The following is a 57,671-nucleotide window of genomic DNA, read 5'->3' on the forward strand; positions in this document are numbered from 1 at the left end:
GTTGGCGCGCTTCTTTTTTTTGTTGGGCATAATCCGAATAATTTCCGGTAAATTCACGGATCTGCCCATCTTCAATCTCCCAAATTTTCGTGCAAAGCGCATCCATAAAGGCACGGTCGTGGGAAACGATCACCAACGCTTCTCGGCGCCGCTGTAACTGTTTCTCCAGTTTTTCCATGTGATTCGTATCGAGGTGTGTCGTGGGTTCATCAGCTAAGAGCAGTTCAGGCGCTTGAGCGAGTGTTTGATTAATAATTGCCTGAGAAATTTCTCCGCCGCTTTTTTGTTCCATCTGCGGCTTAATCTGCGGAAGGAGAGCAATGGATGCATTTTTTGTTATGGTTCCGGAAGCAGGCGGAATGTCTCTGTTAATCATCTGCAGCAAAGACGTTTTGCCTGAACCATTGCGGCCGATCAAGCCGATCCGATCTCCCTGGTAAATGTTTAAATCATTAATATGAAACAATGTTCGATCTTTGACATTAAAACGGATGTTTTGTAATTGGACCAATGCCAATCCGATCATCTCCATTTCTTTTAAAGATGGAGACTATTAGAAAACTTGGCTTTTCGCCAAGCTTTTATGGCGAAAGCCTTAGTTGCACTTATGTAGGTAAGAAAGTTGATTTATACTTTCTTACCTACCAAAAATAGCCCCCTATTCATAGACAGACGTTCAGAATAGGAGGCATATCGCTATATACACCGCAGGTTACTCATTTTGATAACCAATCCTATTCCGAACGATGACGAAGCAAAATAAACCTTCCCATTGAAGGCCTATTGATACATGCGTTCGTCTGTTCCGTAAAAATAGGATTAGTACTTCATCGTCCTACAGTTCACCCTCTTTTTTAAATGGTTACTCTTATCATATATCTTATTGATAAGATAAGTCAACAGTGGCTAGAGGCTGCCTGGCGTTAAAGCATCCAAACAGCCACAATCGAAGCAACAATAACCCCGATCAGGACGGGAACAAGATTTTGCCTCACGAGTTCGGCGGGTTTCACACCGGCGATTCCGGCATCTGCCGCAGCGCCAAATGCCCAGGCAGCGAGCGTTCCGCCACCGACGAAGATTGTAACCACTTGCCCCAAGGAAGCGAGAATGGCAACATCCACCCCTGTTGCCTGCCCGAGTGCTGCCGAAAGACTTCCGACGAGCGGCAAGCCGGAAAATCCGGATCCATCCAGCCCGGCAAGGATGGCGATCACCACGATGCCCATGACGAGCATGGCAGGGCTGCCGTCAATATATTGTGAGAGTGACTCGCCGATGTCGAAGAGAAATCCGGGCGCGCCTTCTCCGAGGACCGCTTCCGCGTGATCGGGATGGCCGAGGAAGAAGAATCCGGCTAAGGGAATAATCGGTGCGAAGATTTTCAGCGCAAAGAAAAATCCTTCCTTCATATATTCTACAATGTTGCTCATTCCTTGAATCCCGCTGCTGGCAAACGTCGCGACCATCATGAGAAAGACAGCAGTTCCGCCGAGAAGGGCGGTTGCTTCCTGGCCTTGAATTGCTTCTTCCGGATGAAAGACGGCACGGTACAACATAAGCCCGATAATCGCGAGCAACATGAGCGGGACGACTAGGGCCATCGTTTTCGAAGTTTTTGGGCGCCCCCGATACGTGTCCGTCGTCTTGAGATCAAGTGCTGACTCATCCGCTTTCCATTTCCCTTTTTTCATCCCTCTTCTAATCGCGAAAAATGCGATAGGAATTGCAACCAAACCGACCACGAAAGAAAATAACGCTGTATAGGGCAAAATTTCACCTATACCCAACCCGGCGGCAGATGCTGTTAAATTCCCTGCGCCTTGAACGACGAGGTCGCCTGATAACGCCATCCCGTGCCCGAATAAGTTAACCGCGACTGCCGCCCCGATGGCGGGTAAGCCGGATTTGACGGCAATGGGGATCAATACCGTGCCGACGAGGGCAATTGCAGGCGTTGGCCAAAAGAATAAAGAGGCGATGTACATCGTGATTCCAAGAACAAAAAAGGAGGTCGTCGGATTTATCATTAGCTTTTTCAGAGGGGAAAACATCATTTCAGCAGCACCAACTGCTCGCAATGCTTGCAACATCGCGACCATCAACGTAATAATCAACATGATGTCAAACAGTTCAATGCCTGCGTTCATAAAAGCAAGAAAGACAGCTTGCGCAGATGAAACCAAACGATCGATGACGCCCAAGTCTGTATAGTAAAAGAAGGCAAGTAGAAACGTCCCGAGCATAACCGGAAAAACAACATTTTTTCTCCAAAGGATAAAAATAAACACCGTAGCGATCACAATAAGAAAAAATACGTGAGTGAAATCCAAAATAGCCCCCCTCTCCGCGTCTATACGATAATGTATGATTAAGGAGGTTGGATGTGTTACGGACAATCAAAAAAGAAGCGCCCCCATAGAAGCGTCGTTTGGAAAACTTGTTGCAATCTTGTCACCCGCTTTTTCCGTGAAAATATGTTAGGATGGGATTAGTATTAAAAAATAGAGATCGTTTGAATAGAAAAGAGCAGGTGATGAATCATCCATCCGTCATTTTCGCTATGGAACAAGCAATCAAAACGAAGACAAATCAGTGTCGTTCGGGGTGAAAAGGCTCCGACGCAAGTGATTACAAACGCTACGTATTTAAACAGCGGGCGCAAACAATGGACGAAAGCGAATATTTGGATTTACCATGACCGCATCGTCTACGTTGGAGACGCATTGCCGGCGAAATCGCCGAAGATAAATTGGTACGATGCCCGTGGGCAATTTATCGTACCCGGATATATCGAACATCACGCACACCCATTTATGTTGTATCACCCCCGCGCTTTTGCGGATTATGCGTTGAAACGCGGAACGAGCACAATCTTTAACGACAATCTAATCCTGATAATGCACTTGGAAAAAAAGAAAGCGCTTTCTTTCATCAGTGAAATGGGAGAAGGGCCCTCCTCACTGTATTGGTCCACGCGGGTGGACGCACAAACGGAAACAAACGATGAAAATCGTTTGTTCACTCCGCAAAACATTGACGAATGGGTGAACCATCCACTCGTTGTCCAAGGTGGGGAGTTCAGCGGCTGGCCCCGCGTCATCGCCGGGGATGACACGATGCTTCATTGGGTTGAACAATTGAAAAAAGCAAATATACCAATGGAAGGCCACTTGCCCGGAGCTTCGGAAAAAACGTTGGCACAGCTCGCGTTGCTCGGTGTGATGAGTGACCACGAGGCGATCACGGGGGAAGAAGTGTTGCGCAGACTCGATGCCGGCTATATGACGACGTTGCGACATTCTTCATTACGCCCTGATTTGCCACATTTGATCAATGACTTGAAAGAAGCGGGGATTACCGATTACAGCCGTTTTCTTCTCACAACCGATGGAGGAAGCCCGACGTTCTATGAACCCGGCGTCATGGATTCGTTGTTAAAAATCGTCCTTGAAGCGGGCATTGATCCACTGGAAGCCTATGAAATGGTTTCGTATAATGTCGCCCGTCATTACGGGATTGAAGACATGCATGGCATGATCGCCCCCGGGAGGGTGGCACATCTCAATTTTCTCATGGACGTGCAAGATCCCGTCCCAATTTCGGTGATGGCAAAAGGCGAATGGGTTGTTCAAGAGGGACGTGTCGTGAAAGATCTGAAGCCCTTCGATTGGGGACCGTACGTCTCTGAACAGCCGGGCATCTCCTGGGAGTTGGAAGAAGAAGACATGCATTTTTCCATGCCGATGGGCATTCATCTCGTCAATAATGTCTTATTAAAGCCTTATCATATTGATATTGACGCAACAAAAGAAACCCTTGGAGAGGGACACGATCAATGTTACTTCGCCATGATTGATAAAGAAGGGAAATGGCGAATGAACACGATTTTGAAAGGGTTTGCCACCCAATTGGACGGATTGGCAACAACATTTTCGATCACCGGCGATGTCATCATGATCGGGAAAAAGAAATCAGCCATGAAAAAAGCATTTGAACATTTGAAAGCTGCCGGCGGCGGATTATTTATTGAGAATGACCAAGAAGATCGTTGCTTTCATCTTCCGCTTCCTTATTTTGGCATGATGGCTGACTTGTCTATGGAGGAGGTCATGGAGAGACATGCAGCTTTCGTTGATGTTATGAAAACATGTGGCTATCCATATGATGATCCTTTATATAGCATCTTTTTCTTTTCATCAACCCATTTGCCTTACGTACGCACGACAGCAAAAGGGATTTATGACGTTCACAAAAAAAGCGTTCTCTTTCCTACGATAATGCGTTAAAATGTAAAAGAGTGAGCCGTAATGTGAACGAAATGGATATGAAATTTTTATCCCGTGAAAGAGAGGATTGCTATGCAAATCGATAAATTACGCGGCAAAGAAATGGATCAACTATTTAATGCAATTCTATCCTTAAAAGATATCGAGGAATGTTATCAATTTTTTGATGATCTTTGCACGATTAACGAAGTCCAATCGCTTGCCCAGCGGCTGGAAGTGGCTCGTATGCTGCAGGAAGGGAAAACCTATCATAAAATTGAAGTGGAAACAGGAGCAAGTACAGCTACCATCAGCCGCGTTAAGCGTTGCCTTAATTACGGAAACGACAGTTATCAACTGGCGCTCAGCCGCGTGCACGGCGAATAATAAAAAGCCCCGGACAGACATCCGCCTGCCCGGGGCTTCGTTTGTTTTAAAGTTAGAATGCAACTTGTGTACTCTGAACAGCAAAATGCGTATCGTTGACCTCTTTTGAAGATAAAAGTTTGAGTTCGTCCACCCTTTTGTCCTGCATCTATCCACTTTTTGTTCCTCTGGTAGCCTCCCGATCTGCGTCTGAGGGATTACTTGGATTCACTTGTTCCTCTGGTAGCCTCCTAATCTGTGTCTGAGGGATTACTTGGATTCACTTGTTCCTCTGGTAGCCTCCCGATCTGAGTTTGAGGGATTACTTTGCTTCGCTTGTTCCTCTGGTAGCCTCCTGATCTGTGTCTGAGGGATTACTTGGATTCACTTGTTCCTCTGGTAGCATCCTGATCTGAGTTTGAGGGATTACTTTGCTTCTTCTTATGTTCTCAGATCAGTTCATCCTCTGGGGTGAAACACTAACTTTTGTAACAACCACTAAAGCATAGGCGAAAGGACCAGTACGACGCAGATTGTGTTTACATAAAGTGTAGGAAATTGGCATAAAGGAGGCTATACAATGTTTGGAATGCATCCGAACTCGCCCGGTCCGTATCCTCCATATTCTGCACCATTTGTTCAAACGTATGTGATTCCGGAAGTGCAAACGGTCCAAACACATTTTGTTAAGTATCATGTCTACAGACATGTTCATCATTATCCTCACACGTATTCGTCATTTAAACGAAAATACCCATAGAAGGATGGTGGCCTTCCATGGGTTTTCAAAGACTAAAGCTTGACGGTCGCCTGTTGGCTTTCGATCCAGGGAATGACGTTATCGGTGACGGTATCCAAAAATGCGATGGTGTCTTCATCAATGAGATTGCCTTCCTCGTCAAGTTTCGTGTGCACTTGACCGATGCAAACTTCATTCCCGGGGAGGAGAGGCGAAGAGAGGCCCGGAGCAAAAAGGATGTCACGCAGATGAGCTTGGGCTTTTGCCGTTCCGAGCGCCCCCATGGAAGCGCCCACGATCCATGATGGTTTCCCGATCATTACTTGATCAACACGTGAAAGCCAATCGATGGCGTTTTTTAGCGCGCCGGGAATCGTGGCGTTGAATTCGGGCGTCACCCACAGAACACCGTCTGCTTCTTCCACTTTTTTCTTAAAGGCAGTGACTTCCTGTGATGGGGTGTGCTCGATATCCTGATTATAAAACGGAAGGTCCCCGATGTTGAGAATTTCCAAGTTAAACCGATTGGCATACCGTTTTTCCATATGTTTTGCGATTTTGTAATTATACGAGTCTTGCCGTGTGCTTCCGACAATAGCAACGATGTCCATCAAAAATCCCTCCGTCGTAATGTGAATAGTAAATAACCATACGTTCCATTATAATCAGATTAAGGGGAAGAACGCGAGTCATTTGATTCACCAAAATCTTCATCTTCAAAAGTATCCTTCGTTGGAAAAGATTTTTGGGAAGGGTGGTATTGATTTAAAAACGTGCCACCGGAGACGTCTTTGACGGTATACACGACGATAAAAGCGTTCGGGTCAATATCGTAGACCATTTGCTTTAAATGGAACAATCGTTGTTTTTCAATAACGATATAGACCATTTGATGCTTTTTTTGCGAAAAACTTCCATAAGCCTCGTAGATGGTGGCACTCGAATTCATTAAACGAATGACGGCATCCGCGATGTCGTCTCCTTTTGTGGAAATGACATTGAGGGCTTTCCTCGATTGAAAACCTTCGAGCACGTAATCGGTGATTTTTTTGCCAACATATAGTGCAACAATGGTATACATCGTATGGAGCGGACCGATGATAAAAATTCCAACTCCCACAATGACAGCATCAAGGACGAAGTTCGCGCCTGTGAGTTCCCATCCGAATTTGTGGTTGAGCATACGGGCAACAGTTGAGGTGCCTCCGGTTGTGCTACCTGCCTGAAAGATGAAGCCGAAACCAGCACCCGTGAACACGCCGGTAAAAATCGCCGCCAGTAATGGATCCGCCATCGGTTGGCCCCAGTCCTCCATTAAGTAAACAAAAAGGGAAAACAACGGCACATTTAATAGAGATTTATAAATCATATGTTTCGGCAATACCCGGTAACCGATTGCCAAAAGAACAGCGTTAAAAATGAAGGTAACAATCGCCGGGGATAACCCAAACGCGAAGAAAAGCAACAAAGCAAGCCCAGCAATGCCCCCTTCAGCCAAGTTGTTGGACATGGCAAACTGCGTGATTGACAAGGCGAACAAAAACGTTCCGAACGTTAAAAACAGTAGATTTTTCAAAGCAAGCTCCCCCCTTATCGGTATGTCCGTTTTTGGCAGTCGATAACCTCACCAATACCATAAATTTAAGCGGGAAACAAGGGAAGGGGTGAGGCAAAAGGACAAAAGCAGGCAGAAAACGTGATTTTGTCCTCATCCAAGGAGAATGAGGACAAAAACAAGTTTCATTATATTAATTCAAAATAGGGTCATTGCCAAATAGATAACGATCGTTACAGTTATACCACTTAGGACCGTTGAATACAGGACAATCTGTGCGTGCAAATCCGGCGCTACCTGATTGTCAAGCGCGATTGTCGCTGTATTTCTTGACGTCGGAAACGAACTTGCGATGAGTAACGATTGCGCCATTACCCCATCAATGCCAAGGATAAATATAATTAGTAAAGCAAAGGCGGGTCCGGCAATTAACCTTCCGAGAATACTCCAGACAATGACGCTATGAAATGACTTGATATTTATGTGGGCAAGTTGGGCGCCCAATAGGAAAAGCGCTAAGGCAAAAAAAGCATTTGCAAGTTGTTCAAGCGGAACAAGCGCAAAATTAGGGAGGGGAATATCGAAAAATTGAAAGATGATTCCCAAGAGTAAAGCATGAACAATGGGTAACCGGAAAATAGCTTTTAGAATGTCAATGGCTGACTTGGATGCAGATACTAAATTATAAAGGCCATACGTATAGGTGAGTAAATTCTGGAAAACAATCATGATAATTTGAATGGAAACCCCTAAAGGATTCGCGCTAAAAATCAACTGACTGACAGGTAAACCGTAATTGCCTGAATTCATAAGGGAAATGCTATTTTTTAAAGCTGCACTTTCCTGCCATTCAAGTTTTAATACCTTGGACAACAAATTGCCCAGTAAAATTGTGCTGCAAGTAAATAAGAACAAATAAAGAAGAAGTTGGCCTAACAGGCCATAATCAAATTCAGCCTGATAAATATTCAAAAAAACGGCTGCGGGCATAAAACAGTAGGTAATAAGCTTTACGATCGGCGTAAGTTGAAAGTTAAACTTCTTCTGTAATAGCACCCCAATGGCCATCACAATTAAAATAGGGAAAATAACGTCCAGAAATACAACGCTAATTAAATTCACATAAAGACTCCATTCTAGGAATCATACACCCCCGGCATCCGGGGGGCATGAATGTTTAAATCTAATATATACCGAGGATGAAACCTAAAATTAATCCAATAATGCCGAAACCCCAGAACCAGAAGAAAGCGTATTTCATGAATTGGCCTATTTGTACACCGGCGAGCCCAACACCCAACCACATAGCAGGGGATAAAAACCCTTGTGAAAAAGTACTTGAAACTAACATCATATAAGCGGTAGATTCCGAAGCTACGCCAAAGTTCGAGGCAACACTCTCAACAACCGGGAAGATACCGAAATAATAAGCGTCTGTACTCATGATGATATCCAGGGGAATTCCAAAAAATGCCACGATCACGTGCGTATAAGGGCCAACAGCATCCGGTACAATCCCTACGATAGACATGGCAAGTGAGTCCAACATGCCTGATTCAGTCATCACGCCCAAAAAGAGTCCGGCGGCAAGGATGATCGAAGCCATCATGAGCGCGGCAGGCGCATGCGCGCGAATACGACCCATCTGATCGTTCACGCTACGGTAGTTCAATGGTAAAACGATCGCCAAACCGATCATAAAGGCAAGACCCGGAGGCGCGATATCTAAAAGCATTAAGAGCAAAACCCCGAGTAACACGGCACCGTTGAGCCAAAGCATGGCCGGGTGTTTCCTGGGCTTCTCTTCGGCTGCTTCTTCATTTTCCTTTTGCTGTTTTATAAAGTCATCAGCGATTGCTCTCGCATTAACATGTTGTTGGGCTTCAATTTCTCCATTATTTATACGTTTCTCAATGCGTTTCTTTTCTCTGATTCCAAGTACCACCGCGAAACCAATGGCCAGGACGAACGCGCCTATTTGCCAAGGAATCAATGGAAACCATAGTTCAGCAGGGTTATCATAACCAAGTACCGAAGCGAGCCTCCCTACCGGTCCACCCCAAGGGACGACGTTCATAAATCCAAGACTAAACGTGGCAAGCATCAAAAGTAACATTGGGCTCATATTTAATGCCCTGTATAAACCAATAAGCGCGGGAACTGTCAACAAATATGTGGTTGCGCCTGCACCGTCGAGGTGAGCAATCGCGCCGATGATGATGGTAACGATGGCAACAACAATCACATTGCCCTTCGTAAAGATAATCATATTTTTTATAATCGGATTAAATAAACCGATATCATTCATGATGCCAAAGAAAATGATGGCAAAAATAAACATGATGGCGACATCCATGACTTGATCGGCCCCGCCGCTAAAAAATTCCGCGAGGTCGTCAAATCCAAAGCCGGCAATGAGTACCCCAATGACCGGAATAAGGACCATCGCAACAATTGGATGAACCTTCCCCCACATAAGGAGACCAATAACCGCTAAAATAATTAAAAATCCGCTAATAGCTAAATATGGGTCCATTTATAGATCCTCCTTGAGATAGATAAATTATATCGTAGATCGATTTAAAGCTGTCGTTTTTCGAATCATGAGTTTAGGTTCCAACGTTAACTGTAAGTCGCTGCGTTCATGAGCATCCACCTCCATCATATGAATAAGATGTTCAATCGCATGGAGCCCCATCGGCTTGTCGGAATGATGGGTCAGTGTGGTCATTTGAATAGCGGCATGCGCAGTCGTATCAATATCGTCCATCCCGCATATACTGAAATCCTCCGGGATTTGAAACCCCATGTGCATTAAATAGTTTTGACAGAATAATGCCATTGAATCTGTAGCGGCAAATAGGGCAGTCGGTTTATCCGGCAATAGCAATAGCTCATCCACTGCCTGGACGACCGATTGTTCTGTCGTGTCGGTTTCTTTAATCCATCCGGGTTCAATAGATTGCTTGGTTGCTTTCATGGCTGTTCGGTATCCGGATAACCTCCCATTAAACGTTGATGTATACGTGGGACCACCAATCCAAGCAATTTTTGTATGCCCAAGTTTTAACAGATGATTGGTTGCCAATTCACCTGCTTTTTTATTGTCTATTTCCACATAGTTCCCGCCAGCTTGATGGCGGCGGTTGAACATAACGAAAGGCACTTGCGCATCTACGAGATCATGATAAATCGGGTCATCGATAAAAATAGAAGAGAGAATAATGCCATCGACTTGTTGTTTCAGTACCTCTTCGTAAATAGAGCGATTGTCTCCCTGATCTTCAAAATAGACAAGCGTGTGGTAGCCGTACTTTTTAGCATAATTGACAATGGTCGTCGTTGAATCGACAAAAAATGGATTGTGTAGAGGGCCGGATATCAAAGCAATGTACTTGGTTTTTTTTTGTTTTAAATTGCGTGCCACGACGTTCGGTCGATAGTTTAGTTTTTCGATTGCCTTTTGAACGTTATCGACCGTTTCTTTTTTTACTTTATCCGGGGCGTTTAACACTCTTGAAACCGTAGGCTGCGAAACGCCGGCTTCGCGAGCAACGTCTTTGGAAGATACCATGTTCCAACCCCTCCTTCATCCATTAATACGTATACATTGTAAGCGTTTTTATTCACGCCGTCAATATTCTTTTATGCATGGTACATAGTGTTATAATACTAATATTATTGGGATATTCATTTGTGATCAATGAAAGTGTTGGTTTATTCTTCATTTTAAAACGTTTACAGCGAAGAAATTTTGTATTATGATGAATACGTATTCAAAATAACGAATCTAATCTAAGGGGTGTAGTATAATGGCGACTTTTCTAAAGGAAGGTAAAACAACCGAAGAAAAGCAAACGTCCGACATGAAAATTCAACAATCGGTGAGCGAAATTATTCAAAGTGTAGAAGATCGTGGTGATCAAGCTGTCCGAGACCTTTCGGAAAAATTTGATCAGTGGTCCCCGGAAAACTTCCGGCTTTCCAAGGAAGATATAGAAACGGCTATTGATGAATTATCGGACGATGTGATTCGGGACATTCAATTTGCGCAGGATCAAATTGAAAATTTTGCTCGCCATCAAAGGGCATCCATCCAAGATATTGAAGTGGAAACCCGCCCGGGCGTCGTTCTCGGGCATAAGAACATTCCTGTAAATAGTGTTGGCTGTTACGTCCCCGGTGGACGTTATCCAATGGTGGCGTCTGCGCATATGAGTATTGTCACTGCTAAGGTGGCCGGTGTTGAACGCGTGATTGCGTGCACGCCTCCCGCAAATGGTGAAATACCAAAAGCAACGGTTGCGGCGATGCATATGGGAGGCGCGGATGAAATTTATTTGCTCGGAGGCGTGCAAGCCATGGCAGCCATGGGGATTGGAACAGAGAGCATTGATCAGGTTGACATGATTGTCGGACCCGGAAATGCCTTTGTTGCGGAAGCGAAACGGCAACTCTTCGGTCATGTGGGCATTGACTTGTTGGCAGGGCCGACAGAAACCCTCGTTATCGCTGACGAGACGGCTGACATAGAAATGGTTGCAACCGATATTCTTGGGCAAGCTGAGCATGGACCTACCTCTCCCGGTGCATTGATCACAACTTCCCGCGTGTTGGCCGAAGCATTGGAGGGTGAAATTACCCGTCAGTTACAAACATTGCCGACTGCAGAAGTTGCAGAAATCGCTTGGAGGGACAACGGGATCATCATTGTTGTTGATAACAAAGAAGAAGCAGTACATGAAGCGGATGAACTTGCATTTGAGCACGTCGAAGTGCTCGCAGATGACCCAGACTATTATTTGGATAACTTGAAAAACTACGGCGCGTTATTCCTAGGCCCTGAGACAAACGTTGCTTACGGCGATAAAGTGATTGGTACGAACCATACACTTCCTACGAAGCAAGCGGCGAAATACACGGGAGGGCTCTGGGTTGGAAAATTCCTAAAAAACTGCACCTATCAGAGAGCCACGGAGGAAGCAAGTGTAGAAATAGGCAAATATGCAGAAAGGCTTTGTGAACTGGAAGGGTTTATGGGACACAAACGACAAGCTTCCTTGCGTGTTGAGAGATATGAAAACAAATAATGATCGTAGAAATCACCAGGCTAGTGGAACGTGGCTGAATCGCTCAATCACACTTGAAACCTTCTAATGAATGGTTCGTTTATGCCTATTGGCGCTTTCCTCCGGCTTTCGAAGCTTATTTTAATCACTAACGAGAGAGAGCTTTGACGACCTAACTCCGTTTTTCTGAAGTCGTTAGGTCTTCAACGGGAGCTTTTGAAGACCTAACCCCGGCTTTCTAAGGTCATTAGGTCTTCAACGACAGATTTTGACGACTTAACTCTGGTTCTCGGAAGTCGTTAGGTCGTCAAAAAACAGATCGATGAGCGCTGTCGATCGATTTGAAATCTGGATGATCACCGAAAACAGATCGATGGACGACTGCATACGGCCGATTGGCACCATGTGCACTAGTAGATAGACTGTTATACTGGGCGATTGTTACAATATGACAATACTAAATCATTGATCACCTCTGTGTCCCAAATGTTCATCCACGAACTTTACTAAAAATTATTGTATACTCAAGGAGGTATCATTATGTCAGACAGCTACACGTATATAGAAGCCTCTCATTTAACCGAAGTTTCCACTTTATTATTTGAAAGTGAAGGGATGAAAAAAGAAGATGCCAATACCATTGCTAAAGATTTGGTAGCCGCTAATTTAAGGGGCTTGGATTCTCATGGTGTATCCCGTATTCCGATGTATTTAAAACGGATTCGAAAAGGCGTCGTCAATCCTAATCCGGATATAAAAGTTGAAAACATTACGAGTGCGGTATCAAAAATCAATGGAGATGCCGGCATGGGATTTCTCGCTGGTCATCGTGCGATGACGGAAGCGATGGACCTGGCTCGCGAGAGTGGCATTGGATTAGTGGGTATTTATAATAGTACCCATTATGGAATGGCAGCTTTATACGTGATGGAAGCAATGAAAGAAGGCTTTATATCAATGGCGTACACGAATTCTTCACCGGCCATTCCCCCTTGGGGCGGGAGAACGGCGTACTTGGGTGCTAATCCATTCGCTGCTGCTGTACCTAGTGGCAATGAATCTTCATACGTGTTGGATATGGCAATGACGGTGATCGCGAGAGGAAAAATTCGTTTGGCCGCTACAAACGATGAGCCGATTGCAGAAGGCCTTGCACTAAATAAAGACGGGGCACCTACAACCGATGCGAATGAAGCATTCGAAGGCGTCTGTCTTCCTTTTGGTGAAGCGAAAGGATCAGCGCTTGCCATGCTCGTCGAACTTCTATCCGGTGTTTTAACGGGGGCTAACTATGGCGGGGATGTAAAAAGTTTATATTTTGACCATTCGGAGCCTCAAAATGCAGGTCACTTGTTCATTGCCATTCGGCCGGATTTATTTATGGCAAAAACAGAATTTGACAATCGAATGGATGAGTTTGTGAAACGGACGAAATCACTTCCGCGAGCAGAAGGTTTTGACGAAATTCTTATCCCCGGAGAGCCGGAAGAAAGAAAAGCCCAAGAGCGCCTCCGCACGGGTATCCCCATTAGCGAAAACGTTGTTGCCGATCTACGTCGGGAAATAAAGACAAGCGGCATAAACGCGTCAATATAGATAAGAGGTGATGGTGTGCTCTCATTCGCTTATCCTTACCAAACAGAAGAAACGATCAAACCATTGTTTAGCGCAAAAGGTTCCGCAAAAGAAATCATCCCTTCGCTTGCATCCTTCGGTTATGACGGCATTGAACTATTAGTGCGGGATGCACGTGAAGCCAAATTACCTTCTTTGTTAAAATTAATCACTGATGAAGGTTTGAAAGTAGCTTCATTTGCAACAAGCCCTATGGTGGCAGATGATCGACTGTCCTTTTCGGCCTTGGATGAAAGCATCCGAGACGAAGCCGTAAAACGGACCATTAACCTAATTGAATGGGCGGAAGAATTTGATTGCCCAGTTATCATCGGTAAATTGCGCGGCCAAATTAGTGATGAAAAGTCTGATTTATCTTGGGAATATATGAGACAGTCTTTTGCCCGTGTCCTTGACGTTGCTGAAAAAAAGAACGTACCCATTTTAATAGAACCTCAAAATGAAAATAATATGAACAACTTAAACCGTACCGATGAGACAATGACGTTTATCCAATCATTTAAGTCTGCCAACTTAGGACTTATGCTTGATTGTCTTCACATGGAGGCAGAAAGCCATTTATTTCAAGACGTGGCCGATCAATTAGGGTTCATCCACCTTACCGATAGTGATCGCCTAATGCCCGGTGAAGGCACGTTTGATATGAACGAAATCGTAAACGCAATTCAACGATTGCCGCGGCCGCCTTTTGTTAGTTTTGAGATCAAGCAGCAAGATTCTTCATTGGCGGTGGCAAAAAAAGCATTGGAAACAATGAAGAAAATGAGGGATAGTGATGTCAGATAACCTCCGAATTGGGCTCGTTCACGCTACAATGAATTCAGTGTCACCGATCCTTCGTGCGTTCTCGCAAATGGAAGAAAAGGAAGAACTTGCAAATTTCATGGATGAAGGATTAATTTACGAACTAAATGAGACGAATACCGTTACAAACCGAATGATTATGCGATTGAGCGAATTAGCCGGCAAGGCTGTCGAAAGCAATGTGGATGCGATTTTATTTACATGTTCATCTTTTACCCCTTATATAGGAAAAATTGCCGAATTGATGCCTGTGCCGGTATTAAGTTCCGACATGAGCATGTTGGAAAAAGCCGTGGAGAAAAGTTCGGATATCGTCGTCATCGCTACGGTAAAAGCAGCGGGCCCGACGACGGAAAGAATGTTAAACGATGTAGCTGCCAAGAGGAACAAAAAGATAAGCATCAAGACGTTTGTTTTGCCGGAAGCATTTCAGGCACTGCAAAATGGGGATGCTGAAAAACATGATCAACTCATCCAAGAAAAAATGCAAGAACACAAAAATGCAGAAAGCATTGTTTTTGCCCAATATTCGATGGCGCGTGCAGTCGAATCTGCCAACCTCCCCAATGTATTAACAGGGCCGCACATCAGCGCTCAATCAATTATTCAAAAAGCGCGGGAGGCTAAAAATGAAGATAGATGATATTTTTTCGGTACAAGAAAAAGTGGTGATCATTACCGGCGCAAGTCAAGGCATAGGTAAGGACCTCGCGCATACTTTTGCCGAGAACGGTGCGAAGCTCGCGCTTGTCGCAAGGAACAAAGACAAATTGCAGCAAGTGAAAACGGATACTGGCCTTTCCTCCGACGATGTCGAGATTTTTCCGTGGGACATAACAGAAACAGAGAGCCTTGCTGATTTAGCCAAGCAAATACATGAAACGTTCGGCAGAATTGACGTTTTAATCAATAATGCCGGTACGAATATTACAAAGCCTGCAACCGAAATCACTGAAGGCGATTGGGATACGGTCCTTGACATCAACTTGAAAAGTGCTTTTTTCTTTAATCAGGCCGTCTATCCTTTTATGAAAGCACAAGGGTCAGGGAAAATAATCCATATGTCTTCTCAAATGGAAGAGGTCGGTTATTACAAACGCTCCGCTTATTGTTCCAGCAAAGGCGGAATCAAACAGTTGACCAAATCCTTGGCGATTGAATGGTCGGGTGATCAAATTAATGTTAATTCAGTTGCTCCAACGTTTATAGAGACGCCTTTAACAGCGAAGATGTTCGAAGCTGAAGCCTTTAAAGCCGATGTATACAGCAGGATCCCGCTGGGGCGCTTGGCAAAAACCGAGGACTTATTTGGAGCAGTGCTTTATTTAAGCTCAAACGCTTCGGATATGGTCACAGGTCAAACGTTGTTCGTTGATGGTGGCTGGACTGCGTGGTGAATATTGTGTATACGTATTCAAAATCCCGCAAAAATTGATATTGCGGGATTTTTACCGTTTTGCCGAGGAGGCCCCTTCAACATCTTTGGTTTAATTGGGGACTGCCGAATAACGGAAAAAGATTGGCACATAAGCATTTTCCGTTGATGTTGTCAAAACTGGATGCAAGGAAATCTATCCTAAAAGCAGAAAACCCTTGCACGTCTGGAAACATACGAAGGGATGACGCTGTAATGGCGGGGCTCCAGCGGAAAAACGGACGCGTCAAGACCCCGCAGCGCCGGTTTTGCGCGAGGAGGCTTGACCGTTCATCCGCGAAAAAGCGAAGCCATGGAAGCGGCATCCCGGTTTCAGCTGATATATGCAGTTGTTCAGCAATCCCTAATTGTAGATCACAGTTCATCGCAATACGCATTAAAAAGATTTGCCGCTCTTATAATATCGTCCTTCGTTATCTCACGATACGTTGTCATTCTAACATGATCGCCTGTGATGCTCTTGACCTTGAGCCCTCTTTGCAAAAGATTGGATTCAAAGGTTTTGGCCGATAGGCCACTCGGTGAAACGTCAGCGATGACGATATTTGTTTGAACGTTATCCATCTGAATGTCTATTTTATCATTGTTTTTTAGCATGCTTGCCAACAGATAAGCTTTCTCATGATCTTTCTTTAATCGATCCGCTTCGTGTTGGATTGCGGCAATTCCTGCAGCCGCGACTACGCCTGATTGCCGCATTGCCCCTCCCAGTAATTTTCTTATGTTCCTTGCACTTTCAATAAACGTTTTTTCCCCGCAGAGTAACGATCCCACCGGAGCGCCCAGTCCCTTGGATAGAGAAAACATAAGCGAGTCCACGGAATCGACTAATTGCTTGACCGGGGTATTTAAATGCACAGATGCATTAAAGATTCTAGCTCCATCCAAATGAACAGGAATATTATGTTCATGAGCAGCTTTACAGATCGCATCCGTCTGTTCTTTTGACATACAAGTGCCGCCGTTGAAATTATTCGTGTTTTCCAAGCAAAGAAGTTTAATCTCATGCTCATTCATCAACTGCTGGATGCTATCCATTTCAGGGGCCCCACATTCGTCCGTTTCGAAAAACCGCGGGATTAACCCTCCTATACTATCCATAAAAGGTGCTTTTTCGCTTTTGTTTATATGGGATGATTCGCCTGCCAGAACATTGTCTCCTCTTGTACAATGGGTCAATAAAGCGATGAGATTGGCCATCGTTCCACTGTTGCAAAAAAGCGCAGCTTCCTTCCCGGTCACGTCAGCAGCTATGTTTTCCAGTTTATTAACGGTCGGGTCTTCTGCCCTGCCATCATCCCCTACTTCTGCTTCATACATCGCCTTTCTCATTTTTTCGGTCGGTTTCGTTAATGTATCACTTCTTAGATCTATGATTTGATCGCCTCCTCATATTGGCCGAGTTTTCGGTTTAAGTAATTTTTTTCTTCAGCTTAAGAAAATAGTGAATATCTGCTATAATATAAGCTTGAGGAACAGTTCACAAGTAGGAGAAATTGTACCCGAATTCAAGTGCACGTGAAAAATGATTGGGGTTGTAGGGTCGCCCTCATCAACCTGAAGTGGAGGCCTCTTAAAATGATCGAAGAAATGAAAGCTTGGCGTCACGCGTTTAAAGTGGATCCGGCGAGACCACACTCGGAAAAGTGGCTTGAAGAGATTTGTGAGTCGGGAACAGATGTGGTGATTGTTGGCGGCACAGAAGGAACGACTATCGACAATGTAACAGAATGTTTAGCGGCTGTCAGGCGTTTTTCAGTGCCGTGTGTGTTGGAAGTGACAGAATTGGAAGCACTCACGCCCGGATTTGACGCTTACTTGATACCGGTCGTTTTAAATGCCCATCATTCGGCATTTATTAGCGGTCTGCACCAACAAGCACTGAAAGCCCACGGTCAGTTTCTGAAATCGGCCGAAGTCTGGGGCGAAGGGTACTGTATTTTGAATCGCCATTCCAGTGCGGCAAAACGAACAGCTGCGGATGCGGCAATGGATATGGACGATATCGTCGCGTTTTCTCGATTTTCCGAAAGTGTTTTGCGGATGCCAATCTTTTATCTTGAATACAGCGGTACATATGGCGACATTGAAGTTGTAAAAAAAGTAAGCCAAACGCTTGAACACGCCCGACTTTTTTACGGCGGAGGAATACATTCGGCGGAACAAGCGACGGAAATGGCCGCATGGGCGGATACGGTTGTCGTTGGCAACGCCCTCTATGAAAATAAAGAAGAAGCATTGAACACCGTAAAAGCAGTGAAAGAAACAAAAAGGCAAACCAACAAGCGCTAAGGATGTGCGTGTCATGCAAGGAAATAGAATCGAACAATTACTCGAAGGGTTAAACCCGGAACAACAGCGAGCAGTGAAGACGACGGAAGGGCCGCTCTTGATTATGGCAGGTGCCGGAAGCGGGAAAACGCGTGTGCTCACCCAGCGGATCGCTTACTTGGTCCGGGAAAAAGGGGTGGCGCCATGGAACATTCTCGCGATCACCTTTACGAATAAAGCGGCGCGAGAAATGAAAGAACGTGTGGGGCAGCAAATCAGCGGGGTGGCCGACAGCATTTGGATGTCGACCTTTCACGCCCTGTGCGTGCGGATATTGCGGCGGGACGCCGATCGCATCGGAATTAACCGCAATTTTTCCATTTTGGACGCTACCGATCAGCAATCGGTCATCAAACAGATCCTTAAAGATCAAAACTTGGATGCTAAAAAGTTCCCGCCGCGAACGTTGCTCGGCATGATCAGCGGTGCCAAAAACGAGCTGATCACGGCCGATGCATACGCCAAAAATGCAAACGGACCATTTGAGGAAGTGGCTGCTGATGTTTATAAAGAATATAAGCGGCGCCTTGGGATTAATCACGCGCTCGATTTCGATGATCTGATCATGACGACGATCCGTCTTTTTCGCGAAGTGCCCGAGGTCTTGGAATACTATCAACGCAAGTTTCAATACATCCATGTGGACGAGTATCAGGATACGAACAAAGCGCAATATATGCTTGTGAAGCAACTCGCTGACCGCTTTCGCAACATCTGTGTCGTCGGCGATTCGGATCAATCCATTTATAAGTGGCGCGGAGCGGATATCGGCAATATCCTTTCTTTTGAAGAAGACTATGAAGAAGCCGAAGTCATTTTACTGGAACAAAATTACCGATCGACAAAAACGATTTTATCGGCGGCCAATGAAGTGATCAAAAATAACAGCGGACGCAAGCCGAAAAATCTATGGACAGAAAATAACGAAGGAACTCTCATTCATTTTTATGAAGCCATGGATGAACGGGAGGAAGCGTTTTACGTCGTTGACCAGATTAAAAAAGCGACGCAAACGAAGCAGCAAGGTTATCAGGACTTCGCGATCCTCTATCGAACGAACGCTCAGTCCCGTGTGATGGAAGAATTGTTCGTCAAGTCCAACATTCCTTATCAAATGGTCGGCGGCACAAAATTTTATGACCGCAAAGAAATTAAAGATGTGCTTGCTTATCTAAGGGTCATTGCCAATCCGGATGATGATATTAGTTTGTCGCGGATCATCAATGTCCCTAAAAGAGGAATTGGAGCGACGACGGTGGATAAAGTGGCCGCCTACGCGACCAATCAGGGCATAAGCTTATATGGTGCCCTTCTTGAAGCCGAGCAGATCGGGCTTTCGGCAACGGTGGCGAAAAAGCTTCTCGGCTTCGCGGAACATTTGAACAACTGGATACGCCAACAAGACTATTTATCTGTGCTCGATATCATCGAAGAAGTGTTGGAAGGATCTGGCTATCGGGAAGCGCTCAAAGAAGAGAAAACATTAGAGGCGCAAAGCCGTCTCGAAAATATTGACGAGCTTCTTACGGTCGCTCAAGAGTTTGAAAAAAGACAGGACGACAAGTCGTTGATCGCCTTTTTGACGGACCTTGCCTTGGTCGCGGATATTGATCGCCTCGATGATGAAGAGGAAGGTCACGAGCAAGGGACGGTGACGATGATGACATTGCATGCTGCCAAAGGGTTGGAGTTTCCCACTGTTTTTTTAATCGGGATGGAGGAAGGCATTTTCCCCCATAACCGTTCTTTATTCGAAGAAGAAGAGATGCAAGAAGAACGCCGGCTAGCGTATGTGGGGATGACGCGAGCGGAAGAACAGTTGCATTTGACGAAAGCTTTGTCACGGCGCCTTTACGGACGCGCGCAAATGAATCCGGGCTCGCGGTTTATTAATGAAGTGCCTAGCCATTTATTTGAAACTGCGCCGGAGGCAGCCGGGGATGTTTCCATTGATGCCGATGCAGCGAAAGGGGCGCGAAAGCACCGGAAGGTGACCACGACGACCCGCACGGGCGGAGAGACGCATGCTTGGCAGGTTGGAGACAAAGCGGATCATCGAAAGTGGGGGACAGGTACGGTGGTCGCTGTCAAAGGGTCGGATGAAGACCAGGAATTGGATATTGCCTTCCCCGAAGAAGGCATCAAACGCCTCGTTGCCAAATTCGCTCCAATCACACGCCAATAAGTGCGTGTTCAAAAGTGCAAGGAAGTGCAGCAATCCGGAGGTTCTCACTTCTCACCTCCAGTAAGAAAGGAAGACCGGCTATGGCCATAGATCAAGACATAGAAATGCGCGCGGCGGAACTGCGTGAACGGCTTCATCGCTACAATTACCATTACCATGTGCTCGATGATCCCCTCGTCCCCGATGCGAATTATGATGAAGATATGCGGGAGCTCATACAACTTGAAGAAAATCACCCTGCTTTAAAACGTGAGGATTCCCCGACTATGCGTGTGGGCGGGGAAGTTCTTTCCGGGTTCCAAAAAGTTCGTCATGAGCGGGCGATGTTAAGCCTCGGGAATGCGTTTAATGAACAGGAATTATGGGATTTTGACCGCCGCGTGCGCCAAGGATTGTCGCCAGAAGACGATGTGACGTATAGTTGTGAACTTAAGATCGATGGTCTCGCGGTTGCCCTCACGTATGAGGAAGGACGCCTAGTCCGCGGCGCGACAAGAGGCGATGGGCAAATCGGCGAAGATATTACGTCCAATCTGAAAACGGTCGGCTCGATCCCCCTGCATCTCAATGAAGCGGTGAGCCTTGAGGTTCGCGGAGAAGTTTTCATGCCAGAACATTCGTTTCAACGTTTAAACGAAGCAAAAGGAGAACGCGGAGAAGCGTTATTTGCCAATCCACGTAACGCGGCGGCAGGTTCCCTTAGACAGTTGGATCCCAAAATTGCGGCTGCCCGGAACTTGGATATTTTTCTCTATGCCATCGGTGACGATCGCGGTGCCGGTTTAGCATCCCATCATGAGGCGATTGCTTATATGAAGAAGTTAGGATTAAAAGTGAACCCCGAAAACCGGCACGTTAGTTCGATGGAAGAAGTCATTGCTTATGTTCAGCACTGGATCGAGAAGCGCAAGGATCTCCGGTATGAAATTGACGGTATCGTCATTAAGGTAGATAGCTTGAGGCAGCAAGATGAACTTGGGTTTACGGCCAAAAACCCCCGTTGGGCGATCGCCTACAAGTTCCCGGCGGAAGAAAAAATGACGACGTTAACCGATATTGAATTGTCGGTGGGACGGACCGGGGTCGTAACACCGACCGCTCATCTTGACCCGGTGACGGTCGCCGGGACGACGGTCCAACGAGCTTCCCTTCACAACGAAGAGTTGATTCGCGAAAAAGATATTAAAATTGGTGACCAAGTCGTTATAAAAAAAGCAGGAGACATTATTCCGAAGGTTGTACGTGTTCTAGACGAAGCGCGCACGGGCGAGGAAAAGGATTTTTCGATGCCATCGGAATGTCCTGAATGCGGAAGTGAGCTCGTCCATTTGGAAGAGGAAGTCGCTTTACGTTGTATCAACCCTCGGTGTCCCGCGCAAATTCGCGAAGGATTGATCCATTTTGTCTCCAGAAACGCGATGAATATCGATGGACTCGGGGAACGAGTGATCACACAACTTTTTCACCATCATCTCATTAGCGATATTTCCGATTTATACACCCTTCAGTATGAAGAACTAATCAAGCTTGACCGGATGGCCGATAAATCGGTGAACAATTTACTGATGGCGATTGAAGCGTCGAAAGACAATTCATTGGAGCGATTGTTATTTGGATTGGGCATTCGTTTTATCGGGGTGAAAGCGGCAGACACACTTGCCCGTCACTATAAAACAATAGAGGCTTTGCAAAACGCATCATCGGAAGATATTCAAACCGTTCCGGAAATCGGGAACAAGATGGCAGAGGCGATCGAGCAATATTTTCTGCAACCCCAAGTGGCAGATATGCTCAAGCGTTTAAAGGAATCCGGCGTGAACATGGCGTTTAAAGGAAGCATCGGGAGCGAAACGGATAAGTTTCAAGATCAAACGTTTGTGCTTACGGGTAAACTGGAACATTGGACGCGTGATGAATTAAAGGCAATTATTGAAGCCAACGGCGGAAAAGTGACGTCAAGCGTCAGTAAAAACACTGATGTGCTCATTGCAGGTGAAGATGCCGGCTCCAAGCGGGACAAAGCCGAGGAGTTGGACGTGGAGATATGGGACGAGAGGCGAGCGCGAGAAGAAATCGAATGACGGAGGCGCTTTCCGAAAGGGGGGGGTTGGATGAACAGAAGGATGTTGGCGGTAGGTTTAGCTTTGGTGCTGGCTCTTTCCGGATGTGCAGATTTTTTGGATCCGGGCACGTCAGAGGAAACAGCAGAGACAGAGGAGGGGGAACCACAACAAGAAACGGCAGATGTGGGGGAACCGGTTCCCAGTTTGTCGGAATACTACCGAAATGTTTTCCCGGATGGTGAATATGAAGCTGGAGAAGTTAGAGGGTATACATCGGGGGAAGGCTGCTATTCGGGTTCCGCCTATAACCGTTTGGACTTGGAACGGCTGGAAATAGGGCTTAGTGAGATAGCTTCGGAGACGTTTCCGCCTGAAGATTATTTTATTCAAGAAGGGCAATTTTTAGGAAGCGATGAAATGAATGCTTGGCTGGCCCGTTATGAAGAGTCCGATGAGGATGATGAAGAAGAGGAATATGCAGGCTTGGGACTTAACCCGCAACTCGAAGGCGGGGATGATTTTGAAGAGCAGCATAGCAATAATCCATGTGTTCTTTCCCATATTATCGAACAAAACTATCACATCGAAAATGACGATGGAGAGCTGCAATTGGGCGGTGTAGGGGTAGCGCTATCCTTAAATAGCATCTATTATTTCCGTGAGGAAGACGAAGATGGCAACTACGGCCCTTGGTATGATGAAGAGATCTCAGAAGAAGAGGCGATCGAATCCGGCGAGGAAATGGCGGAAGAAATCGTTAACCGGTTGCGTTCGGATGAACGGGAAGAAGGGATGTTGAACGACGTCCCGATCGTCATCAATCTTTTCAGAGAAGCTCCGCGAAATTCAACCACACCGGGGGAATTCATCGCAACAGCAACCGCTGAAGCAGGAAGTGATCTTGGCAGTTGGGAGACGTTGAATGAGGAGCATTACTTTTTTCCATCCGAACAAGCATTCGAAAATGTGCCTGAAGATGCTGAGCGTTTTAACCAATTCAATGAAGCGTTAAACAGTTATTTTAGCAACCATATTGGTGTAACCGCCCGGGGGCATTATCAGAGCAATGCACTCGAGCGTCTCTCTATTGAAGTGCCCATCCGGTTTCAAACTAAAATGGAGACAATCGCGGTGACCCAGCAGGCGGCAAGTGAGCTGGAGGAACATTTTCCGACGGACATTGACATCAGCCTTACCGTTACAACGAATGACCGGACGGAAGCATTGATTACGAGAGAGAGCGAAGAAGAGGTGAACGTGCACATTTATGAATAAACGAAAATTATAGGCAGCGCGATTCCCTTGGAGGGCGAACGGCGCCGAGAGGAACAAGCGAGGCCAAGTAATCCCTCGGGCGAAGGTCGAACGGCGTCGAGAGGAACAAGTGAGTCAAAGTAATCCCTCAGACGGAGGTCGAACGGCGCCGAGAGGAACAAGCGAGTCAAAGTAATTCCTCAGACGAAGATCGAGCTGCACCGAAAGGAACAAGCGAGTCAAAGTAATCCCTCAGATGGAGGGCGAACGGCGCCGAGAGGAACAAGCGAGTCAAAGTAATCCCTCAGACGGGGATCGAGCTACACCGAGAGGAACAAGCGAGTCAAAGTAATCCCTCAGACGAAGATCGAGCTGCACTGAGAGGAACAAGCGAGTCAAAGTAATCCCTTGGAAGAAGGTCGAACTGCACCGAGAAGAACAAGTGAGTCAAAATAATCCCTCAAACGGAGGTCGAGTTACACCGAGAGGAACAAGTGAGTCAAAGTAATCCCTCAGACGGGGATCGAACTGCCCTGAGAGGAACAAGTGAATCAAAGTAATCCCCGTCCCTCTCAGAGTGAGAGCCCTCCTTATCAATGTTGAATTTCATAGTAATGTCAAAAGAATTTCCGGAACGTTACACTCTACACTGTGTAACGTTATGACCTCATTTTTGCTCACGTGCCCGTGTTTTGGTATGATCATAGTGTTGCTGAGTCTAATGATTGAGAGGTGAACAGCAGTGGCTGAAATCACAAAAGAACAAGTGAAACATGTAGCGGACCTTGCACGCTTAACGTTTAGTGATGATGAATTAGAAACATTTGCCAAACAAATGGGCGATGTTATTAAATATGCGGAACGTCTCAATGAACTTGACACCGAAGATGTCGTACCGACGACGCACGTCATGGACGTACGAAATGTTTTGCGTGAAGATGAAGTGCGCCCGTCTATGAAAAGAGAAGATGTGCTAAAAAATGCGCCAGCGTCGAAAGATGGACAATTTGAAGTTCCATCTGTCCTGGATTAAGGGAGTGAAAGCCGTGTCATTTATGGATGAAACGATCGCATCGATGCATAGCAAAATAAAAAATAAAGAAATAAAAGTGTCAGAGCTGACAGAAAAGGCTTACGAAAGAATTCGGGATGTCGATGATTCCGTGCAGGCATTTCTCACCTTGGATGAAGAAGGCGCGATGGCCCAGGCGCAATCGCTTGACGAGCAAGTGGGCAAAAGCGAGAACCAGCCATTATTTGGAATCCCCGCGGGTATTAAAGACAATATCATGACCGAAGGGCTGAAAACGACGGCCGCCAGTCGGCTCCTCGATAATTTTAATCCTGTCTATGATGCAACCGTTATGAAGCGTTTGCGTGAACAAAACATCGTGACCGTCGGAAAATTAAACATGGATGAGTTCGCAATGGGCTCTTCCAACGAGAATTCGGGATATCACAGTACGAAAAACCCTTGGAATACGAGTCACGTCCCCGGTGGTTCAAGCGGAGGCTCTGCTGCAGCAGTGGCAGCGGGAGAAGTGCCGTTTGCTTTAGGGTCGGATACCGGTGGCTCCATTCGACAGCCCGCCTCTTTTTGTGGAGTAGTTGGATTAAAGCCTACATATGGACGAGTGTCCCGTTACGGACTTGTGGCGTTCGCTTCTTCATTGGATCAAATTGGTCCGATTACCCGCACAGTCGAAGACAACGCCTACGTGCTTCAGGAAATTGCCGGCCATGATGAGCGTGATTCTACATCTGTGGATGTGTCCGTGCCGGATTATCGCTCAGCACTTGAAGGAAACATTAACGGTTTAAGAATTGCCATCCCGAAAGAGTTTTTGGATGAAGGGGTCGACGCCGGCGTTAAAGAACGGATTCAAACGGCGATTCGCACATTGGAAGGCATGGGAGCGTCTTGCGAGGAAGTGTCGCTGCCGAATTCACGGTATGCGGTGGCCGCTTATTATTTGCTCGCATCCTCGGAAGCATCCGCCAATCTTGCCCGTTTTGACGGCATACGCTACGGCGTTCAAAAAGAGGGCGATGATTTATTGGATGTTTATAAAAAGACGAGAAGCGAAGGCTTTGGCGATGAAGTGAAGCGTCGTATTATGTTGGGGACGTTCGCGCTTAGCTCCGGGTACTATGACGCGTATTACAAAAAAGCGCAAAAAGTGCGGACGCTGATTCGTGAAGATTTTAACCAAGTGTTGCACAGTTATGATGTCATTCTTGGTCCGACAGCACCGACGACAGCGTTTAAAATCGACGAACAAAAAAATGATCCGCTTACGATGTACCTTAATGATATTTTAACCATCCCGGTGAACCTGTCCGGAAACCCGGCCCTATCCATTCCGTGCGGTTTTTCAAATGGACTTCCGGTCGGATTGCAGTTGATCGGCAAACCATTTGAAGAACGTATTCTGTACCGTGTCGGTCACGCTTATGAACAAGAAGCAGGACATTACAAAGAAAAACCGGGTTTATAGGGGGCAAACAATGACATTCGATACGATTATCGGCCTGGAAGTGCATGCCGAACTAAAAACGGATACGAAAATTTTTTGTGGATGTTCCACGTCGTTTGGAGCGTCGCCAAATACACAAACATGCCCGGTTTGCCTTGGGCACCCGGGGGTTTTGCCGGTACTGAACAAACGAGCTGTTGATTTTGCGATTAAAGCGTCATTGGCGACAAATTGTACGGTCTCGGAGCATACAAAATTTGATCGTAAAAATTATTTTTACCCGGATAATCCGAAAGCATATCAAATCTCCCAGTTCGATCAACCTCTCGGTGAGCATGGGTCGATTGAGATTGAAGTTGACGGCAAGAAAAAATCGATCGGCATCACCCGTATTCATATAGAGGAGGACGCGGGAAAATTAACCCATGATGACGAAGAAGATACGTCGCTCGTTGATTTTAACCGCGCGGGAACGCCGCTTATCGAGATTGTTTCCGAACCGGATATTCGCACGCCGGAAGAAGCGTATGCTTATTTGGAAAAATTGAAGGCGATTCTCCAATATACGGAAGTGTCCGATTGTAAAATGGAAGAAGGCTCGCTCCGGTGTGACGCGAATATTTCCTTGCGTCCGAGCGGACAAGAGGAATTCGGAACGAAGACGGAACTGAAAAATTTAAACTCATTTGCCAACGTGCAAAAAGGGCTAGCTTTTGAAGAGAAGCGTCAGGAACAAGAACTTCGCGACGGCAATGAACTTTTGCAGGAAACACGGCGTTGGAATGATGAGCGCAAAGAAACGACGCTCATGCGAGTGAAAGAAGGATCCGATGATTACCGCTATTTTCCGGAACCGGATCTCGTCAATCTTTTTATTGATGAAGAATGGCAAGGCAGAATTGCAGAAGAAATCCCTGAACTCCCCGATGAAAGACAGGAACGCTATATATCGGACTGGGAAATCCCCGCTTATGACGCTGGCGTGCTGACGCAAGTAAAGGCAAGCGCGGACTTTTTCGAAGAAACGGTGGCAGCAGGCGCGGACGCCAAGCAAGCCGCCAACTGGATGATGGGCGAAGTGAATGCTCATTTGAACGCCAATCATTTGGAGCTTGAAGATGTGGCCATGACACCGACGGGGCTTGCCGAGTTGATCCATTTGATTGAAAAAGGAACGATCTCCAGCAAAATTGCCAAAAAAGTGTTCAAGACGTTGATTGAAGAGGGCGGAAGTCCCGAGCAAATCGTCAAAGACCAAGGGCTCGTGCAAATTTCCGATGAAAGTGAATTAAAGTCGATCGTCGAAGGCATTTTGGAAGCAAACCAAAAATCCATTGACGACTATAAAAACGGCAAAGACAAAGCCTTCGGTTTCCTCGTCGGCCAAACGATGAAAGAAACAAAAGGGAAAGCGAATCCGCAAGTCGTGAATAAACTGATTAAAGAAGGCATTGACGCGCGGTAAAAAAAGCCAACCCCATCCCTTTATTCGGGAGGGGTTGGCTATTTGTTCCTACGGGAAATAAAGAAAACGAGTGCCCCGATCATGATAAGCAGGAGCGCGGCAGTTGGTACCCAACCAGCGCCGCCTTCGGCGTCATCGATGGCTTCGGCTGCAGATATCGTTGATGTATACGTTAGCGAAAGGATAATAATGATAGCGGTAAGAAAAGGGCTATATTTAACAGCGTTCATTCTTATTCCTCCCAGAGCAGTCTGAGGATTTGTGAGGTGAGGCAAGAGATCAAACTAAAAAACACGAGGGGATGTCTCCTCGTGCAGTGCCTTAAGCCTTTTTCTTTGCCGTTACCATTGAAAATGCGGACCAAGCGAGTATGGCAATTGCAAGAATCACCGTCAATGGTTCCATCCAATGAACGTCCATATATCTCGTCCCTCCTGCTAGCGTTCACTTATCTAAGTTAAGGATAAGCTGTTTTTTGGTTCACGTCAAGGATGCAAGGACCTTACACTGTGTCGTTTATCAGCCGAAACCGTCTCGATATCAGCCTAAAATTAAAATATATCAGCCGAAACCATCAATATATCAACCAAAACAAAAGGTTTATCAGCCAAACGGAATAAACATTTTGCTTGTTTGTACAAAGGTACGGCCTCTCTTTATAATAAAGTGTACAAGCCTTAACGGGAATGAAAGGTTGTTCATTTTGGATATAACACTAACAATTATTGTTACGATTGTTGTGCTCCTGTTCTTCTTCCTATTATTGGCGGCGCTCAACATTGCCGCTCATGCGTATATTATCAAATCAGGGGCCTCGTATCGAAAAATACTGGGGCACACGCTTCTCATGATGGCGATAGTTCTGTGCTTGGTCTTATTTTTTGGCGTTTTATGTGGTGAAAACATTACTGTAACAATATAAGGGGAATGATTATGGCAACGATACTCATCGCACCGGATTCATTCAAGGAAAGCATGAGTGCGCGAGAAGCAGCAGAAGCGATTTAAGCAGGGTTTCAACAAGCAGGCGAGCCCCATGACTACCATCTATTCCCGATGGGCGATGGCGGTCCTTACTGTCAATAAGGGGTTTCTTCTATCTGTTGTAAAAGGGCTGGGTAGGTGGTTATTATTAATGTTATAGTAGAAAACCGGTATCTTATTGAAGGGTGATTATCACTTACTGATGATAATCAAAGGATGCTTCGACAATGTCGACACCAATGAATGATTACCTTTCTCAATCAACGGACCAAAGATTCAGAACTCCTTCGAATTATCATTCGATTTCTTAAGGTGAGTTATATGGAAGAGACCAATTTCCATGTAGTGAACGAGGAACGCCTCAGATATCATTTCACCAGGGAATCCATGTCATGTACATTCAAGATCTGATATTTTAATTGAAGAAATTAAAGATTGACATAGTCAGAAATTACTTGTATCCTTTTAGGAAACCGGTTCACCATTGCATGATATTAAAGTAAGCGCTTTATTGGTACATGTGCTTATCAAAAATTTAATTGGGGGATGATGTCTTAAATGAAAAAACAAGCAGTACTTGTAGCTATGGTAGTAATCCTCATATTATCTGGATGTACAAATATGATCAATGCAGATGAGATGCAGCAATTTAGACTTGCTCATAGTGCGACAGAATCACATCCTGCTCATCAGTCTATGCTTTATTTTGCAGATTCAGTATATGAAAAAAGCAATGGAGATATAAATATTGAAGTATACGCAAATGAGCAACTAGGTTCTGAACGAGAAACAGTTGAGTTACTTCAAGCTGGAGCGATAGACTTTGCCCAGTTAGGTGCTGGGAATCTGGAAAGCTTTTCAGAAACGTACTCGCTCTTTAGTTTACCTTATCTATTTGATAATGAAGAGCATTATCATCAGGCAATGGATAGCGAAATAGCTGAATATTTTTACCAGTCAACAGAAGAAATTGGATTTAAAGGGCTATCTTACTATGATGCAGGTGCTCGTAGTTTTTATACAAATAAAGCAATTGAACGACCAGATGATTTAGCTGGTTTAAAGCTAAGAGTTCAACCTAGCGAAACAATTTTGGCAATGATGAATGCTTTTGGTGTATCTGCAACACCAATGTCTTATGGAGAAGTATATACAGGTTTGCAGCAAGGTGTTATTGACGGGGCAGAAAATAGTGAATTGAACGTAGTTAGCACGGGTCACTATGAAGTCATTTCCGATTTTAGCCATACTGAACATATCATAGCACCAGATGTCCTCAATGTAAGTAACATAACATGGGAAAATTTTTCTGAAGCAGAAAAACAAATGATTAGTGAAGCTTCTGAAGAAGCGACAGAAATGCACAAAGCTCTTTGGGCAGAAGAAACATCTAGGGCTATAGAAGAAGCTGAGGCATCAGGCATAGAATTTCATCATCCAGATAAGGAGCCTTTTATTGAAGCTGTTGAACCTTTACATGATAGGTATTCATCTAATGAAGAAACTGGTTATATTTACGAGCAGATAAGAGAATTAGTGGAAGGGGACTAAAAATGGAGAAATCAAAAAATATAATAGATAGAATTCTTGAGTATTTAACATCTTCTTTATTAGGTATTATGGTGATTGTTGCATTATGGCAAGTGTGTTCTCGCTATGTATTAGACGCTCCTAGTACTTTTTCAGAAGAAGCTTTGAGATATTTACTTATATGGGTTTCAATTCTGGGTGGGGCATTAGCTTATGGAAAAAAGAAACACATGGCAATTTTAATTCTAACCAATAAATTACCTGATGCTTTATCACGTCGGTTACAAATAATAGTTGATATGATTGTTACACTTTTTGCGATCATTGTTATGTTCATTGGGGGTTATAGAGCTGTGCTTCTTGCATTTAATCAAGCGTCTCCAGCTATGGAGTTTTTGAATGTTGGATATGTCTATATGGTGCTTCCGTTAACTAGCGTTTTTATTTTTTTCTACGCCATTTATAACATTTACCACTCGGTGATAAGAGGTAAACAATATGTTGTTGAGAAAGATCATATAATAGAACAAAAAGAAAGTGGGAGGGAGCACACATCATGGAATTAATAATAGGGATTATTTTATTAGTAACTATTTTTGCGTTGCTATTAATTGGCGTACCAATTTCTTTTACTGTGGCCATAGCCTCAGCCCTTGCAATGCTTGTTTTATTCTCAGCTGATGTCGCAGTATTCACAACTGCTCAGCAAATGTTGTCTGGTTTGGATAGTTTTACCTTATTAGCCATCCCGTTTTTTATTTTAGCCGGCGTTATTATGAATAATGGTGGAATTGCACAAAGACTTATTAATTTAGCTAAAGTGTTAATTGGGAGAATGCCTGGATCTTTAGTTCATACCAATATTGTGGGAAATATGTTATTTGGATCGTTGTCTGGATCTGCTGTGGCATCAGCTGCTGCCGTTGGGGGCGTGTTGACCCCGACTCAAAAAAAAGAAGGATACGATCCAAAGTTTACAGCAGCAGCAAATATTGCATCTGCCCCTACAGGTATGATTATCCCGCCTAGCATTGCCTTGATTGTATATTCCACAGCTAGTGGTGGTACTTCGATTGCGGCCTTATTTATAGCAGGATATATACCTGGAATACTTTGGGGATTGGCTACGCTAATAGTCGCATATATCGTATTCAAAAAGAAAAGTTACGGCGTTAACATTGATAAAATTTCTTTAAAAGAAGGCTTTAATGTATTTTTTTCTGCCTTTCCAAGTTTATTATTAATTTTCATTGTCATTGGAGGAATAGTTGCCGGTATATTTACAGCAACTGAGGCTGCTGCGATAGCAGTTCTTTACGCGAGTATCTTGTCGTTTATTTATAAAACCATTCGTGTAAAAGACATTCCTAAAATGTTAAAGGAAACAGTAGAAATGAGCGGAGTAATTATGTTTTTGGTGGCTGCTTCAACCATCTTATCGATTGCAATGACATTTTCAGGCATACCCCCTGCTCTTAGCGAAATAATATTATCAGTTTCTGATAATTTAATTGTGATTCTTATTTTAATGAACATTATTTTATTGCTGATTGGTGCTTTTATGGATATTACGCCGGCATTGTTAATATTCACACCTATTTTTTTACCAATTGCTACAGAGCTTGGGTTAGACCCTGTACACTTTGGTATTGTGCTCGTCATGAACTTAAGCATTGGTATGATCACTCCTCCAGTGGGTAGCGTATTATTTGTAGGTAGTAATGTCGGGAAGGTTCCAATCGAATCATTAGTTAAACCTCTCTCGCTCTTTTATGTTGCGATTATAGCTATGTTGTTAGTAGTTACTTTCTTCCCTCAGATTAGCATGTTTCTACCTAATTTATTCGAGATATAAATAAAAATTAATTTGTAAAGACAAAAGGTATTGATTTTATTCAATGAATCTTTTACTATAATAGGAAACCGGTATCTTATTATGGAGATGATTTTTATGAAAACGATTAACTTAGCAGACATACCTGGGATGACATTTCCAACAGGACGTTACACAAGGGTAATGATTGGCGCTGATAGCCCGATCCAGGCAGAAAATTTTACGATGGGGTACGTGAAAGTGAACCCTCAAGGCTCTGTACCCAAACATGTACATGAGCAAGAAGAAGTTTATTTTATTGCCGAAGGAAATGGGAGAATAGAAGTAGGCAATGAGGTGAAGGAGGTTAGTGCTGGAACGTCAATATATATTCCTTCTAACGTTCCTCACGAATTGGTTAATACAGGGAATGAAACAATGACAATGATATTTGTTTACTCACCTGCTGGTACAGTAGATCATTGGGATGAAGAGCGAAAATAAAAGGGCTGAAAAATATACCGGTTTATTACATGAGGAGGAATAAAAAATGCTAAATAATGTTAAAGTACTTAGTTTCACTCATTTTTTACAGGGGCCTTCTGCAGTGCAAATGTTAGGGGATTTAGGCGCTGATGTTGTGAAAATCGAAAACCCTAAAGGTGCTTATGAGCGTCATTGGTCGGGATTAAATTCCTTTTTAGGGGATGAAAGCGTTTTTTATCTTATGGCTGGACGTAACCAGAGAAGTTTAAGTATTAATTTACGTACAGAAGAAGGAAAAGAAATCGTTAAAAAGATGGTAGCGGACGCTGATGTGATTGTTGAGAACTTTAGGCCTGGTGTGATGGAAAGATTAGGATTTGGTTATCAAGACGTCGCAAAGATCAATCCAGGTATTGTTTACTGCTCTTGTACTGGCTTTGGTTCAAGTGGTCCTTATAAAGATCGTCCAGGTCAAGATTTACTCGTGCAAGCAATGAGTGGTATTGCGAGTCTTAACGGTCGGAAGCAAGATCCTCCATCCCCAATTGGGACTGCTGCTGTAGATCAACATGCTGCTGTTTTAGCTGTCGTTGGTGTTCTTGCAGCACTTTATGAGCGTGAGCACACTGGAAAAGGGAAAAAAGTCGAGAGTAACCTGCTGAATGCCGCCCTAGATATGCAGATTGAACCGTTTAATTATCACTTAAATAAATTCCATTTATATGACAGAAGCGAGACGGGAATTTCTTCAAGATTCCATCAAGCACCTTACGGAGTGTTTGAAACAAAGGATGGATATATATGCATTTCATTACCTTCGTTAGATAAATTGGCAAAAGCGCTAAACGATGATCAATTCTTACAATGGGGATATGATGAACAATTTGAGAAACGCGAAGAAATTAATCAACAAGTAGCCATGAATATTAGACAGCAAACTACTAATTATTGGATAGATACCTTTTCAGAATTTGATATCTGGCACTCAATGGTAAATGATTATGAAGAGGTTGAAAATGATCCACAAGTTGAATGGAATAAAAATATTATGGAATTTGAACATACGAACGGAGAAAAAGTCCGTGTGCTTTCCCATCCGGTTCGATATGACGATGAGACATTGCCGTTGTATAAATTGCCGCCAAAACTTGGGGAGGATACAGATGAAATACTGAAGGAATTAAACTACGCCGATGAAGATATTGCAGACTTTAAAAATAAAAATGTTGTAGAAAGTCTGAAGGTTAAAGATAGCTCTAACCAATGAAGAGAAAGGATTTAAATAATGCAAAAGACGTTAAACATCGGGGTAATTGGTAGTGGTGCAATATCAACGGCTCACTTTGAAGCCATTGACAAAGTGGACACACTTAAGTTGATGGGCGTTGCCTCAAAATCTATTGAAGATGCGAACGAGATTGCGGAAAAACAAGGATGCAAGGTATATGATGATGCCATTCATTTAATTGAAGATCCTGCAATTGAAGTAGTCATTCTTCTGACTCCACCTGGGGTTCATCATGATTTTATACTTCGCAGTATTCAAAATGAGAAGCATTTAATTGTTGAGAAGCCATTAGGTGTAAGTTTAGAACATATTGACCAATACATTCAGTATGCTCAAAAGGTAGGAGTCACATTATCTGTGATTTCGCAACACCGTTTTGATGAAGCATCAAGTTTTATTAGAAAAAAGATTGATCAATCTCTGCTTGGAGATATTAAAGGGGGGAGTTGCGAAGTTTTATGGTACCGGGAACAAGATTATTATAATGAATGGCGAAAGAAAAAAACTTTATCTGGTGGTGGTGTACTAGCGATACAAGCCATCCACACCATTGATTTAATGCTTTGGTATTTGGGGGATGTCAAAGGAGTGAAGGCATACACAGGAACCACCGGTCACACGGATATTGATGTCGAGGATATTGCAGCGGCATGTATCGAGTTTGAAGAAGGGAAACTGGCAACGATTAATGCAACGACAACTGCATATCCCGGATACCCAGCTCGTCTTACTCTATTTGGTAAAGATGGGTCTGTGACCTTGGCATCTGACGAAATCCAATATTATCAGTCAAGACATGAGCAAGAAAGTTATAAGGCTAATGGAGACGTGAATCAAACAGTTGATGGGCCAGCTGCTGTTTCAGTGTCGTCCTTTGTGAAGCAGTATAAAGATATTTATAAAGCTATTCAAAACGGCGAAAGTCCCCTTGTTTCTGGTGAGGAAGCCAGAAAAGCTTATGCATTAATTGATGCTATTTATCAGTCTGCTCATACAGGTCGAGAAATCAGGTTATAGGAGGTTTAAAATTGAAAACTACAAGAAATATTGTATTGCCAACGTCAAATAAAGAACAGTACTCCTACGAACTTGCAAATACAGAGCCCATTAATTTTGTAGGAAAATCATTGGAGAAGAGAAAGGCTTATGCTGCCTCCCATGTGGTAGCTGACCCTTTACCTGTTCAGGGAGAAATTACAGGAGAAGCAATCGATTGGGAAGCTACTTTAAATTATAGGCATTATCTTTGGGAACATGGATTCGGTGTAGCTGAAGCCATGGATACAGCTCAAAGGGGTATGGGTCTTGATTATAAGTTAGCGAAAGACCTCATTGCACGATCTGCTAAAGAGGCACATTCAGTAGGCGGAGATATTGCATCAGGTGTAGGGACGGACCAGTTAGATATTAATGACTTGTCTTTAAATCTAGAAAAAATTGAAAAGGCTTATTTGGAACAATGTGAATTTGTGGAAAAAAAAGGAAGTAAGATTATCCTTATGTCGAGTCGAGCACTAGCGCAGGTCGCAAATAAGCCTGAAGACTATAGACAAGTGTATGGAAATATCCTTTCTAATGTTAAGCATCCTGTAATTTTGCACTGGCTCGGTGAGATGTTTGATCCGAATCTACAAGGTTATTGGGGATGGGAAGATCTAGATCAAGCGATGGAGGTCTGCTTATCCATCTTGCATGAGTATAAACATAAAATAGATGGCATTAAGATTTCATTACTTGACGAAAATCTTGAAATTAAAATGAGGCGTCTTTTACCTGAAGGTGTCTTCATGTACACGGGAGATGATTTTAATTATCCTTCTCTGATTAAGGGAGATGAACAAGGGTTTAGTCACGCCCTATTAGGGATTTTCAATGGTATTGCTCCTGTTGCTGCTAAAGCTCTTCAAGCCCTAGATCGCGGAGATATCGAATCCTATGATCAACTATTAGAACCGACGGTACCTTTAGCGCGCCACATCTTCCAAACACCGACATTTTATTATAAATCGGGCCTTACATTCCTAGCATTTTTAAATGGTCATCAAAATCATTTTAAAATGCTTGGAGGCCATGAATCTGCGCGTTCAACAATGCATTACATTGAACTTTTCAAATTAGCTGATCGTGCGAATCTTCTACGTGTTCCAGATCTTGCTATTCATAGAATGAAAGAACTTCTTTCACTAGCTGGTCTTAGATAAACAATTAGTAGAGGTGAAAAGAATGGGTGAAGTATCATTAGAAATCGATGATAACGGAATTGCCACTGTTTTATTAAACTATCCGGCGAAACGAAATATATTGAGCAACCATATGATTGAAAAATTGGAGCACGTCATCAGTAAGCTGAAAAATGACCCCGATGTTAAAGTTCTTGTGCTTCGATCTTCGGACCAAAGATTCTTCTCTGCGGGTGGCGATGTTAAAGAGTGGAAAGATTATTCTAAACAACAAGCTTATCGTGAAGGAAATAGAGGAGGGAAAGTTTTTGCAGATCTCGAAGACTTACCTTTTGTAACGATTGCTGCAATTAGTGGAGCGTGCCTAGGGGGAGGTTGCGAACTTGCGTTAGCCTGTGATATCCGGGTAGCAACTGAAGATTCCACCTTTGGACAACCAGAAATAACATTAGGAAACGGTCCGAGTTGGGGTGGTTACTATCGACTTGCTCGTAAGGTTGGGATTTCTCGTGCAAAAGAAATGATTTTACTGGGGGAAATGTACAACGCTAATCAAGCGTATAATTTTGACCTTATTCAAAGAATTTATCCATCGTGGGACACACTACTAGAAGAAGTTAGGGAAATGTCCGGACGACTGGCAGAAGATGTTTATGCAGCCTCTATTTCCAAGCAAATCTTAAATCAAGTTGAACAAGGGATGATACCCAATCAACTTGCAATAGATGGACTGAGTGCCTCTTCATTTGCTCAAACCGCAACATCTGTTGAAAGAAAAGCAGCGTTTTTAAATAGAAAGAAATGATAGCAGTTTCGAGAGAAGGTGATGAAGGTGAAGGCGGTTCAGATTGACGCCCCAGAGTCATTAAAATTTATTTATCGTCCACAACCTGATCTTCAATCAAATGAAGTGCTAATAAAGGTAAAAGTCGTTGGTATCTGTGGTACTGACTTGAAGCTTTATGATGGTACTATTTCCTACCTTAAAGACGGTTCCCTTACACTGCCCCTGGTCCCTGGACATGAATGGTCAGGTGAAGTTTTTAAAGTAGGCTCATCATTAAGTAAGTTTAAGGTAGGGGAACGTGTAACTGGGGAATGTCATATTGGTTGTGGAAGTTGTGAAGATTGCCGAAATGGACAAACCAATATTTGCTATCATCGTGAAAGGATTGGAATCTTTCAGAATGGTGCATTGTCTGATTATATTGTTTTGCCTGAGCGTGCAGTGCATACCATTCCTGATGAAGTAACGGATGTTGAAGGTGCAATGATTGAGCCACTAACAGTTGCCCTACATGCATTGGATAAATTAGACCGAGTTGCTGGATCACGTTTACTAGTGTATGGATTAGGACCTATCGGACTGCTAATTAGTCAGGTAGCAAAAAGTATGGGCGCAACTACAATTATTGGGGTGGATATCAATGAAACTGCCTTGAGGAGAGGTAAAAATTTCGAATGTGATGAGATTATCAATTCGAAGAAAGAAAATGTAAAAGAAAGAGTATTGTCTCTTACGAACCAAGAAGGACCGGATATTATTGTTGAGGCAACAGGCGTAAGCGATTTGTTAGTTCAAGCGGTAGATTTGATTCGTTCAGGAGGACAACTTTCTCTTATAGGATTATTTAGTGAAAAAGCTGACCTCGATCCTAATCAACTCATCACAAAAGACGTTAAGATTATAGGTAATATGGCAAGTAGTGCTAGGATTTGGCAACGTGCCAATCGCATTAGTCGCCACTAAGAGGGTGGATATTAGAAAGCTTGTTACGCATACTTTTTTATTGGAAAAAGTAGAAGAGGCTTTCTTAAGTGCATGGGGAAAGAAAGATAATACATGTAAGCTCAACTTTCGCACCTAGATAATGATCACGAAACCTACGGTTGCTTGGTCTAGGAAGCATCAGGTTCGGTCCTTGACATGAGAAACAATCATAAAAAAACACCTCGACGTTTGGTATAGTGTCATTGACAGAAAACACAACCAAAAAGAAGAGGTGCGTCTCTATGATACCGAAAAATAGCAAGCATCATCAACTACCAAATGAACTGCGATCAACGTTTCAAGAGTTAAACATGCTCAAACACCTACGAAACGCTGGTATTACGAAGTCATTCGGCTTTTCTTGCGGCTATCTTTTTCAGTTGGTCTTCTGCTTGATTTTTGAACATAAAAACTGGTTTCAATTTCTTGAAAGCAAGAAATCAGATGAGTCTCCGGCTAAGGATACGGTCTATCGATTTTTGAATGAATCCACTTTTGCATGGCGTCGGTTTCTCCTCTTTCTGAGTGCTCACACGATTGGAAAAGTGACAAAGCTAACCCGTCATGATCGGCCAAAAGTGTTTGTTCTGGACGATTCCTCCTACGATCGCAACCGAAGTAAAAAGGTGGAACTATTAGCCCGTTGTTTTGATCATACTTCTCAAAAAATGCGCTATTACAAAGGGTTTCGAATGCTCACGTTAGGATGGACAGATGGAGCAACTTTTCTGCCTGTCGACTTCTCGTTGCTCAGTTCTAAACAATCGTGTATCAACGGCATTTCTGATCACATTGATAAACGGACCACTGGGTATAAAAGACGACTTGAAGCTCTGCAATCAGCTCCGGAACAAATGCCGAGCATGCTTCAAAGAGCAACGAAAGCAGGGATTGATGCCTCTTACGTATTGATGGATAGTTGGTTTACGCAGCCGCCATTGATCCAAGCCATTACGGAACAGGGCCTCGACGTCATCGGCATGGTCAAGAAAATGAACCAGCGTTATATCGTGGACGGCAAGCAGGTTGATTTAGAACAACTCTACCGCCTCGCTGCCCCAAGAACCAGGAAAAAGGCGTTGCTTCGCTCCATTCATACAACGATGGCTAACGGCGTTCCTGTCAAAGTTGTTTTTGTTCGCAATCGAAATAAAAAGAGTGACTGGTTGGCAATTCTGAGCACGGATTGTACATTAAGCGATCAGGAGATCATCCGTATTTATGGCATGCGGTGGGACATTGAGGTGTTTTTCAAAACGAGCAAGTCCCTTTTAAAGTTGCAAAAAGAATTTCAAGGCCGCTCATATGATTCCCTGATCAGTCATACGACTATTGTCTTTGCCCGGTATATCGTACTGGCATGGCAAAACCGATGTAGCACCGACCAACGAACGCTTGGCGGTATGTTTTATGACGTCTGTGATGAAGTGAGTGAACTCGATTGGGCTGTAGCTCTCCAGCAGCTTATCGAGCTTCTTGAAGATGTCTTCAACAACAGCAACAAGCAAATGAAAACATTCATCAAACGTCAACTCCAACATTGGATTGCAGGTCTACCCAATTATATCAAGGTGTACATGCCTTATTTGGGCTGCGAAAGTTGAGATGTAAGGTAATGATTCAACTTTAGGGATATATTGAAGGAGGTTGGAATTTATGGGTTTTCATCCTACAGAAGAAGATTTGATGATTAAGAAATTATCGAAAGAATTTGCAGAAAACGAAATAAACCCTTTGGTCGAGGATATTAATGAAAATGAACGATTTCCTGTAGAAATCTATCAGAAAATGGGTGAATTGGGATTAGTCGGTGTACCTTATGAGGAACACTATGGTGGAGGTGGAGGAACCTGGACACAATTTGCTATTGTTCATGAGGAAATTTCAAAAATAGATTCTGGGGTCGCGAACGCAATTATGGGCAATTGTTCTGTATCAACGTTAATTAGTACTTTTGGAACTGAAGAACAGAAAAAGAAATGGTTGCCCAAGATTCTTACTGGGAAGCAAATAGGTGCAATTGGGCTAACAGAGCCGAATGCTGGTTCAGACGCAAGTAGTTTAAAAACAAAAGCCGAACTAGAAGGTGATGAATGGGTTCTTAATGGTGCAAAAACATTTATCACTAATTCAGGTACTGATATTACAGGGCCTATTGTTGTTGCCGCTGTAACTGGAACAGCAGAGAATGGTAAGAAGGAGATTGGGACATTTATTGTTCCCAAACAAACTGATGGTTTGGTCATTAGTTCTCCGTTAAAGAAAATTGGTTGGCACGCCAGTGATACACGTGAATTAACATTTGAGGGTTGTAGAATACCTAAGGAAAACTTATTAGGTGATGAAAAACGTGGTTATAAACAAGCATTACAAACCATTTCAACAGGACGTTTTTTGATAGCATCAATGGCAGTAGGTCTTGCACAAGGTTGCCTAGATTTAAGTGCGGTCTATGCAAAAGAAAGACAGGCATTTGGCAAGCAATTAAAAGAGTTTCAAGATATTCAGTTTAAAATAGCCGAAATGCAAACGAAAGTAGATGCAGCCCGTCTATTGGTAAGTCGTGCAGCTTCTTTAAGGGACAATAATCGATCGTTTGCTAAAGAAGCCTCCATGTCCAAATTGTATGCAACACAAATAGCCAATGAAGTTGCAAGAGAGGCGGTTCAGATTCATGGAGGGTATGGGGTAATGCGAGAATACAAAGTGGCGTTGCATTATCAATCAGCAAAAATATTTGAAATTATTGAAGGAACAAATGAAATACAGAAGATGATTATTGCTAGAGAGGTCTTTAACCAATAGAGTCAATTTTTAAAGTTTCTTGACGCAATTATGGATTATAAAATTTAACGAACTAATTGCGCTGTCTCAAAACCCTTGGCATATGGAGGGTGAGAGAGCGGCGTAAATAAATTCCCCCCCCACCATTCAACGACATGATAGGCTTAGAGGTTTTCAACACCATTGTGTTTCAAATATCGACCCCAAAACATAAAAAACAGGTGAAACCGCGCCGCTTGTGGGTTAGAATAGTTATAGACCAAAACAACTATCACCCCGGGAGGTTATCATCTGTATGGCTATGATACCACAAACGAGCTTATTTTCGTGGAAAGATCTCGAAAATCTTGGAGATTTAGAATGTTTACGTTTGGTGCTTGATTATTTGCCGGATGAAGCGTTAATGAGAACGTTAGAGAAAGAACGATATAAAGGCGCAATGACTTGTTCGCGGGGTTTGGAATTCGATGCTGGCCGAGGTTGTCTTTGAGCATACGACGATTGAATCGTTGCTTCGGGAATTGAGCCGCAATGGGCAACTGCGTTTGTTGTGCGGGCTCGAAGGGATCGTTCGTCCCCCCCCCCGCCCATGATTATTCTCGCTTCATGAAAAAGTTCATGGCTCACGAAGCAGAAGTTGAAGCGATCTTTGATTTAATGGTGAACCAATTGAGCGAGCTCCTCCCGGATTTCGGAAAATCCCTTGCGATCGATGGCAAGGCGGTAGAATCGTTTGCGAAGGGCAACAAGAAGCATGAGGAGCCGGATGGCCATCGTGATACCGATGCTGATGTTGGAAAAAAGAAAATATTGGGGTAAAAGAAAAGACGGGACGATTTGGGAGAAAGTCGTGGAATGGTTCGGTTATAAACGTCATCTGCTCGTCGATGCCATTTATGAGTTGCCTGTGGCTTATTCGGTGACAAAAGGCATCGGTGCCTGATATTAACGCCGGTCACGCCATGGTCGACGAACTCGAACAAGAACGTCCCTGGTTATTAGAAGAAGCCGAAATGCTCGCCGGTGACCGTGGGTATGATGATACAAACATGCTCGAGCGGTTATGGGATGATCATGCCATTAAGCCGGTGATTGGCATCCGTGATATGTGGAAAGCTGGTGAAGACACACGCCAACTGATGGACATCGAAAATGTCACCCATGATTATAAAGGCACGGTGTATTGCCATTGCCCGGTTTCCGGGAAAGAACGAGAAATGGCAAACGGAGGCTTTGAGAACGATCGGGAAACCCTTAAAAAGCGTTGTCCGGCCAAGCAGTATGGCATTACCCGTGAAGGGCAGGCGGAGTTGCCCCGTGTCTCAGGGCTTTCGGATTCCGATCGCTGAAGATCGCCGAGTATTTTCACCCATCGATCGTGCCAGTTACACATGGAAGAAGGCATACGCAAAACGACCATCCGTCGAACGTGTGAACAGCCGGCTTGACGGCTCCTTTGGCTTCGAACAGCATACCACGCGCGGCAAAAGGAAGATGAGAATGAAAACGGGGTTGGTGCTGTGCATGATGTTGGCGACGGCCTTAGGTCATATCCAAGAAGGATGTCCGGAAAAAATGCGAAGCCTTGTTTCCTGAGCCCATCCACATGTGGAAAAGCCGAATGTTAAAAGGGTTTTTGTGGACAGCAGGATACGTATGTCCAATTTCAGGCCATAAACTCGAATGATCGTTGAATTGAACCGAATATGGTTTGTGGAAGAACATTTTGAGTCGTTTTTAACAAAAAACCAGGTTAAACCTGGTATCATTTTTACACTCAAAGCGAAAAAATCGTTACATCGCAAAAAGCTCATTTAACAAAAAAGTATTGACATTTACCAAGAAGGTATATACCATCGTAAGAAACCGCTTTCTTATATAGAGGATGAACATATCAAAAGAGGCATCATTTATACTTAGATAAAACCGGTTTCTTGAAAATTTATCCATGGTTATTCTTTCGGGAGGTATTGATTTATCCGTAGGTTCTGTGCTCGCTTTAGTCGGGGTATTTACCGTCATTGCGTTAAATGCTTCAAAAAGTGTTTTTATCGCTGTGATAACGGCGTTATTGATTGGTGCCTTTATCGGTTTTCTTACACGGGTTCATGGGTGCAAAGTTAAAAATAGCAGCATTCGTTGCCACCTTAGCCATGATGGGAGCGGTCCGCGCCATTGCATTATATACTTCAGACGGTGGTAGCATTTCTGGAGAAGTAGCTGCATTCAGTTCCATTGCAAATAGTAGCCTGGGAGTGATTCATTCTCCTTTTATTATTTTTATAATCATGACAGTTCTTGTTTTTATTTTAGTGCATCACACGCGTTTTGGGCGTTACGTGTACGCTGTCGGCAGCAATGAAAAAGGGGCGCTTTTATCCGGGATTCGTGTAACTCGCGTGAAGATGGCCGTGTATACCTTAGCGGGGACTCTAGTCGGTGTTGCAGCAATTATTGAAGCTTCTCGACTCAATTCGATTTCTTCTTATAGTTCTGGACAACTTTATGAATTGGATGCGATTGCTGCTGTCATTATTGATGGAACACGTATGATCGGTGGCGCGGCAAGGTCATCGGTACGCTTTTCGGTGTGTTGATTTTAGGGGTTTTAAACAATATGATGAACCTAATGAATGTGTCTCCATATTTGCAAGGTTTTGTCACAGGGTTAGTTATTATTATTGCTGTTGTCTTCCAAAAGAGAGAATAGTTTTCGTTTAAGTTTCACGGCTTCTGATTGCGACCTAAACAGTTGTCTTTATAATGACCATTTTAGACAAGAACATTGTCATGGTTATTTATTATAAAACAGCCGACAGTCTTTGTGAACATTATCCCTTGGTCACAAAGTCAATCGGCTGTTGCCTTCATCATTTAGTAAAGTCAACTGTTCCCATAGTTTGGGTGGCTAGAACAATTGACCACCTTCAACCATAAGTGATACATGCAAGATACCTATGTTACAATTGATGGAATTCGAACATAGGGAAATTACAGCTGTACATAAACACAAGGAGTTCTAAATGAAAAAAACACCAACTATAAATGACGTAGCAAAATTAGCGGGAGTATCCAAAGCGACTGTTTCAAAATATCTAAATGAAACACCTTATGTGTCTATAAATACTAAGCAGCGCATAGAAAAAGCAATTGATGAATTAAAGTATCATCCAAGTAATGTCGCACGTGGATTAGTAAGTAAATCTATAAGGCTCATTGCATTAGTGATATCAGATATTGAATTGTTGATTAACAGTGTTTTAATAAAGTCGATTGAAACAGAGGCTCAAAAATATGGGTATGACATAGTCCTCGTAACAACAAACGATGATGAAGAATACGAACAGAATCTTAACGAGATTTTAACTGAACGATACAAACATGTAGATGGTATCATATTAGCAAATTCACGTAAAAATGGGTTAAATCTTAGTGAGTTAAAAGAAACTTTTGAGCATATTGTAATGGTCCATCGTTATGTTCCTAATGACCTTGTTGATATTGTTGCAGTGGATAATGTTTTTGGAGGCAAACTCGTGGCAGAATACCTCCTTCGTATGGGACACGAAATGTTTGGGATTATCTCAGGACCAAATGAAATTTCTCCTTTTGCGGATCGTAAGGAAGGGTTTTGTGATTCTTTATACAAGCATAATAATCAAGTCACCATTATAGAGGGGCTCCAATCGCTAGAAGCCGGCTATCAAGCAGCTGAACAATTAATGACGAGCGAATCTCCTCCATCAGCAGTATTTGCGACAAGTGATATACTAGCCTTAGGCGTCTTAGATGCAGCTAAAGACTATGGATGGAAAATTCCCAGTGAGATTTCCCTAATAGGGTATGATAATATTTTTTTTGGTAGACTAGCTAGGGTGCCGTTAACAACTTTAGACGGTCAATTTGAGCAGTTAGGTTCTAAATCAGTTCAACTCCTTTATGAAAGGATATCGGAGGAGAACAAATCAGAAGTGAAACAAATTTTCCTCCGTCCCTCTCTTATTGTAAGGGAATCCTCACAAAAAAAAGAGTAGAATGGACCACATGGTGTTGGCTATCTTGTCTGATTCTACTTGCTATTTATGTTAGTGTGGATAGGACTGAAATACGCAGGAAAGTCTCGATTCACAATTAAAAAAATGATGTTAACTTCAGCCTAACCATCGAATGGTAAATTTTTTTTGGGAAACAACAGGGCGAATCATAGAACTCAAATAATAACCAACGACGAATGATGATCAACCGCCTATCTCCAACATATCGAAACACAGGGGTTTTCGCACCTTTCGATGAATATTTTCACCCAGGGTTAGAACCCGTTTTCAATGAAAAAAATTATACACTTTGGGATCAAACATGGCGCTTCAAATATCCTTTTCATCTTTCGGTGGGGTGCCGTGAAGTGTCATGTTTGTGTTTTGAGAATGCTCAAAAAACATTCCAAATCCTTAGCTCTTCAGTTTGCCAGAATACTTATCGAAATATCCCCTTGCACATTTCCCTACCGTGAACATTTTCCCATGCGATCTTGGGTTAGAGTCTATCTCATACTTTGTTTATCCACCAAAAGGATTGTAACTCAACTTTCGGACATGACTAATACACGTAAACACCTGATATAAAGGGATTTAAGGCTAATTTAACCTCATGAAAGTAACGGTTTTCGCAAAAAATCCGGCAAGTTATCAAACAAGCGATCCAAAAACGGCTGAATTTGCTCGTCGGTGAGCAAGTGTTCTTCCGCCAGCATCGAGCCTAGAACATCAAGAATCATCAAGAGGGCTTCAGAAAATCGAAGATCCTCTACTTCATCACAACACATGAAAAACAACTGACCAATCGTGCGAGGATCTTCTTCCTCTCGCGAGCTCACAGCGAGTATCATATACCGGAGGAAAACGATCGATGTATGCGCCGTTAGCGCATCATAACTGCGGCATTGGAATTCCTTGGCCAATCTCAAGTGAGATTTGGTCACTTTGAAAAAACATTCAATGGTCCAACGCTTGCCATAAATGCGGACGGCATCTTCTTCGGTATGATCCAGGTTCGTCGTGAGAATGGCTAACCACTGTTTCGAACGGTTACGATCACGAACAAAAATGATGCGAGCTTGAATCTCTTGCCCATTTTCATCCGAACCTAGGCCAACAAGAATGGAAGCAAGGATTTTTGCCCGGCCTCGTTTCTTGCGCACGTTTTGGTAAAGCTGGTTCAACGTATAGGATTCCCCTTCATAGGTGTAGTGAATCTTGGGGGAGCGTTTGACCATGCAAACAACATCCAGGGGATACTGAGTAACCACGCGTTTGATGATCGAAGGATACGCAAACCAGCTATCGAAAAGGAGCGTTTTAGCGCCAAACTTCGCAGGGTTGATGTCATCCAGCAAGCTGAACAACGTTTGTGTCCCTTTCTGCAGTGCTTCTTGTCGGCGGCGATACCCCACCGTCCGTTTATCGATGGTCGGATTTACCTCCTGAAAACGGTTTTCTTCCTTTCTCGAACTGAGCAATGAAAAAGCCAAGGGTAGAAACGTCGCGCCATCCGACCAACCAAGTGTAAGCATGCGAAAACCTTTAAAATAGGCGCCTGTGCTGTTGTCTTTGACACGCGCGAGAAGTTCGACGGCTTTACTGCGATTACGGTTATAGCTCGAGTCATCGACGAACACACCATCGCGATCCGTCAACGGTTGGAGGTAGGTCTTTATGAGATGCGCGCTCACCAAAACGAGACATTTCCGCCAGTTGTACGTTGCACGTTTCATCAAGTCGTATACCGCATCCTTTTCCGGTGCATCAGGGAGACGGTCAGATTCAAGCGTCCGGTAAAGATTTTTCCCTTGAAGAACGAGAGAAAAGATAAATTGCACAAGGACGAGCGCAGAAAATCCTTTTTCTTTATGGATATTGGATTGGTGCAAAAACGTCCCAATTTTGGCCTGTTTGAAAAAGCGCGTCACGCGAGATTGTTGTTGGTTAACTTGATCAGAATTTGGTATCATTGAAACCACAGAAAACATCCTTTCTTTGGTTTTGGTGTGGTACCTTTATTTTACCAAAGAACAGGGTGTTTTTTGCTTTTTTTGGATAAAAAATTTGCCACAAATCCTGATTTTATAAGGGGTTACCTATGATTTTTAGCTCCGAAAGTTGAGATTGTAAGTTTAGAATAACTATATAAAAGGGGAATACAGATGCCAAACATCATCATCGCACCGGATTCATTCAAAGAAAGCATGAGCGCGAGAGAAGCAGCAGAAGCGATTCAGACCGGTTTCCAACAAGCAAGCGTCCACCATGACTACCATCTAATTCCAATGGGGGATGGCGGAGAAGGAACGATGGAGGCGCTAACCGCCAATCTCGACGGGGCTTACCACACTTTACAAGTCGAAGGTCCGGATAAGCATCGGATAGAAGCAACATACGCTGTATCGGCAGATGGAAAAATAGCCATTATGGAAATGGCGCAGGCGTCGGGACTTGATCGTGTCGCGGCACAGTACCGCGATGTCGGGGCGGCGTCGACCTATGGAACGGGCGAAATGATATATGCCGCTCTTGATCGAGGTGTCCAAAAAATCATCCTTGGCATCGGCGGGAGCGCAACGAATGATGGCGGGGCAGGAATGATCGAAGCCCTTGGCGCGCAACTTTTGGATGACCATGGGAAGGCGATTGCACGAGGCGGCGTGGGGCTTGAACATTTGGCAACCATCGATGTTTCGGAATTAGATCCTCGATTGCAAAAAACGGAAATCGTCGTCGCGTGCGATGTAACGAATCCTTTGTTGGGCGAAAAGGGTGCCAGTGCTATTTTCGGCCCGCAAAAAGGCGCGGACACGGCAATGGTGCAACGGCTCGATGATGCGCTCGCCCATTTTCACGCGCGAACAGTAGAAGCAACCGGCTATGATGTGAATGATACTCCCGGTGCCGGAGCGGCAGGCGGACTGGGTTACGCGCTGATGGCTTATTTGAATGCAGACCTCAAGCCTGGCATCGATCTCGTGTTGGAAGAGACCGATTTCCGCGCTTACGCCCGGAATGCCGATGTGATCATTACCGGCGAAGGAAAAATCGACGGTCAATCGGTGTACGGAAAAACACCGGTCGGCGTTGCGAAAGCGGGAAAAGAAACCGACACATTTGTGATCGCGATGTGCGGACAGCTTGGAGATAAATATGAAGAAGTGTATAATCATGGTATTGACGCTGTTTTTAGTCTTGTGCCGGGAGCGATAAGCGTGCAAGATGCGATGGAACACGGCAAGACGTATTTACAGCAAGCGGCGCGGAACATTGCTTCCGTTTATAATGAGAAATAATTGGTAAGAGGGTATATATGTCTAAAAAAAGAACCAATTTGCCGGTACAAAAAAATGAACGGCTCGACGTCACGTTTCAAGACCTCACCCATGAAGGTGCCGGTGTGGCAAAAGTCGATGGGTACCCGTTATTCGTCCCTGATGCGCTTCCTGGGGAAGAAGCAGACGTTAAAGTCGTAAAAACGGGGAAAAACTTCGGATTCGGGCGTCTAATGGAAAGACATACGACAAGCACACACCGTGTCGATCCACCGTGCCCGATTTTTCACTGGTGCGGCGGTTGCCAGTTGCAACACATGGATCAGGAAGCACAACTGGCATTAAAACGAGACCAAGTCGTAAACGCGCTCCATAAATATATGGGCAGAGACGATATTCCGGTACAAAAAACGATCGGGATGGACGAGCCGTGGGCCTATCGCAATAAAGCGCAAGTGCCTGTGGCGGAACGGGACGGGGAACTCATCGCGGGATTCTTTGCGAAACGGTCCCATCACATCGTCGATATGGATCATTGTTTAATTCAAGGCGATCAAAATGATGCGGAGATTCAAGTCGTTAAAAACATCTTAAAGCGTTACGAAATAAAACCGTATGATGAAGTAAGCGGTCGTGGCGTCATTCGCCATATCGTCGCCCGTAACGGACGTTTGAGCGGAGAGACGATGGTGATGCTCATCACGAACGGTGAAGCATTGCCCCATAAAAAGAAAATCGTCGAAGCCATTCGCAATGAAGTGTCCGGTATTCATTCGATCGCGCAAAACATCAATAAGAAAAAAACAAATGTCATCTACGGCGAGCGCACGGAAATTCTTTGGGGCGAAAAGTATATTGAAGAACGCATCGGCAAACTTCGCTTTGCCCTTTCACCGCGGTCTTTTTTTCAAGTAAACCCGGTTCAAACGGAAGTTTTATATGAAAAAGTACGCCAATTCGCAGGGTTACGCGGAAATGAAACGGTGATCGACGCCTATTGCGGCATCGGTTCGATTTCGTTATTTTTAGCGGAAGAAGCGAAGAAAGTTTACGGGGTAGAGGTCGTTGGAGACGCGATCAGTGACGCGCGTAAAAACGCGAAACTCAACCACATTTCCAATGTTGAATTTTCGGTCGGAAAAGCGGAAGAAGTCGTGGCCTGGTGGCGGGCAGCCCTCGGAATTCAAGCCGACGTCATCGTCGTCGATCCCCCGCGCAAAGGCTGTGACGAGAAATTGTTGCAGACGATGATCGAAATGCAACCTGAACGCATCGTATACGCGTCCTGCAACCCGGCCACGCTAGCCCGTGATCTCGGTATTCTGTCGGACGGCGGTTATGAAGTGAAAGAAGTGCAACCCGTCGATATGTTTCCGCAGACGGTACACATCGAGTGTGTGGTTTCGATACGTCGGAAGGATATGTGAAAGTACTGTCATTCCAGCATCCGACGAAATTTTATACGTTTGAAGAAGACGAGGATGGCTTCCTGACAAAGAAGTTAAATCATTACATCGATGTATGCGTTGCTCTCGACTTGGATCTGCCATTCGTATGAAAATCGATGATTAATAAAGCTATGGAAATGCCTGTATGACGGGCATTTCCTTTTTATATACATTTTTATTTCCGGTTGCATAATAGAGCAATCGGCTTTTTTTATGAAAGGAGATGTGGGGCATGCCGAATTCAGACAATCTTTCAACTGTGCGAACGGAAAAAGTGGAGGAAATTCCATTATTGGAGATCAGTCATTTTCCTAATCATCCTTTTAAAGTCAAGGTCGATGAAGAAATGCTGGAAATGGCAGAAAGTGTGGATCAATATGGTGTCCTTGTTCCTGGGCTTGTACGACCGACGGGAGAAGGTGGATATGAAATGATTTCAGGACATCGACGGAAAAAGGCTAGTGAGCTTACGGGTATTTCTTCGATGCCTTGTATTGTTCGTGAAATGGAGGACGATGAGGCGACCATTATTATGGTGGATAGCAATTTGCAAAGGGAAAATATAGCGCCGAGTGAAAAAGCTTTTGCCTTTAAGATGAAGTTGGAAATGATAAAAAGGAAAACAGGACGACTTTCTAAAGAAAACGTGTCTCAAGTTGAGACAAAAAAACGAGCGGATGAAATACTAGGGGAACAATTAGGAGAAAATAGAAATCAAATACAGCGGTATATTCGTTTAACGAAGCTAATTACGCCAATTCTTGAAATGGTCGATGAAAAAGAAATTGCGTTTACCCCAGCGGTGGAATTGTCGTATTTAGGAGAAAATGAGCAAGAAACTCTTTACGAGACGATGCAATCAGAAGTATGCACCCCTTCCTTGTCTCAAGCGATACGAATGAAGAAAATGAGCCAAGAGAATAAGTTAGATACGGATATGATTCTTTCAATTCTTAGTGAACAGAAGCCGAATCAAAAAGAGAAAATAACGATCCAAAAAGAACAAATAAACCAATATTTCCCATCTGGTTATACGGATAAGCAAAAAGAAGAGGTGATTGTAAAGTTATTAAAACGGTGGAGTAGTAATAGAAGATTTTAAAATCAGCCCAGTTTATAGATAGCTTTTAGGATACTTGAAAGTGGTTTTTCCATACATTTTGATTCTCTGGTTTTTTACAGGGAAATTTTTTATGTCAGAAGAGGATGAATACTGCTATGAATTTTACAGAAGGAAAATGGCGTGAATATGAACGTCTCATGAAAGAAACTCCGGGATTTGATAGAGGGAAAGGCATTCAAGATGATCACTCTTCCTCATGTAATAAAAGACAAGTCAAAGAAGAGGTTATTGTCTCTAAACGCAAATGAGATGAATATCTGTGGCTACTTTCATTAAAGGGGGTGATGCTCCATTCGAACGAATATTTGATTTATAACTGGCTGTATAACGGTTTTTATTCTATGAAAAGGAGAGATCATTTAATGAGTTATCAAAATGGCATTTTTGCTGATCCAGCGACCTTTGGAGAATTGCGTTTCGTGGGGCATCAACGGGATCGTTATAAATTTGACCGGGTCCGCCAACAACGAACCGATATTTTGGAAGGCCGCGTGTATAAATTGGTTTCTTCCGTTCAACGTTCCGAAATCGAAGTGGAAGTGCCTGAACACATGGGAGAAATCGAGTTTGATTTCATGGAGCCGGTGGAAGTGAAAAATCCGCTCATTACCGGTATGGCGCAAGCACAAAACAACTTTGCGCAGATTCGTTGGATGACGCGTGTTGAAGATATTGTTAAAGCGAATACCGGCAGTGGCATATCTTCTGTTGCTTCCTCATCAACCAAGAAAGAACCGATCACAGAAGGAACCGACAAAAAATAAAGCATCCAGGCGTGTTGGCTGATCAACGTTGGCACGCTTTTCGTTTGCCTAGAAAGGCGGGATCGCGCATGGAGGGTTGCCGGGAAGAACATGAACAACGCGTCTTAGAATGGATCGGAGACCATTTTCATTTGGATCATATCGAGGTGCGAGAGTATTCTCTTTTTCCATGTGGCAAATGGGTGACCGATCAGAATGGAGAAACCATGATTGTATTTTGGGATATGCTCGATGATCGGATTTCGTATGTCGTTGAAAACTGAGAGGTGACGTCTATCATCAAGAATCGATTATGGAAATACCGGGGAAGACGTATCCGTCGCCATATGCGCCATGCCGTATTACGGACCGGTCTTCTTTTTTTTGGGCTGTTCTTTTTCCTCACGTTAGGCATTTACTTCCGTGATCCCATGATGAATGGACGACAATGGTTGGAATTATCGACCTATCAAGCCATTCGAGATTGGGACTGGCTCGGTATAAGCATGGGTTTCTTCCTTGCTATGGTTGTTGGTGTGCTGGCGGTCGGTCTATCCTATGTGATCTTTTACGATGGATACAAACGCTTGTCTCACAAACAAAAACTGGCTCGCATGTTTATTTCCAATGGGATGATGGAGACGGCATCCATGGATAAAAAGATACAATGGAAGCCTCGAAAAAAGCAGAAAACAAAAGTGACCTACTTTCCGAAAGCCTACTACCGTGTCAAAGATAATTATATCCATATCAAGATCGCGATGGATATGACCAAACACCAGAAACAGTATTTAAATCTTGGCGAGGACATCGAAAACGGCTTTTATGCAGATACGGGAGAGCGGGAACTGGAAGACGGCTACATCTCCTATCGTTTTCTCTACGATGTAAGCAGGAATCGGATTTCGATTCATGATGTCAAAGCCGAAAATGGTTCCTTGAAACTGATGAAGCACATCGAATGGGCGTATGATTCCCTCCCTCATATGTTAATTGCCGGCGGAACCGGGGGAGGAAAAACCTACTTTATTCTGACGATGATCGATAGCTTAATCAAGTCGGGAGCCGTCGTCTATATTCTTGATCCCAAACGTTCCGATCTCGCTGATTTAGCGGCAGTCATGCCGAAAGGCACCGTGTTGTACACGCCTAGCGCCATGATGAAAGTATTACGGGAATCCGTGGACGCGATGATGAAACGATCCGAAGAAATGAAAAAAATGCCGACCTATCAAACGGGAGGAAACTACGCCGATGTAGGGTTGCCGCCCGTTTTTATTGTGTTTGATGAGTACGTCGCTTTCATGGAATCCTTGGACCGGATGGAACAGATGAAGGCGCTCGAATATATGAAGCAGGTGATCATGTTGGGGCGCCAGATGGGCTATTTTCTTATCCTTGCCGCCCAACGCCCGGATGCCAAATATCTTGCCGACGGGATACGCGATCAGTTTAACTTTCGTGTTGCCTTGGGTCGGATGTCCGAAGCTGGCTATGGCATGATGTTTGGCGATACCGACAAACGCTTCATTTTCAAGAACATCAAGGGGCGTGGCTATGCAGATACCGGAACCTCGGTGATTAGTGAATTTTATACCCCGCTTGTCCCGAAAGATTATGATTTTCTTGAGGAAATCGGGACATCCGCCCCGGGAATGGAGCGAGCGTTGGCGGCGGTAGCCGCCAGCGGTAGCGATAGCGAGCGGAATGAAGGGGCGCCCGGAGGCGCGTAGCGCCGCAGGGTCCTACCCCCTCCTGCTTACAGGGGGGTAGAAATGATATCGCGAAAGGAGGGATGATGCATGGCAGAAGCAGAAAAACAGCCCCTGACAGCGATGGTGGACTATCTTCGGGTTTCATTCAAGCATCAGGACGAAGATCGTATCATCCAAAACGTGTTAGGCATCAAAAAAGCGTTTATGATTCATGAAGAGCGAGCGTTCTATGGGTATGTCGGCACCTATGCCCTGGATTTTATCCGCGTGCTGTATTCCATTCCCGGCGACGCGAAAGGAACCTTAATTGAATTGAGCGGCCAAGGCTGTCGGCAGTATGAAACGTTTTTAAAGGGCATGAAGAAAACGTGGTTTGATTTTTTCCAACAGTGCCTTCAAAACGGCGGCACCTTTACCCGTCTGGATATTGCCATTGACGATCACAAACCGTATTTTTCCCTCCTGAAGATTCGTGACAAAATCGAACGACAGGAATGTACGACACGGTTTAAAAAAATTGTCTTTCATTCCAGTGTTAACTCTAAGGATTGGCATCGTGGCGGCCACACCATTTATTTTGGTTCCCGTAAATCGGATGTCCACATCTGCTTTTATGAAAAGAATTATGAACAAGCGGAAAAATGGAACCTTCCCTTAGAAGATTTCGGGGAGTGGAATCGCTATGAAATTCGCATGAAAGATCAACGGGCCCAAGAAGCGATTCGACATTTAGTTGACCGCCAAGATTTTAAAGGTGTCGCCATGGAAGTCATCAACAACTATCTTCGTTTTGTAGAGGCCAGGGATGTGCACCGGCGCTATTGGGATACGAGCCTGTTTTGGCAAACGTTTGTCGAGGACTTTGGGCACTTACGCCTCTTTGTGGAACCGGCTCAAGACTTTTACGAAAAAAGCTTGAATTGGATGAAGAATTATTGTGCACCGACGATGAAAATGGTGTGGGAAAAAGATCGGATATTAGGCACGAATGACTTGATGGATATGATCCAATTTTCCGACATGGGCAAACGCCAAGAAAAAATGCTGGATGTTTTTGTGACGGACATTGACGACATGATGATACGTGAATAGGCCTTCCTTCGAACAAGGAGGCTTTTTTGTTTGGATCAACCCCCACGGCAGTCATTCGTACCTATATGGGTATCCTGTCAACGGTAAGCGGACCGCGTTTAGCGGGAGCATTAAGGAGTTGACAGGAATGAGGCTTTACCACCCTCTTGGCTTTGGAAGAAAACACTTTTTCTTCCTTGCCACCCGGCGAGGGAGCCCCCGATTGCCATCGGGGGTTGGGGGATAAAAAATGGCGGTCAAGCTGGCTCAGCTTGCAGGTTTGGACAGCGTCCAAGGTTTTACATGAAGAAAGTTTACCCGAACGATAGGAGTTTGTTTCGCTAAAGGAAAGGATGTGAAAAAAGATGGACATGCATGTATTCATTGTGAATCTTGGAAAATATAACGAGGGGGAATCGGTGGGCGCTTGGTTTACCCCGCCGATTCATATGGAGTACGTCCAAGAACGCATCGGTTTGAATGGTGCGTATGAAGAATATGCGATTCACGATTATGAACTTCCGTTTGATATTGGAGAATATACCCCGATTGAGGAAGTCAACCGTCTATGTGAAATGGCGGAAGAATTAAGTGGGACGCCGATGGCAGGGGCGATCAGAGAACTCCAGGATTATTTTGGTAGCTTTGAGGAACTGATGGAGCGACAAGACGATATTATTTATTATCCAGACTGTAACGATATGGAGGATGTAGCCATCTACCTGATTGAAGAAACAGGAATATTGGGCGAAATCCCCGCCCAACTGCAAGGCTATATTGACTATGAAACCTTTGGACGTGATCTTGAATTGAGTGGAGGTTTTCTTGTCACGTCTCAAGGGATTTTTGAAATTGTCCATTAACCATTTTGAAGGGGTTGAAGCATTTACGGCGGATATGGTGAATGATAGAAGGTGGTCATCGTCATGATTAGAAATTTAGATTTTGTTCGTAGAGGTTTGACGCATTTCAATGTTGACGTGGATATAAGAAACATTGAACAAGCGATGGTTGATGAAGCAGAGGATCATTGTATTCGTTATGGGGAACCATTCATGGTTCGCGTGCCTTTTTATCATGGCTTACGTGATTTAGGGTTTGATGCGGAAGGGGTTTTACCCTTAGATGTGGTCATCTTCGCGGTAAAAGATAGGGAAGCATATACAAAGAATGGAGAGCCTATTTCTATCGACTATGTAGGGATTTTTGATCTATTTATCGTTCCTTTGGAATATCAGGCAGTCCTTGAAAAAAGAGCGGATGAAAGAGAAGAAATGAAGGGGGGATGATGAAATGAAACAAGTGGAGTTGTTGAATCGTTCCTATTTGGAAAAGGCGTTGGATGATGTCGGCATGATAGATACAATAGAAGAAATCGTTGAACGCATGAAAGAACATGTGCTTTCGATGGTCAAACATCTTTCTGAGCAGTTTGTCATTGATGTTCGATTCATGGTGAATGATGTGTTGGAGACCATTCGACTTGTGTTTATCACGACTGAACATGTGGACCCGCCCGAAGATGGCGAAGAACAACCGCAATATGTCGAATTTGTCTCCCTCGAACAAGCGAACGAGTGATTTTTTATATTACCCATCAGTGTACCGAAAACCCGTCAACGGTATGAAAAAGGACATATGAAACATGCGTGGCCAACAAGGGTGTTACGAAGCGTAACATCCTTTTTATATTGGCTGGAAAAAGAGAGGGGATGAAGGATTGAAAGCGTCATTCAAACATGTATGGGAGCGGATGAAACGGCGGAAAGCAAACATTCATCGTCCGCCAAAAGAAAAATCGAGCCTGAAAAAAGATACGTCGAGACGGACAGCGATCGCTGTTTGGACCCTCATCGGCGGATTACTATTTTTCTCTATGCTTGCCGTGATGCTTTCGATGAATACCCGTTCTACGTTCAATGATCTACGTGCAGCGGTCGTTGATGATGATCATGAACAAGAAGAAGAAGATTCGGACATGGATGTTGTCACGGCGGACGCCTTTTTAAGCGATTTTGTGGAAGCGTATATCAATGTGAGGGATGATTCGGAAGCGTTAGACGAACGGCGTGGCGCATTAGAACCCTTTATGGCTTCGATGGAAGCGGATGATGAATGGGATATGTATGACGTGGATATGGACGGGGAACGACGACTCGAACATGCGAATTTGTTTCATGTTGATGAGACGGATGATGGAGGCGTTTTTCAATATGAGGTCACTTATATCAATGAATACGACGATGAAAGCGAAGAAAAAACGTTGCTTCTTCATGTCCCACTGGCCGAAACAGATGGGCAATATGCGGTGACGGGGGAACCGTATTTTACGCAAGTGTATGATTTGGATGCTTCTATCACGCTTGCAGATGAAGAAAGAAACATGGATGCGTATGTGGGGGATGAGCAGGGAGCCATTCTCGCCTTTCTGGATGATTTTTTTGAGGAATATGCGTCGGGGGACGAAGACGATTTAAATTATATGATGAGTGACCCTGAAAGTTTAAACGGGGCTTTCGTTTATGAAGGCATGGCGAATGAAACGTTGGAGCAACAAGAGGATGGCTTTTTGGTCCATACAGAGGTTCAGATGGTCGAAGAGGTGACAGGCCTTGCGTATGCCTTTGATGTAGCTCTTTATTTGGAAGAGATGAACGGAAACTATATGGTGACGCAAATGGATTATGAGTAAGAGGGGAGGCACATGGACATGTTTGCATGGATTGCGATTTTAGGGCAGGCCAACTTACCTGATTTGTCGGCGGTTGAAAATTGGGGTTTGAATATTGTGACGCAAGTTATTACGTTAATTGTGATTTTTTTGGTGACGAAGCATCTGGCCAAATTTCGAGTCGGTGCCGTGGTTTCGGCTTGTATCTTTGCAGCGGTTGTGACGTTTGTGGTGCAAAATTGGGATCAAGTAACGGAATGGGTCGAAGCATTGATTGATCTCTTGTAGGCGTCTTGAACATGAATATGTTCATGATTTGGTAATGTTGTTTGAATGGATGATTGGATGAGGGGGGCTTTGATGCGCGTCATTTTTAACTATCGGCAGGCCTTGCGAGAACCGAAAAAAATCCAACAAATCACGGAAAACTATTCGTTGCCATTTTCGATTGAATTCATCCCTGCGATGAATTTTTTAATTTTTATGGCCATGACAGCCGGTGTGCTTTATGGCATTCATGCGGTTTTTCCGTTTGCATTGGAATGGACATTTGTCATCTTTCTGATTGGGATTCCACTTATGTTAACGGCGTTAGTGAAAAAAATACAGCCCGATGGGAAAAACATTTATCTGTATATCTATGATTTTTTCAAGTATTTGGTCAGCGTGAAAATCCCGAACAAACGGCTTTGCCATGATCGGCCCGTGGCATGGATGAAGGATGCCAGGATTCAATTTCGTCAATGTGTGAAAGTGGTGAGAAAGAAACATGGGCGTATTAAAAACACCGATCAAAACGATGATGGGGAATTTATTGTTAACGAGCACGGGCGACGTGTGGGCGTTCTATCGTATTCAAAGCACGTCGATTCCCAAGCAGAATGAAAAAGTCGTGGATAGTTATAAAAAGAATTGGAAGCAATGCCTGGAGGAATTAACGGATTATCAGGATGTTCACTTTATGATGTATCCGCAAGAGTTTCGCTTAAACGAACGATTGGAGGACTTGTACCAAGATGTTGCCATGGATGCAGAAGCGATGGCGACGTATTACATGGATGAAACGGTTAACTTGTTGGAACAACGGTTGGGGCGACTCACCAAAA

Annotated in this window: 57 protein-coding genes and 1 pseudogene (2 of these 58 cut by a window edge); 48 read left to right on the forward strand and 10 right to left on the reverse strand. The window is 44.0% G+C overall.

The window, feature by feature from the left end; all coding sequences use genetic code 11:
* Both HUG15_RS06980 and HUG15_RS06985 read right to left on the reverse strand, forming a co-directional pair.
* On the reverse strand, positions 1-517 hold the start of the coding sequence (locus HUG15_RS06980) for a Vga family ABC-F type ribosomal protection protein (protein ID WP_246516526.1). 1,064 nt of this gene lie to the left of the window's left edge; only the first 517 of its 1,581 coding nucleotides appear in the window; it begins with the start codon at positions 515-517; its stop codon lies off the left edge, out of view.
* 406 nt (positions 518-923) lie between these two features.
* Positions 924-2,333 carry a hypothetical protein gene (locus tag HUG15_RS06985; RefSeq protein WP_246516527.1) on the reverse strand — a complete coding sequence of 470 codons (1,410 nt, stop codon included), beginning with the start codon at positions 2,331-2,333 and terminating at the stop codon, positions 924-926.
* 294 nt (positions 2,334-2,627) lie between these two features.
* On the opposite strand from HUG15_RS06985, the gene HUG15_RS06990 reads away from it, so the two are divergent.
* From HUG15_RS06990 to HUG15_RS07000, 3 genes are all read left to right on the forward strand, one after another.
* Positions 2,628-4,289: an adenine deaminase C-terminal domain-containing protein gene (locus tag HUG15_RS06990; RefSeq protein ID WP_246516528.1), complete on the forward strand. Its 1,662-nt coding sequence runs from the start codon at positions 2,628-2,630 to the stop codon at positions 4,287-4,289.
* A 72-nt stretch (positions 4,290-4,361) separates the two neighbouring features.
* Entirely contained in the window at positions 4,362-4,655 is a 294-nt protein-coding gene (locus tag HUG15_RS06995; protein ID WP_200128008.1) for a YerC/YecD family TrpR-related protein, read from the forward strand.
* Positions 4,656-5,214: 559 nt separating this feature from the next.
* Positions 5,215-5,394 (forward strand): CotD family spore coat protein, encoded by a 180-nt coding sequence (locus HUG15_RS07000; RefSeq protein WP_200128009.1) that lies wholly within the window; start codon positions 5,215-5,217, stop codon positions 5,392-5,394.
* A gap of 32 nt (positions 5,395-5,426) precedes the next feature.
* Here the strand turns inward: HUG15_RS07000 and HUG15_RS07005 are convergent, their stop codons facing one another.
* The 5 genes from HUG15_RS07005 to HUG15_RS07025 form a co-directional block, all read right to left on the reverse strand.
* Positions 5,427-5,984, reverse strand: coding sequence for an NADPH-dependent FMN reductase (locus HUG15_RS07005; protein WP_200128010.1), 558 nt, complete (start codon positions 5,982-5,984; stop codon positions 5,427-5,429).
* 59 nt (positions 5,985-6,043) lie between these two features.
* Positions 6,044-6,949: a YitT family protein gene (locus tag HUG15_RS07010; RefSeq protein ID WP_200128011.1), complete on the reverse strand. Its 906-nt coding sequence runs from the start codon at positions 6,947-6,949 to the stop codon at positions 6,044-6,046.
* Positions 6,950-7,126: 177 nt separating this feature from the next.
* Complete coding sequence (locus HUG15_RS07015) at positions 7,127-7,996, reverse strand: AEC family transporter (protein WP_200128871.1); 870 nt, start codon at positions 7,994-7,996, stop codon at positions 7,127-7,129.
* Between the two features lie 115 nt (positions 7,997-8,111).
* Positions 8,112-9,464: a citrate:proton symporter gene (locus tag HUG15_RS07020; RefSeq protein WP_200128012.1), complete on the reverse strand. Its 1,353-nt coding sequence runs from the start codon at positions 9,462-9,464 to the stop codon at positions 8,112-8,114.
* Between the two features lie 27 nt (positions 9,465-9,491).
* On the reverse strand, positions 9,492-10,502 hold the full coding sequence (locus tag HUG15_RS07025; protein ID WP_200128013.1) for a LacI family DNA-binding transcriptional regulator: 1,011 nt from the start codon (positions 10,500-10,502) through the stop codon (positions 9,492-9,494).
* A gap of 238 nt (positions 10,503-10,740) precedes the next feature.
* On the opposite strand from HUG15_RS07025, the gene hisD reads away from it, so the two are divergent.
* The 5 genes from hisD (at position 10,741) to HUG15_RS07050 (ending at position 15,833) form a co-directional block, all read left to right on the forward strand.
* Positions 10,741-12,018, forward strand: a complete 1,278-nt coding sequence (hisD, locus tag HUG15_RS07030; protein WP_200128014.1) for a histidinol dehydrogenase — start codon at positions 10,741-10,743, stop codon at positions 12,016-12,018.
* Between the two features lie 519 nt (positions 12,019-12,537).
* Positions 12,538-13,593 carry an Ldh family oxidoreductase gene (locus HUG15_RS07035; RefSeq protein ID WP_200128015.1) on the forward strand — a complete coding sequence of 352 codons (1,056 nt, stop codon included), beginning with the start codon at positions 12,538-12,540 and terminating at the stop codon, positions 13,591-13,593.
* Positions 13,594-13,608: 15 nt separating this feature from the next.
* On the forward strand, positions 13,609-14,418 hold the full coding sequence (locus HUG15_RS07040) for a sugar phosphate isomerase/epimerase family protein (RefSeq protein WP_200128016.1): 810 nt from the start codon (positions 13,609-13,611) through the stop codon (positions 14,416-14,418).
* Positions 14,408-15,079, forward strand: coding sequence for an aspartate/glutamate racemase family protein (locus tag HUG15_RS07045; protein ID WP_200128017.1), 672 nt, complete (start codon positions 14,408-14,410; stop codon positions 15,077-15,079). Before HUG15_RS07040 ends, HUG15_RS07045 begins: the two co-directional genes overlap by 11 nt.
* Positions 15,066-15,833 carry an SDR family NAD(P)-dependent oxidoreductase gene (locus HUG15_RS07050; RefSeq protein ID WP_200128018.1) on the forward strand — a complete coding sequence of 256 codons (768 nt, stop codon included), beginning with the start codon at positions 15,066-15,068 and terminating at the stop codon, positions 15,831-15,833. Before HUG15_RS07045 ends, HUG15_RS07050 begins: the two co-directional genes overlap by 14 nt.
* A gap of 392 nt (positions 15,834-16,225) precedes the next feature.
* Here HUG15_RS07050 and HUG15_RS07055 read toward each other — a convergent pair whose 3' ends face one another.
* A complete protein-coding gene (locus HUG15_RS07055; protein WP_200128019.1) occupies positions 16,226-17,191 on the reverse strand; it encodes a GntG family PLP-dependent aldolase in 966 nt (321 codons plus the stop codon).
* Positions 17,192-17,452: 261 nt separating this feature from the next.
* Here HUG15_RS07055 and pcrB point away from each other — a divergent pair, with 261 nt between their 5' ends.
* From pcrB to gatB, 7 genes are all read left to right on the forward strand, one after another.
* The gene (gene pcrB / locus HUG15_RS07060; RefSeq protein WP_200128872.1) at positions 17,453-18,163 is read left to right on the forward strand and encodes a heptaprenylglyceryl phosphate synthase; all 711 of its coding nucleotides are present in this window, start codon (positions 17,453-17,455) and stop codon (positions 18,161-18,163) included.
* Positions 18,164-18,176: 13 nt separating this feature from the next.
* Positions 18,177-20,387, forward strand: a complete 2,211-nt coding sequence (gene pcrA, locus HUG15_RS07065; protein ID WP_200128020.1) for a DNA helicase PcrA — start codon at positions 18,177-18,179, stop codon at positions 20,385-20,387.
* A gap of 80 nt (positions 20,388-20,467) precedes the next feature.
* On the forward strand, positions 20,468-22,468 hold the full coding sequence (ligA, locus tag HUG15_RS07070) for an NAD-dependent DNA ligase LigA (RefSeq protein WP_200128021.1): 2,001 nt from the start codon (positions 20,468-20,470) through the stop codon (positions 22,466-22,468).
* Between the two features lie 30 nt (positions 22,469-22,498).
* Positions 22,499-23,725, forward strand: a complete 1,227-nt coding sequence (locus HUG15_RS07075; RefSeq protein WP_200128022.1) for a CamS family sex pheromone protein — start codon at positions 22,499-22,501, stop codon at positions 23,723-23,725.
* Between the two features lie 721 nt (positions 23,726-24,446).
* Positions 24,447-24,737 (forward strand): Asp-tRNA(Asn)/Glu-tRNA(Gln) amidotransferase subunit GatC, encoded by a 291-nt coding sequence (gene gatC, locus HUG15_RS07080; RefSeq protein ID WP_200128023.1) that lies wholly within the window; start codon positions 24,447-24,449, stop codon positions 24,735-24,737.
* A 13-nt stretch (positions 24,738-24,750) separates the two neighbouring features.
* Positions 24,751-26,202, forward strand: coding sequence for an Asp-tRNA(Asn)/Glu-tRNA(Gln) amidotransferase subunit GatA (gatA, locus tag HUG15_RS07085; protein ID WP_425504031.1), 1,452 nt, complete (start codon positions 24,751-24,753; stop codon positions 26,200-26,202).
* Between the two features lie 10 nt (positions 26,203-26,212).
* Entirely contained in the window at positions 26,213-27,646 is a 1,434-nt protein-coding gene (gene gatB / locus HUG15_RS07090) for an Asp-tRNA(Asn)/Glu-tRNA(Gln) amidotransferase subunit GatB (protein WP_200128024.1), read from the forward strand.
* Between the two features lie 38 nt (positions 27,647-27,684).
* Here gatB and HUG15_RS07095 read toward each other — a convergent pair whose 3' ends face one another.
* A complete protein-coding gene (locus HUG15_RS07095) occupies positions 27,685-27,876 on the reverse strand; it encodes a hypothetical protein (protein WP_200128025.1) in 192 nt (63 codons plus the stop codon).
* Positions 27,877-28,573: 697 nt separating this feature from the next.
* Here HUG15_RS07095 and HUG15_RS23610 point away from each other — a divergent pair.
* From HUG15_RS23610 to HUG15_RS07170, 18 genes and pseudogenes are all read left to right on the forward strand, one after another.
* A pseudogene (locus tag HUG15_RS23610) lies at positions 28,574-28,717 on the forward strand (glycerate kinase); the annotation flags it as partial.
* A gap of 471 nt (positions 28,718-29,188) precedes the next feature.
* Entirely contained in the window at positions 29,189-30,181 is a 993-nt protein-coding gene (locus tag HUG15_RS07105) for a TRAP transporter substrate-binding protein (protein WP_200128026.1), read from the forward strand.
* Positions 30,182-30,183: 2 nt separating this feature from the next.
* Entirely contained in the window at positions 30,184-30,726 is a 543-nt protein-coding gene (locus HUG15_RS07110; RefSeq protein WP_200128027.1) for a TRAP transporter small permease, read from the forward strand.
* Positions 30,717-32,015: a TRAP transporter large permease gene (locus tag HUG15_RS07115; protein WP_200128028.1), complete on the forward strand. Its 1,299-nt coding sequence runs from the start codon at positions 30,717-30,719 to the stop codon at positions 32,013-32,015. Before HUG15_RS07110 ends, HUG15_RS07115 begins: the two co-directional genes overlap by 10 nt.
* A 96-nt stretch (positions 32,016-32,111) precedes the next feature.
* Positions 32,112-32,477: a cupin domain-containing protein gene (locus HUG15_RS07120; RefSeq protein ID WP_200128029.1), complete on the forward strand. Its 366-nt coding sequence runs from the start codon at positions 32,112-32,114 to the stop codon at positions 32,475-32,477.
* 46 nt (positions 32,478-32,523) lie between these two features.
* Entirely contained in the window at positions 32,524-33,726 is a 1,203-nt protein-coding gene (locus HUG15_RS07125; protein ID WP_200128030.1) for a CaiB/BaiF CoA transferase family protein, read from the forward strand.
* A gap of 18 nt (positions 33,727-33,744) precedes the next feature.
* On the forward strand, positions 33,745-34,764 hold the full coding sequence (locus tag HUG15_RS07130; RefSeq protein ID WP_200128031.1) for a Gfo/Idh/MocA family protein: 1,020 nt from the start codon (positions 33,745-33,747) through the stop codon (positions 34,762-34,764).
* A gap of 11 nt (positions 34,765-34,775) precedes the next feature.
* A complete protein-coding gene (locus tag HUG15_RS07135; RefSeq protein WP_246516529.1) occupies positions 34,776-35,948 on the forward strand; it encodes a dihydrodipicolinate synthase family protein in 1,173 nt (390 codons plus the stop codon).
* Positions 35,949-35,970: 22 nt separating this feature from the next.
* Positions 35,971-36,732 (forward strand): enoyl-CoA hydratase/isomerase family protein, encoded by a 762-nt coding sequence (locus tag HUG15_RS07140; RefSeq protein WP_200128032.1) that lies wholly within the window; start codon positions 35,971-35,973, stop codon positions 36,730-36,732.
* 27 nt (positions 36,733-36,759) lie between these two features.
* Positions 36,760-37,677: a zinc-dependent alcohol dehydrogenase gene (locus tag HUG15_RS07145; protein ID WP_211202360.1), complete on the forward strand. Its 918-nt coding sequence runs from the start codon at positions 36,760-36,762 to the stop codon at positions 37,675-37,677.
* A 263-nt stretch (positions 37,678-37,940) separates the two neighbouring features.
* Positions 37,941-39,302, forward strand: a complete 1,362-nt coding sequence (locus tag HUG15_RS07150) for an IS4 family transposase (protein WP_200128034.1) — start codon at positions 37,941-37,943, stop codon at positions 39,300-39,302.
* A gap of 52 nt (positions 39,303-39,354) precedes the next feature.
* Entirely contained in the window at positions 39,355-40,503 is a 1,149-nt protein-coding gene (locus HUG15_RS07155) for an acyl-CoA dehydrogenase family protein (RefSeq protein ID WP_200128035.1), read from the forward strand.
* Between the two features lie 274 nt (positions 40,504-40,777).
* Positions 40,778-40,972, forward strand: coding sequence for a hypothetical protein (locus HUG15_RS22905; protein ID WP_246516530.1), 195 nt, complete (start codon positions 40,778-40,780; stop codon positions 40,970-40,972).
* 116 nt (positions 40,973-41,088) lie between these two features.
* On the forward strand, positions 41,089-41,301 hold the full coding sequence (locus HUG15_RS22910; RefSeq protein ID WP_246516531.1) for a hypothetical protein: 213 nt from the start codon (positions 41,089-41,091) through the stop codon (positions 41,299-41,301).
* Positions 41,302-41,417: 116 nt separating this feature from the next.
* Positions 41,418-41,831: a hypothetical protein gene (locus HUG15_RS22915; RefSeq protein WP_246516532.1), complete on the forward strand. Its 414-nt coding sequence runs from the start codon at positions 41,418-41,420 to the stop codon at positions 41,829-41,831.
* Positions 41,800-42,078, forward strand: coding sequence for a transposase (locus HUG15_RS22920; RefSeq protein ID WP_246516533.1), 279 nt, complete (start codon positions 41,800-41,802; stop codon positions 42,076-42,078). Before HUG15_RS22915 ends, HUG15_RS22920 begins: the two co-directional genes overlap by 32 nt.
* Positions 42,079-42,590: 512 nt before the next feature.
* Complete coding sequence (locus tag HUG15_RS22925) at positions 42,591-43,079, forward strand: ABC transporter permease (protein WP_246516534.1); 489 nt, start codon at positions 42,591-42,593, stop codon at positions 43,077-43,079.
* A 426-nt stretch (positions 43,080-43,505) separates the two neighbouring features.
* Positions 43,506-44,516: a LacI family DNA-binding transcriptional regulator gene (locus HUG15_RS07170; protein ID WP_200128036.1), complete on the forward strand. Its 1,011-nt coding sequence runs from the start codon at positions 43,506-43,508 to the stop codon at positions 44,514-44,516.
* Positions 44,517-45,127: 611 nt separating this feature from the next.
* On the opposite strand, the gene HUG15_RS07175 is transcribed toward HUG15_RS07170, so the two are convergent.
* A complete protein-coding gene (locus tag HUG15_RS07175) occupies positions 45,128-46,489 on the reverse strand; it encodes an IS4 family transposase (RefSeq protein ID WP_246516622.1) in 1,362 nt (453 codons plus the stop codon).
* 192 nt (positions 46,490-46,681) lie between these two features.
* On the opposite strand from HUG15_RS07175, the gene HUG15_RS07180 reads away from it, so the two are divergent.
* The 15 genes from HUG15_RS07180 to HUG15_RS07250 form a co-directional block, all read left to right on the forward strand.
* Positions 46,682-47,815: a glycerate kinase gene (locus HUG15_RS07180; protein ID WP_200128038.1), complete on the forward strand. Its 1,134-nt coding sequence runs from the start codon at positions 46,682-46,684 to the stop codon at positions 47,813-47,815.
* A gap of 17 nt (positions 47,816-47,832) precedes the next feature.
* Complete coding sequence (gene rlmD / locus HUG15_RS07185; protein ID WP_200128039.1) at positions 47,833-49,221, forward strand: 23S rRNA (uracil(1939)-C(5))-methyltransferase RlmD; 1,389 nt, start codon at positions 47,833-47,835, stop codon at positions 49,219-49,221.
* A 253-nt stretch (positions 49,222-49,474) separates the two neighbouring features.
* Complete coding sequence (locus tag HUG15_RS07190) at positions 49,475-50,344, forward strand: ParB/RepB/Spo0J family partition protein (protein WP_245723151.1); 870 nt, start codon at positions 49,475-49,477, stop codon at positions 50,342-50,344.
* A gap of 116 nt (positions 50,345-50,460) precedes the next feature.
* Positions 50,461-50,613 carry a hypothetical protein gene (locus tag HUG15_RS07195; protein ID WP_176764724.1) on the forward strand — a complete coding sequence of 51 codons (153 nt, stop codon included), beginning with the start codon at positions 50,461-50,463 and terminating at the stop codon, positions 50,611-50,613.
* Between the two features lie 114 nt (positions 50,614-50,727).
* Positions 50,728-51,129: a DUF961 family protein gene (locus tag HUG15_RS07200; protein ID WP_200128040.1), complete on the forward strand. Its 402-nt coding sequence runs from the start codon at positions 50,728-50,730 to the stop codon at positions 51,127-51,129.
* A gap of 68 nt (positions 51,130-51,197) precedes the next feature.
* Entirely contained in the window at positions 51,198-51,392 is a 195-nt protein-coding gene (locus tag HUG15_RS07205; RefSeq protein ID WP_200128041.1) for a hypothetical protein, read from the forward strand.
* Positions 51,393-51,542: 150 nt separating this feature from the next.
* On the forward strand, positions 51,543-52,841 hold the full coding sequence (locus HUG15_RS07210; RefSeq protein WP_343073151.1) for a type IV secretory system conjugative DNA transfer family protein: 1,299 nt from the start codon (positions 51,543-51,545) through the stop codon (positions 52,839-52,841).
* Positions 52,842-52,910: 69 nt separating this feature from the next.
* Positions 52,911-53,915, forward strand: a complete 1,005-nt coding sequence (locus tag HUG15_RS07215; RefSeq protein WP_200128043.1) for a replication initiation factor domain-containing protein — start codon at positions 52,911-52,913, stop codon at positions 53,913-53,915.
* A 344-nt stretch (positions 53,916-54,259) separates the two neighbouring features.
* Positions 54,260-54,757: an antirestriction protein ArdA gene (locus HUG15_RS07220; protein ID WP_200128044.1), complete on the forward strand. Its 498-nt coding sequence runs from the start codon at positions 54,260-54,262 to the stop codon at positions 54,755-54,757.
* Between the two features lie 63 nt (positions 54,758-54,820).
* Positions 54,821-55,183: a hypothetical protein gene (locus HUG15_RS07225; RefSeq protein WP_200128045.1), complete on the forward strand. Its 363-nt coding sequence runs from the start codon at positions 54,821-54,823 to the stop codon at positions 55,181-55,183.
* A 4-nt stretch (positions 55,184-55,187) separates the two neighbouring features.
* Entirely contained in the window at positions 55,188-55,475 is a 288-nt protein-coding gene (locus HUG15_RS07230; protein WP_200128046.1) for a hypothetical protein, read from the forward strand.
* 139 nt (positions 55,476-55,614) lie between these two features.
* Entirely contained in the window at positions 55,615-56,586 is a 972-nt protein-coding gene (locus tag HUG15_RS07235) for a conjugal transfer protein (protein WP_200128047.1), read from the forward strand.
* Positions 56,587-56,604: 18 nt separating this feature from the next.
* A complete protein-coding gene (locus HUG15_RS07240; protein ID WP_200128048.1) occupies positions 56,605-56,853 on the forward strand; it encodes a hypothetical protein in 249 nt (82 codons plus the stop codon).
* Positions 56,854-56,925: 72 nt separating this feature from the next.
* Complete coding sequence (locus HUG15_RS07245) at positions 56,926-57,450, forward strand: conjugal transfer protein (RefSeq protein ID WP_246516535.1); 525 nt, start codon at positions 56,926-56,928, stop codon at positions 57,448-57,450.
* Positions 57,335-57,671, forward strand: partial view of an ATP-binding protein gene (locus HUG15_RS07250; protein ID WP_200128049.1) — the 5' portion only. It continues 2,162 nt past the right edge of the window; only the first 337 of its 2,499 coding nucleotides appear in the window; it begins with the start codon at positions 57,335-57,337; its stop codon lies beyond the right edge, outside the window. The genes HUG15_RS07245 and HUG15_RS07250 overlap by 116 nt, the downstream gene beginning before the upstream one ends.

Source organism: Salicibibacter cibarius (genome assembly GCF_016495725.1).
GTDB lineage: Bacteria > Bacillota > Bacilli > Bacillales > Marinococcaceae > Salicibibacter > Salicibibacter cibarius.

Bases quoted from the DNA above. Each gene is read 5' to 3' on its own strand.
- HUG15_RS22905 (WP_246516530.1), top strand. From the start codon at position 40,778: ATGGCTATGATACCACAAACGAGCTTATTTTCGTGGAAAGATCTCGAA.
- HUG15_RS07150 (WP_200128034.1), top strand. From the start codon at position 37,941: ATGATACCGAAAAATAGCAAGCATCATCAACTACCAAATGAACTGCGA.
- HUG15_RS07025 (WP_200128013.1), bottom strand. From the start codon at position 10,502: ATGGTATCTTCCAAAGACGTTGCTCGCGAAGCCGGCGTTTCGCAGCCT.
- ligA (WP_200128021.1), top strand. From the start codon at position 20,468: ATGGCCATAGATCAAGACATAGAAATGCGCGCGGCGGAACTGCGTGAA.
- HUG15_RS07175 (WP_246516622.1), bottom strand. From the start codon at position 46,489: ATGATACCAAATTCTGATCAAGTTAACCAACAACAATCTCGCGTGACG.
- pcrA (WP_200128020.1), top strand. From the start codon at position 18,177: ATGCAAGGAAATAGAATCGAACAATTACTCGAAGGGTTAAACCCGGAA.
- HUG15_RS06995 (WP_200128008.1), top strand. From the start codon at position 4,362: ATGCAAATCGATAAATTACGCGGCAAAGAAATGGATCAACTATTTAAT.
- HUG15_RS07110 (WP_200128027.1), top strand. From the start codon at position 30,184: ATGGAGAAATCAAAAAATATAATAGATAGAATTCTTGAGTATTTAACA.
- HUG15_RS07105 (WP_200128026.1), top strand. From the start codon at position 29,189: ATGAAAAAACAAGCAGTACTTGTAGCTATGGTAGTAATCCTCATATTA.
- HUG15_RS22910 (WP_246516531.1), top strand. From the start codon at position 41,089: ATGAAAAAGTTCATGGCTCACGAAGCAGAAGTTGAAGCGATCTTTGAT.
- HUG15_RS07095 (WP_200128025.1), bottom strand. From the start codon at position 27,876: ATGAACGCTGTTAAATATAGCCCTTTTCTTACCGCTATCATTATTATC.
- HUG15_RS07200 (WP_200128040.1), top strand. From the start codon at position 50,728: ATGAGTTATCAAAATGGCATTTTTGCTGATCCAGCGACCTTTGGAGAA.
- HUG15_RS07220 (WP_200128044.1), top strand. From the start codon at position 54,260: ATGGACATGCATGTATTCATTGTGAATCTTGGAAAATATAACGAGGGG.
- HUG15_RS07240 (WP_200128048.1), top strand. From the start codon at position 56,605: ATGTTTGCATGGATTGCGATTTTAGGGCAGGCCAACTTACCTGATTTG.
- HUG15_RS07225 (WP_200128045.1), top strand. From the start codon at position 54,821: ATGATTAGAAATTTAGATTTTGTTCGTAGAGGTTTGACGCATTTCAAT.
- HUG15_RS07215 (WP_200128043.1), top strand. From the start codon at position 52,911: ATGGCAGAAGCAGAAAAACAGCCCCTGACAGCGATGGTGGACTATCTT.
- HUG15_RS07000 (WP_200128009.1), top strand. From the start codon at position 5,215: ATGTTTGGAATGCATCCGAACTCGCCCGGTCCGTATCCTCCATATTCT.
- HUG15_RS07020 (WP_200128012.1), bottom strand. From the start codon at position 9,464: ATGGACCCATATTTAGCTATTAGCGGATTTTTAATTATTTTAGCGGTT.
- rlmD (WP_200128039.1), top strand. From the start codon at position 47,833: ATGTCTAAAAAAAGAACCAATTTGCCGGTACAAAAAAATGAACGGCTC.
- HUG15_RS07130 (WP_200128031.1), top strand. From the start codon at position 33,745: ATGCAAAAGACGTTAAACATCGGGGTAATTGGTAGTGGTGCAATATCA.
- HUG15_RS07005 (WP_200128010.1), bottom strand. From the start codon at position 5,984: ATGGACATCGTTGCTATTGTCGGAAGCACACGGCAAGACTCGTATAAT.
- HUG15_RS07035 (WP_200128015.1), top strand. From the start codon at position 12,538: ATGTCAGACAGCTACACGTATATAGAAGCCTCTCATTTAACCGAAGTT.
- HUG15_RS07055 (WP_200128019.1), bottom strand. From the start codon at position 17,191: ATGTATGAAGCAGAAGTAGGGGATGATGGCAGGGCAGAAGACCCGACC.
- HUG15_RS07195 (WP_176764724.1), top strand. From the start codon at position 50,461: ATGAATTTTACAGAAGGAAAATGGCGTGAATATGAACGTCTCATGAAA.
- HUG15_RS07170 (WP_200128036.1), top strand. From the start codon at position 43,506: ATGAAAAAAACACCAACTATAAATGACGTAGCAAAATTAGCGGGAGTA.
- gatB (WP_200128024.1), top strand. From the start codon at position 26,213: ATGACATTCGATACGATTATCGGCCTGGAAGTGCATGCCGAACTAAAA.
- HUG15_RS07180 (WP_200128038.1), top strand. From the start codon at position 46,682: ATGCCAAACATCATCATCGCACCGGATTCATTCAAAGAAAGCATGAGC.
- HUG15_RS07120 (WP_200128029.1), top strand. From the start codon at position 32,112: ATGAAAACGATTAACTTAGCAGACATACCTGGGATGACATTTCCAACA.
- HUG15_RS07045 (WP_200128017.1), top strand. From the start codon at position 14,408: ATGTCAGATAACCTCCGAATTGGGCTCGTTCACGCTACAATGAATTCA.
- HUG15_RS07015 (WP_200128871.1), bottom strand. From the start codon at position 7,996: ATGGCCATTGGGGTGCTATTACAGAAGAAGTTTAACTTTCAACTTACG.
- HUG15_RS07115 (WP_200128028.1), top strand. From the start codon at position 30,717: ATGGAATTAATAATAGGGATTATTTTATTAGTAACTATTTTTGCGTTG.
- HUG15_RS07125 (WP_200128030.1), top strand. From the start codon at position 32,524: ATGCTAAATAATGTTAAAGTACTTAGTTTCACTCATTTTTTACAGGGG.
- HUG15_RS07190 (WP_245723151.1), top strand. From the start codon at position 49,475: ATGCCGAATTCAGACAATCTTTCAACTGTGCGAACGGAAAAAGTGGAG.
- HUG15_RS07155 (WP_200128035.1), top strand. From the start codon at position 39,355: ATGGGTTTTCATCCTACAGAAGAAGATTTGATGATTAAGAAATTATCG.
- HUG15_RS07210 (WP_343073151.1), top strand. From the start codon at position 51,543: ATGAATGGACGACAATGGTTGGAATTATCGACCTATCAAGCCATTCGA.
- HUG15_RS22925 (WP_246516534.1), top strand. From the start codon at position 42,591: ATGGGTGCAAAGTTAAAAATAGCAGCATTCGTTGCCACCTTAGCCATG.
- HUG15_RS07075 (WP_200128022.1), top strand. From the start codon at position 22,499: ATGAACAGAAGGATGTTGGCGGTAGGTTTAGCTTTGGTGCTGGCTCTT.
- HUG15_RS07230 (WP_200128046.1), top strand. From the start codon at position 55,188: ATGAAACAAGTGGAGTTGTTGAATCGTTCCTATTTGGAAAAGGCGTTG.
- HUG15_RS07205 (WP_200128041.1), top strand. From the start codon at position 51,198: ATGGAGGGTTGCCGGGAAGAACATGAACAACGCGTCTTAGAATGGATC.
- hisD (WP_200128014.1), top strand. From the start codon at position 10,741: ATGGCGACTTTTCTAAAGGAAGGTAAAACAACCGAAGAAAAGCAAACG.
- HUG15_RS07140 (WP_200128032.1), top strand. From the start codon at position 35,971: ATGGGTGAAGTATCATTAGAAATCGATGATAACGGAATTGCCACTGTT.
- HUG15_RS07245 (WP_246516535.1), top strand. From the start codon at position 56,926: ATGCGCGTCATTTTTAACTATCGGCAGGCCTTGCGAGAACCGAAAAAA.
- HUG15_RS07050 (WP_200128018.1), top strand. From the start codon at position 15,066: ATGAAGATAGATGATATTTTTTCGGTACAAGAAAAAGTGGTGATCATT.